This is a genomic window from Glycomyces terrestris, from assembly GCF_003933745.1.
Taxonomy (GTDB): Bacteria; Actinomycetota; Actinomycetes; order Mycobacteriales; family Micromonosporaceae; genus Glycomyces; species Glycomyces terrestris.
Genome location: NZ_RSEB01000002.1, coordinates 908,905 through 963,889, shown reverse-complemented (window position 1 = coordinate 963,889; position 54,985 = coordinate 908,905). Strand labels below are relative to the sequence as shown.

Genomic DNA, 54,985 nt, shown 5'->3' with positions numbered 1-54,985 from the left:
GAGCGCGGCTACGCGAAACTCACGATGGACGGGGTCGCCTCGCGGGCCGGGATCGGCAAGGCCGCGATCTACCGGCGGTTCTCCACGAAGCAGGAGATGATCTTCGCGGCCACCGTGCACGACATGAAGGAGCAGCCGCCGCCGGACTCGGGCTCGCTGCGCGGCGACCTCGCGGCCGTCTGCCGCACCATCGCGGCCCAGCTCGGGTCCGCGCCGCCCGACGTGCTGCACGGGCTGCTCGCCGACATCCACGCCGACAAGGAGCTCGGCGCCCGGTTCGCCGGGTCGTTCATCGGACGCGAGCAGTACGTGCTCGGCGAGGTCGTCGACCGGGCCCTGGCCCGCGGCGAGCTCGCGGCGCGCCCGGACATCCGCAAGGTGCACGCGCTCCTCATCGGGCCGGTGTTCTTCTGGCTGCTCATCCTCATCGGGGACCGCGAGCAGGTCGAGGCGCTGTCGGCGACGGTGGCGGACTCGGTGGCGGACGCGCTGACGAAGGGCGTCTGAAGCGGGGCTAGCGCGGCGTCGGCTGCGACAGCTCCCAGCAGGCCACGGCCGTCGCGGCCGCGACGTTGAGCGAGTCGACGCCCGCGTGCATCGGGATCACGACGGTGCGGTCGCAGGCGTCGAGCGCGGCCGCGGTCAGCCCCGGGCCCTCGGCGCCGAACAGGAGCGCGGGGCGCTCGCGCTCGGCGGCGGTGACCTCGCCGATGTCGATCGCGCCGCGCGAGGGGCTCAGGCCGTGCAGGGTGAAGCCCGCCTCGCGCACCTGCGCCAGGCCCGCGGGCCACGGTTCGAGGTAGGCGTACGGCACCGCGAACACCTCCCCCATCGAGACGCGCACGCTGCGCCGGTACAGCGGGTCGGCGCAGTCGGGGGCGAGCAGGACCCCGTCGAAGCCGAGACCCGCGGCGACGCGGAACACGGCGCCGATGTTGGTGTGGTTGTTCAGGCCTTCGAGGACGACGAGGCGCCGCACCGTCGCCAGGAGGTCCGCCGGGGCCGGGAGCGGCTTGCGGTGGAAGGAGGCGAGGGCGCCGCGGTGGACGTGGAACCCGGTGACCGATTCGAGGACGTCGGGCCCGGCGGTGTAGCAGGGCGCGTCCCCGGCGAGGTGCGCGAGCTGGTCGGCGCGCTTGGCGTCGATGAGCATCGAGCGCATCCGGTAGCCGGCGCGCAGGGCGCGGCCGATGACCTGGTGGCCTTCGGCGATGAACAGGCCGTGGGGCTGCTCGAAGCGGGTGCGCAGCGCCAGGTCCGTGAGCGCCCGGTAGTCGCCCAGGCGGTCGTCGGCGGGGTCGTCGATCTCGATTACGTGGTCGGGCACCCGGTGATTCTCCCCTACGGCACGGGAAACGCCCCCGGGCGGCCGTCGGGCCGTCCGGGGGCGTCACGTGGTGCGGGCTAGGCCGGGGCGGGCGGCAGCTGGCCCGGCTCCTTGCCCTCGCCGATGTCCTGGACCTCGCGGGCGGCCTGCTGGGCCTCCTCGAGGGCCTTGAGCGCGGAGTCGTCGAGTTCGAGGGCGCTCGTGTCGACCTCGACCTCTTCCTCCTCGCGCGGGCCGGACGCGTCGCCGCCGCCGAAGGCGTTCCCGATGCCGCCGAGGGCCTTGGTGAGCTCGGCGGGGACGACCCAGACCTTGTTGGCGGTGCCCTGGGCGATCGTGGGCAGCGTCTGGAGGTACTGGTAGGTCAGGAGGCGGTCGGTGGGCTTGGCGTTGTGGATGGCCGCGAAGACCGTCTGGATGGCCTTGGCCTCACCGTCGGCGCGGAGCACGGCGGCGTCGCGCTCGCCCTTGGCACGCAGGACGGCGGACTGCTGCTCGCCCTCGGCCATGAGGATCGAGGAGCGCTTGGTGCCCTCGGCGTTCAGGATGGCGGCGCGGCGGTCGCGCTCGGCGCGCATCTGCTTCTCCATGGCGTCGCGGATGCTCAGCGGCGGCTCGATGGAGCGCAGCTCGACGCGGGTGACCTTGAGGCCCCACTTGTCGGTGGCCTTGTCGAGCTCGGCGGCGAGGCGGGCGTTGATCTCCTCGCGGCTGGTGAGCGTCTTCTCCAGGTCCATGGAGCCGACGACGTTGCGCAGCGTGGTGGTGGTGAGCTGCTCGACGCCGGCGAGGTAGTCGTCGATGTTGTACACGGCCGCGGTGGGCTGCGTGATGATGTAGTAGAGCACGGTGTCGATCTGGACGCCGAGGTTGTCGGCGGTGATCACCGGCTGGGGCGGGAAGTTGACGACGCGCTCGCGGAGGTCCACTTTGGCGCGGACGGAGTCCACGAAGGGCACCAGGAGGCGCGGCCCGGGTTCGAGGGTGCGGCGGTAGCGGCCGAGGCGCTCGATGATGTAGTTCCACTGCTGCGGCACGATCTTGATCGAGCGGAAGAGCACGATGATCAAGAAGACGGCGACGATCAGCAGGAGTATGCCGACGGGTTCCATGGTTTCTCAGCCTCCAGTGGTCTGGCGGATCGGCGGGCTATGGGCAGAGGGTACTTAACGACTGCTTCCACACGATGACCGTCGCGCCCTTGATCTCGACGACGGTGACGGTGTCGCCGGGTTCGAGGAGCTGGTCGGGCTCGAGCGGGAAGGCGGTCCAGTTGTCGCCGGCGATCTCGACGAGGCCGCCGCGGACGTCGACCTTCTCGATGACGCGGGCCTCGGCGCCCTCGATGGCGCGGGTGCCGAAGGGGCGGTGGGTCTTGTCGGCGCCGCTGTCGGATTCGAGGGCCTGCTTGAGGAAGGGGCGCAGGCCGAAGATCGAGGCGACGGAGCCGGCGCCGAAGAGCACGGCCTGGAGCCAGAGGGGTGCGCCGAGCGCGGCTCCGACGCCGGCGAGCACGGCTCCGACGGCGACCATGGCGAGGACCAGGGTGCCGGTGAAGAGTTCGACCGCGCCGAGGATCACGGCGACGATGATCCAGATGAAAACGTCGTCCACCCGCTAAGCATGTCATGCGGGCGGGACCTGCGGGGAAACCGGTCGGGCCCGCGGACGGCGCGGCCTGCTTGCGGTGCAGGCGACGCCGGGCGCGGGCCCGGTCGGGTTCAGCGGTTGCGGTGCTTCTCGGGGGCCGGGGGCCGGCGCGCCGGGCAGCAGCCCTCGACGGTCGGGTCCCAGACCGGGAGCTTGCCGAGGCGGCGCAGCGGCGCGCCCTGGACGCGCTCGGCGACGAGGTCGCGGAACATGCCCACGAGGTCGGCGTCGACGGTCGGCGTCCCGGCCCGCAGGTAGCGCAGGCCGAGCTCGGCCGCGGTGTCCTTGGCCTCGTTGTCGAGGTCCCACAGCACCTCGATGTGGTCGGAGAGGAAGCCGACGGGGCTGACCACGACGGTGTCGACGCCTTCGGCGGCGAGCGTCTTGAGGTGGTCGTTCACGTCGGGTTCGAGCCACGGCATCGAGGGCGGGCCCGAGCGGGACTGCCAGACGACGTCGAAGGGCCCGGTCCAGCCGGCGCGCTCGGCGACGAGCGCGGCGGCCTCGGCGACCTGGTCGGAGTAGCGGGCGCCCTCGGGGCCCGAGCACTCCTCCATGACGTCGGGGATGGAGTGCGCGGTGAAGACGACGCGGGTGTGCGACCGGTCCTCGATCTGGTCGAGGGAGTCCCGGAGCCGGCGGGCGAACCCGCCGACGAAGCCCGGGTGGTCGAAGAAGTGGCGGATCTTGTCGATCTGCGGCGCGGTCTCGCCGACGGCGGCGCGGGCGGCGTTGATGTCCTCGACGTACTGGCGGCACGAGGAGTACGAGCCGTACGCGCTGGTGCACAGCGCGAGGGCCTTCTTGACGCCGTCGCCGGTCATCTGGGTGACGGCGTCGACCAGCATCGGCGGCCAGTTCCGGTTGCCCCAGTAGATCGGCAGGTCGATGCCGCTCTTGCGGAACTCCTGGCGGAGGGCCTCGATGACCTCGCGGCACCACTGGTTGATCGGCGAGATGCCGCCGAAGTGGTAGTAGTGCTCGGCGACCTCGGCGAGGCGCTCCTCGGGGATGCCGCGGCCGCGGGTGACGTTGCGCAGGAACGGCAGCACGTCCCCGGGGCCCTCGGGGCCGCCGAAGGAGACGAGCAGGACGGCGTCGTAGCCGTTGTTCTCGGTGGTCATGCCGCCTCCGCTACTGCTCGGTGCGCTCGACTCCGACGGCGTGGAAGCCGCCGTCGACGTGGACGATCTCGCCGCTGGTGGCCGGGAACAGGTCGGACAGGAGCGCCGCGCACGCCTTGGCGACGGGTTCGGAGTCGGTCAGGGACCAGCCGAGCGGAGCCCGCTTGGTCCAGGCCTCCTCGAACGCCTCGAAGCCGGGGATGGACTTGGCGGCCATGGTCCGCTGCGGACCGGCGGACACGAGGTTCACGCGGATGCCCTTGGGGCCCAGGTCGCGGGCGAGGTAGCGGTTGACGGCCTCGAGGCCGGCCTTGGCCACGCCCATCCAGTCGTAGACGGGCCAGGCCTGCTGGGCGTCGAAGTCGAGGCCGACGATGGAGCCTCCGTTCTCCATCAGCGGCAGCGCGGCGACGGCCAGCGACTTGTAGGAGAAGGTCGAGACCTCGACGGCCTTGGCGACGTCCTCCCACGTGGTGTTCAGGAAGTTCCCGCCGAGCGCGCCGGGCGGGGCGAAGGCGATGGCGTGCAGGACGCCGTCGATGCCGTCCACGTGCTCGCGGACCTTGTCCGCGAGGCCGGCCAGCTGCTCGGGGTCGGTCGCGTCGAGCTCGACGACCGGGGCGGGCTTGGGGAGCTTCTTCGCGATGCGCTCGACCAGGGAGAGGCGCCCGAAACCGGTGAGGACCACGTCGGCGCCCTGCTCCTGCGCGTACTTGGCCACGCCGAAGCCGAGGGACTGCTCGGTGATGACACCGGTGATGAGCAGCCGCTTGCCGTCCAAGATTCCAGACATTGAGTTCCTCCGTTATTCCTGCTTGAAAACTGTCGCGGGCCTAGTGGCCCATGCCCAGGCCGCCGTCGACGGGGATGACCGCGCCGTTGACGTAGGCGGCGCTGTCGCCGGCGAGCCAGGTGACGGCCCCGGCGATCTCGTCGCCGGTCGCGAAGCGCTTGGCGGGGATCGAGTCGAGGTACGCCTGCCGCTGGGCCTCGGGGAGCGCGTCGGTCATGTCGGTCTGGACGAAGCCGGGGGCGACGACGTTCGCGGTGATGTTGCGCGAGCCGAGCTCCCGGGTGATGGAGCGGGCCAGGCCGACCAGGCCGGCCTTGGACGCGGCGTAGTTGGTCTGCCCGGCGTTGCCGTACAGGCCCACGACCGAGGAGATGAAGATCATGCGGCCGAACTTGGCGCGGAGCATCTTCGAGGAGGCGCGCTTGGCGACCCGCCAGGCGCCCTTGAGGTTGGTGTCGACGACGCGCTCGAACTGCTCCTCGCTCATGCGCAGCAGCAGCGTGTCGTCGGTGATGCCGGCGTTGGCGACGACGACCTCGACGGGGCCGAACTTGTCCTCGACTTCGGTGAAGGCGGCGTCGACCGAGGCGGTGTCGGTGATGTCGCACTGGACGCCGAAGAGGCCGTCGGGGGCGCCGGAGCCGCGGTGGGTGACGGCGACGTTGTCGCCCTGGGCCGCGAACGCCTTGGCGATCGCCAGGCCGATGCCGCGGTTGCCTCCGGTGACCAGGACCGTGCGCGCCATTGTCCGAACTCCCTCATGTTCTTTGTATGAAGCCACCGACGATCGTAGCGACGAGCCACTTCAGGGGCGAAGGGGCCTTCACGCACCGTGTGGTGCCGGACTCAGGTGAGGCGGGAGGTCCAGGCGAGCGAGAGGCCGGCGGCGGCGAACAGGAGGACGAGCGCGGTGCCGATGAACCACTGCGAGACGTCCTCGGCGATGGTGCGGTAGCCCAGGGAGGAGCCCATGTCCTCGTAGACGGCGCGCAGCTGCTCGGCGGTGACGGCCTCGTAGTAGTCGCCGCCGGTGGCCTCGGCGAGGCCGGCGAGGGCCTCGCGGTCGACGGGGACGGAGACGAGCTCCTCGTCGAGTTCGATGACGCCCTCGTCGGTGCCGAAGGCGACGGTGGACACCGGGATCTCGGCCGCGGCGGCGGCCTCGCCGGCCTCCTCGACGGTGCGCCCGGCGGTGCGGTAGCCGTCGGAGAGCAGGAGGACGCGCGCGGGCGCGAGCTGCCCGGACTCGTCGGGCATGACCTGCTGGACGGCCTGGAGGGACGCGAAGACGGCGTCGCCGGTGGCGGTGGCCTCGGCGAGGGTGAGGCCGTTGATCGCGGTGGTGACCTCGGCGCGGTTCTTGGTGGGGGGCACGACGACCGAGGCGTAGCCGGCGAAGGAGACGAGGCCGACGTTGTACTGCTCGGGCAGCTCGGCGACGAAGTCGGCGGCGGCGGTCTTGGCGGCGTCGATGCGGGTGGGGTCGACGTCGGTGGCCATCATCGAGAGGGACACGTCGATGGCGAGGATGATCGTGGCCCGCTCCTGGGGCTCCTCGACGTCGACCGCGGGGCGGGTCATGCCGCCGACGAGGACGGCGAGGCTGACGACGAGCAGGCCCGCGGGCAGGTGGCGGCGCCAGCCGGGGACGCGCGGCACGAGTTTGGCCAGGAGCGAGGCGTTGGCGAACCTGACGGCGACCCGCTGGCGGGCGAACTGGGCCCAGACGTAGACCCCGGCGAGGATCGCGACGGGGACGAGCGCCAGCAGCCAAGCGGGTTCGAGCAGGCGGATCAACGGTTCTCCTTGCGGGTCAGCGGTAAGCGGCGAGGTGGCGGCGCTCGGCGACGAACGCGGCGATGTCGCGCAGCCAGTCCGAGCCGGTCGACAGGCGCAGGTGGGCGGCGCCGCCCGAGCGGATGCCCGCGGCGATGCGGGCGCGCTGCTCGGCGGCGGCCGCGGCGTAGCGGGCCCGGAAGCGGGCGTTGCCGGTCTGGATCTCCACGGTCTGGCCGGTCTCGGGGTCGATGAGGTCGAGGACGCCGACGTCGGGGAGCGCGAGCTCGGCGGGGTCGAGGACCTCGACGCACAGGACCTGCTGGCGCACGGCCAGGCGGCGCAGCTCGCGCGGCCAGTCGCTCGGGTGCTCCTCGTCCTCGAGGAAGTCCGAGACGACGATCGCGAGGCCACGGCGGCGGGCGTGGCGGCGGGTCTTGTCGATGAGTTCGGCCAGGTTGCTGCGCACAGGTACGGCGCCGTGGCCGCCCTCGCCGCGCGGGAGGCCCGTGACGGCGCGCAGGAGCGAGCGGGCGCCGCCGCGGCCGGGCCGGGGCGGGATGGCCTTCGCGGGGCCGCCTTCGGTGACGACGGCGCCGATGCGGTTGCCGCCGCGGCCGGCGAGGTAGGCGAACGCGGCGACGGCGCCTTCGGCGAGGTCGCGCTTGAGCATGCCGACGGTGCCGAAGTCGAGGCTCGGCGAGAGGTCGACCGCGAGCCAGGTCTCGAGTTCGCGGTCGGCGATCGTGGTGCGCACGTGCGGGACCGTGGTGCGGGCGGTGACCGGCCAGTCCATGCGGCGCACGTCGTCCCCGGCGCGGTACTCGCGGGCCTCGCCGGGCTCGGAGCCGGCGCCGGGGAGCAGTCCCAGGTAGTCGCCGTGGAGGAGCCCGTCGAGGCGGCGGGTGACGAGCAGCTGGAGGCGGTCGAGGGCGCGCAGGTCGGCGGTGTTCACGCGGCTACCAGGCCCCCGGCTGGGGCGGCTGCTGGTAGGCCGGTTCGGCGGGGCGCGGGGCGGCGTCCTGGCGGGGCGTCACGGTGGGGGCCGGGACGGCCTGGAGGAGCTGCACGACGAGGCGGTCGGCGGTGATGCCGTCGGCCATGGCGTCGTAGGAGAGCACGAGCCGGTGGCGGAGGACGTCGGGCGCGATGTCGTCGAGGTCCTGCGGGAGCGCGTAGTCGCGGCCGCGCAGGAGCGCGATGGCGCGGGTGGCGCGGATGAGGCCGAGCGAGGCGCGGGGGCTGGCCCCGTACTGGATGTGCCGGGCGATGGCGCCCAGGCCCGCGGCGGCGGGGTTGCGGGTGGCCATGACGATGCGCACGGCGTAGTCGACCAGGGCGTTGTGGATGAAGACGCCGTCGGCGGCCTGCTGGAGGCGCAGGAGGTCGGCGGTGTCGAGGACCTTGTCGGGCACGGGAGTGTCGACGCCCATGCGGAAGACGATCTCGCGCTCCTCGGCGTCGGTGGGGTAGCCGACGTTGATCTTGAACAGGAAGCGGTCGCGCTGGGCCTCGGGGAGCGGGTAGACGCCCTCCTGCTCGATCGGGTTCTGGGTGGCCATGACCAGGAACGGCTTGGGGAGGACGTGGGTCTGGCCGCCGATGGAGATGCGCTGCTCGGCCATGACCTCGAGCATCGCGGACTGGACCTTCGCGGGGGCGCGGTTGATCTCGTCGGCGAGCACGAAGTTGGTGTAGACCGGGCCGAGCTCGACGTCGAAGGACTCCGAGGACTGCCGGTAGATGCGGGTGCCGACGATGTCGGCGGGCACCAGGTCGGGGGTGAACTGGATGCGGTTGAACTCGGCGCCGACGACCTTGGCCATGGTCTCGACCGCGAGGGTCTTCGCGACGCCGGGCACGCCCTCGATGAGGCAGTGGCCGCGCGCGAGGAGGGCCGCGAACATGCGCTCGACCAGGGCGTCCTGGCCGACGATGACCTTCTTGATCTCGAACAGGGCCTTCTCCAGCAGGGCGGCGTTCTCGGCCGGCGTCGGCAGTCCGTTCGACCCCGATCCCTCGGGTGATCCCATATCGGCTCCAGTCTCGGTGGCGCGGTTCGGTCCGGTGCTGTCGATGGTAGTGCGCCGGTTCGAGGGCCGCAGGGGCCCGGAGGGACCCGTTTCGGGCTTTCGCACCGCCTTTTGTCGGGAACCCGACAGTTCACCCCGAACCCCTTGGGGCGCAGCAGGTCTAGACTGCCAGCGCCGCGGCGCGGCAAACCCCCAGGGGGTTTTTGCCCTGGAGCGTGACACGCCGCGCCGATTCAATCCGTTGCTGCGAAATGTCGGAGCGCTATGCTTTCTCCAACCCGCACGACTTCCCCCGTGGTCGTGCGGGTCTTCTTTTTCTCCGCGCGCGGTGACGGCTCGCGTACGGAACCCGGGCCGGACCGCAACTAGAATCACGCTCATGCCCCGCCGTCGCCAGGCCCTCCTCCTTCCCGGACGCAACTACAGCGTCCAGGGCCCGCTGCTGATGTACACCCACGTGGCGCTCCAATCGCGCGGGGCGCACACGTACCCGATCCAGTGGACGGACGTCGACCGGCTCGCGGCCGACCACCAGACCATGGTCGAGGGCGTGTGCGAGCAGACTGAGGCCGTGCTCGACCGGGTCCACAACGACGACCCGCCGCTCCTGGTCGGCAAGTCCCTCGGCACGGCCGCGGCCCTGCTCGCGGCCCACCACGGTCTCCCGGCCATCTGGTTCACGCCGTTCCTCCAGCACTACCCGATCGTCAAGGCCCTGCGCCGCGCCACCGCGCCGTTCCTGCTCATCGGCGGCACCGCCGATCCGGCCTGGAACGAGGCGCTCGCGCGGGAGCTGCCCGGCGAGGTGTGCGAGATCCGCGGCGCCGACCACGGCATGTTCCTGCGCGGGCGGCCGCTCGTGGACTCGGCGCACGCGCTCGCGGACGTGATCGAGGCGGTCGAGGCGTTCATCGACACAGCCGTGTGGCCTCGCCACGGCTGAGGCCGATGACGCACAATCGCACTGTGTCCGACCGAGCTTCCGAGACCGCCGCGCCCGGCGGCGAGCGCCCGCCCGTGTGCTCCTCGCGCGGCTGCCGCCGCGAGGCCGCCTGGATGCTGCTGTGGCGCAATCCGCGCATCCACGGGGCCGACCGCGTCAAGCGCTGGGCCGCCTGCGAGGAGCACCTGCCGGTGCTGCGCGACTTCCTCACCGCGCGCGGATTCCCGTGCGAGGCGCGACGAGTGGAATGATCGAGGCATGAGTCCGAAAGCGATCCCGGTGTGGGACCTGTGGCCCGGCGAGCTCACATGGCAGCCGATGTCCCCGCGGCTGCGCACGGTGTGGGTGCTGCGGAGCCTGATCAACGTCTTCCTCCTGGCGGTCGCGGCGGCCGTGCCGCTGACGATCTGGCTCGGCTGGGAGGGGCCGCTGTGGGCCCTCGGCGGATACGCGGTGCTCGCGGGCCTGCGCGCGTGGACGGTGTCGCGGACGGTCGCCACGTGGGGCTTCGCCGAGCGCGAGGAGGACCTGCTGGTGCGCCACGGGCTGCTGACGCGGCGGCTGAGCATCGTCCCCTACGGTCGCATTCAGCTCATCGACCTCTCCGCCGGGCCCATCGAGCGCATGTTCGGGCTGACCACGCTCCAGGTGCGCACCGCGGCCCTCGGTTCGACCACCGAGGTGCCCGGGCTCGACCCGGCCGCCGCCTCGGCGCTGCGCGACCGGCTCGCCGTCCGGGCCGCCGAGGTGCGGGAGGGCCTGTGAGCGACGAGCCCGCTCCCCCGCTGGCCGAGGCGCCGTACGGGCCCGCGCCGGCCGATCCGGCGCCGAGCGCGCCGCCCGCGGGCGTGCAGCGCCAGCGCCTGCACCCGCTCACGCCGCTCCTGGAGAGCTTCCGGTTCCTGACCGCGGCCGTCGCCGCCGCGGGCATCCAGGCGTTCACGTCGCGGAACTTCCTGTTCGCGATCTACATCGCGCTCGGCGCGGCCGTGGTCGGCGGGATCGCGAGCCTCATCGCGCTCCAGTACCGCGGCTTCGTCATCTGGGGCCGCGAGCTGCACATCTACGGTGGCGTGTTCACCCGCAGCCACCGCACGGTGCCGCTGGACCGGCTCCAGTCGGTGGACCTGGCGCGGCCGATCCGGGCGCGCCTGTTCGGCTTGGCGCAGTTGAACATCGAGGTCGCCGGGGGCGACGGCACGGACGCGAAGCTGGCGTACCTCAAGGCCGACCGGGCGCTGGAGCTGCGCGCCGAGCTGCTGGCGATCGCGGGCCGCCCGGCGGCGGCGCCGCAGGAGCCGGCCGGGGCCGACGAGGCGGTGCCGGAGCGGGACGCGGGCCTGCTGGTGCCGCAGGTGACCGTCAAGCGCCTGGCGCTCGCCTCGCTGCTGGAGGCGCTGCCGGTGCAGATCACGGCCGTCGCGGTGTTCGGGACGGCGTTCGCGGTGACGGGCTCGATCTTCGGGTTCAGCACCGTGGCGACCACGCTGTGGGTGGGCTTCTTCGCGCCGGCGCTGCTGGGGTACCTCCAGTCGACGGTCGCGATGGTGAACCGGTTCCTGCGCAACGGCCGCTTCAGGATCGGGCGCGACGGCCCGAACCTGCTCGTGCAGCGGGGGCTGACGGACACCAGCCACGAGACGGTGCCGGTGGACCGGGTGACGGGCGTGAGCTTCGACGAGCCGGTGCTGTGGCGGTCGCGGCGGTGGCGGCGGGTCGAGGTGTGGACGGCGGCGGTGGCGCAGCAGAGCGCGTCCGCGGTCAAGTCGGTGACGGCGCTGCCGGTGGGCGGGCCGGAGGAGGTCGCGGTGGTGGCCGCCGCGGCGGTGCCGGACCTGCCGAGCGTGTTCGAGACGGCGCGGCCGCCGGCGCGGGCGCGGTGGCGGATGCCGCTGCGCTGGAAGCGGACCGGGGCGGCGCTGACGGACCGGGCGTTCGTGGTGCGGCACGGCCTATGGGTGAACACGCATGTGGCGCTGCCGTACGCGCGGATCCAGTCGGTGAAGGTGACGCAGGGCCGGGTGCAGCGGATGCAGGGGCTGGCGACGGTGCGGGCGCTGGCCGCGGGCGGGCTCGGGCACGACGCGGTGGCGCTGCACCGGGACGCGCGGGAGGCGGTGGCGATGGCCGCCGAGCTGCGGGAGCGGGCGGACGCCGCGGCCGCCCTGGAGCGGCCGCGGCTGTCGTGACGCCGCCTAGAGGCGGGAGGCGTCGATGTTCGAGGCGAGGATGCCGCGGGCGCCCAGGTCGTAGAGGGCGTCCATGACGCGGTGCAGGTCGGCGCGCTCGGTCATCGACTGGACGGCGACCCACCCTTCCCGATGCAGCGGCGAGACCGTCGGGGACTCGATGCCGGGGGTGAGCTCGACGGCCGCTTCGAGGAGTTCGGCGCGCACGTCGTAGGCGAGCATGACGTAGGAGCGGGCGACGAGGACGCCGCGCAGGCGCCGCAGCAGCTGCTCCACCGCGCGCTCGGGCGCCTGCCCGGCGTCGGCCGCGGTCTTGCGGACGATGACGGCCTCGGAGTGCATGATCGGGTCGCCGAAGACGGCGAGTCCGGCCTGCTTGAGGGTGGTGCCGGTCTCGACGACGTCGGCGATGGCGTCGGCGACGCCGAGGGCGATCGCGTTCTCCACGGCGCCGGCGAGCTTGACGATCTCGGTCTTGACGCCGTGGGCCTCGAGGTCGCGGCGGACCACGCCCGGGTAGGAGGTGGCGATGCGCTTCCCGTCGAGGCCGGCCACGGAGTCGACGTCGCCGGGGCGGGCCGCGTAGCGGAACGTGGAGCGGCCGAAGCCGAGCGCGAGGACCTCGTCGACCTCGGCACCGGAGTTGACGGCGAGGTCGCGGCCGGTGATGCCGAGGTCGAGGTCGCCGGAGGCGACGTAGGTGGCGATGTCGCCGGGGCGCAGGTAGAAGAACTCGACGCCGTTGTCGGCGTCGAGGGACTGGAGGTCGCGGCTGGACCGGCGCTGCCGGTAGCCGGCCTCGGTGAGGATGTCGGTGGCGCCCTGGGAGAGCGCGCCCTTGTTCGGCACGGCGATGCGGAGCATGCGGATGGGCCTTTCTAGAGGTACCGGTAGACGTCTTCGACGCTGATGCCGCGGGCGACCATCATCACCTGGAGGTGGTAGAGGAGCTGGGAGATCTCCTCGGCCGCGGCCTCGTCCGACTCGTACTCGGCGGCCATCCAGACCTCGGCCGCCTCTTCGACGATCTTCTTGCCGATGGCATGGACGCCGGCGTCGAGGGCGGCGACGGTGCCGGAGCCCTCGGGGCGGGTGACTGCTTTCTCGGAAAGTTCGGCGTAGAGCTGCTCGAAGGTCTTCACATCCGTGAATGCTACGCGGCGGGGGCGGCGGTTCCGCGGCCGACGCGGCGCGGCGACCGGACTGCGGGACGGCGGAGACCGAGATCACGGCGGGGGCAGATCCGGAGGATTCGGGCCTAGACATTAATTGGGTCGTATGATCTAATTTAAACATCGAGATTCATCGAATGAATGTCGACGATTGGATCCGTGTGTCACGAGAAAGGCGCTCGCCCATGCGACGCAGATCGCTCCTCACCGCCGCGCTGGCCGCTCCCCTGGCCACCGCGGGCGCCGTCGGCGCTTTGCAATCCCCCGCCCAGGCCGCCAACTGGTCCTCCTCGGACCGCTGGGGCAGCTGGCAGACCGGGGCCTACACGCTCTACAACAACGTCTGGGGCTCCGGCTACGGGCCGCAGTCGATCTGGGCGAACTCCGCCAGCAACTGGGGCGTGTGGGCGAACCACCCGAACACCGGCGGCATCAAGTCCTACCCGAACGTGTCGTACACGCTGGGGCGCAACGTCTCCAACATGGGGAACGTGTCCAGCAACCTGAACGTCACGGTGCCGACCGGGTCGGGCCTGGCCTACAACACCGCGTACGACGTGTGGGGCAACGGCCACGCGCACGAGATCATGATCTGGACCCAGTGGTACGGCCCGGTCGGGCCGATCGGCGGCCACCAGACCACCGTCAACCTCGGCGGCCGCAACTGGCGCTACCACCAGGGCTCGAACGGGGCCAACCCCGTCTACAGCTTCCTGGCGGAGAGCCAGTTCACCAGCGGGTCGGTGAACATCACCGCGATCTGCCAGTGGCTGGTGAACACCGGCCGGATGCCGAACGTGCGGATCGACCAGATCCAGCTGGGCTGGGAGATCACCTCCTCGGCCGGCGGCCGCGACTTCCGCGTCAACAGCTACTCGCTGAGCACGTAAGGGGTGTGATGAGGGCCTCCCGCCGGCGGCGGGAGGCCCTTTCGTGTTGCGGCTCAGGCGTTGCGGCTCAGGCGGAGCGCTTCCGCTTCTCGCGGAAGGCCCGCTGGCGGCAGGCCGGTGAGCAGAACTTGGCGGGCCGGCCGGTGCCCGCGTGGGCGATCGGGCCGCCGCAGACCGGACAGCCGCCTTCCGTTACGACGGTTTCGTCACGCGGCTCGCTCCCGACCGGTGTTTCGTTACGATTCTCAGGGTTCCGTTCCGTGCGGAGACCGTCCCAGACGACCTCTGCGAGGCGGCGGGCGCGGTCGCGCGAGCCGGTGGCGGCGGCCATGCCGACGCAGCACGAGAGCAGGGCGCGCACGTCCTCGAGGTCGAGGTCGCCGCGGACGGCCCCGGAGTCCTGGACGCGCCGCAGCAGGACCGCGAGCGGGGAGTCGATGACGCAGGAGCCGGCGGCCTTGGTGGGCTCCATCCAGTCGCCGCGCCCGGCCAGGGCCTCGCAGATCGCGCGGTTGGCGAGGGCCTGGTCGGCGAGGAACCCCAGGTAGGCGAAGAAGGCGGCCTCGGGGTCGGGGTGGCGGACCATCTCGGCGCCGTAGTCGCCGAGGGCGGCCAGGCGCCGGTCCAGGACGGTGGCGAGGAGGGCGTCCTTGGTGGGGAAGTGCCGGTAGACGGTGCCCGCGCCCACGCCCGCGGCGGCGGCGATCTCTCCGAGGGAGACCGCGGTGCCGCCCTCGCCGAAGAGCCGGTCGGCGGTCTCCAGGACCTTCCGCCGGTTGCGCTGGGCGTCGGCGCGCTCGGCCCGCTTCGCCGTCGTGTGCACGGTGCCCCCTCTCGTGCCCGCAAATAAACGGGTGTAGTGTTCCGTTTCAGTAACCGGGTCGCCGCCTCCGATGCTAGTCGGCGGCCCCAGGAACGGAAGGACCTCGTCATGCCCTCTCCCGATCGGACCATCCTCGTGACCGGCGCGACCGGACGCCAGGGCGGGGCCGTCGCGGCCCGCCTCCTCGCCGACGGCTGGGTCGTGCGGGCCCTCACCCGGGACGCGTCGAGCCCGAAGGCCAAGGCGCTCAAGGAGTCCGGAGCCGACGTCGTCGAGGGCGACCTCGGCGACCGCGACTCGCTCGACCGGGCGGCCGCGGGCGTCTGGGGCGTCTTCAGCGTCCACGCGGGCTCCTACGAGGGCGGGCCGTACGGCCACGACCTCGACCACGAGCGGCGCAGCGCCGCGAACCTCGCCGCGGCGGCGCGGGCCGCGGGCGCGGCGCACCTGGTGCACTCCTCGTCGGTCGGCGTCGGCGGGCCGCTGGAGCCGCACATGGACACGCTCCAGCGCAAGGCCGAGGCCGAGCGCGAGATCCGCGAGAGCGGCGTGCCGTACACGATCCTGCGCCCGACCTCGTTCATGGAGAACACCTTCGACTCGTTCCGGGAGCTCCAGGACGGCGCGCTGGTCTCGCTCCTGCACGCCGACACGTACGAGCCGCACATCGCCGCCGACGACATCGCGGCCTTCGCCGCCATCGCGTTCGCCGACCCCGAGGCGCACGCCGGCCGGGCGTACGAGCTCGCGGGCGACGATCTCACGCAGCTGGAGAAGGCCGCGATCATCTCCCGCGTCACCGGCCGCGACGTGCCGTACGTGGGCGTCGACGCCGCGCAGGTGGCCGCCGGGAGCCCCTCAACGGCGAAGACCCTGGGCCTGATCAACGAGCACCGCATCGAGGTCGACATTGCGGCGCTGCGCCGCATCCACCCGGGCCTGCTCACCTTCGAGCAGTGGATGACCGGGGTCGGCAAGCCGCTGGTGGACGCGTACTTCGCGCGGCTCGACGCCGCGGCCGGCGCCACCGCGGGCTAGGTCAGGCGCTGGGCGAGGTGGACGGTCACCTGCTCGCCGGCAGCGGACTTGCCGATGGCCTTGCAGAGCGCGGCCCGCACGGGGAGCCAGTGCGGGCCCTGCCCCGAGGGCATCAGGGTCGCGGCGAACTCGTGGCCGTCCATCGTCCCGGTGACCTTGACGGCCTTGCGGGTGCCGAGCAGATCGGCCGAGTCCGGCACGGTGAGGTAGGTCGGGAAGGAGCCGTCCTTCTCGATCGGCGCGGTGAACGTGTGGTCGAGGTCCTGCGGCATGCCGCCTCCTTGGATCGGTGGGTGCCCGTTGAGACGACGCGGGCCGCACGGATTCATCGCGCCGGCCGATGCCCGTGCCCGCCCAGGCAAGGGGCATCGGCGGCCCTCCTCCCCCGCGGGAGGAAGGAGCGCCAGCGCGTCCCCGCACGCCTAACGGCCGGGCGGGGCCTCGCCACCGCCCCGGCTCGCATGTCGGGCCGTCCCGGCGCGTCGCGCCGTTCGCCTGCCGCAGGGGCGGCGCGGCTCCGGTACGCTCGGTCCGGGCCCCCTCCCCGCTCGAAAGGCCGCCGCATGCGCCCGCTCCACCGCCTGCATCCGACGCTGGCGAGCCTCGCGCTCGCCGCCGTCCTCGCCCTCACCAACGCCCGGTACGACTACCACCGCGACGAGCTGTACTTCCTCATGCTCGAACCCGCCTGGGGCTACGTCGACCAGGGCCCGCTCACCCCGCTGCTCGGGCACCTCTCGATCGCGGCCTTCGGCAACACCCTGTGGGCGTTCCGGTTCCCCTCGATCCTGTGCCTGGTCGGCGTGCTCTGGCTCGCCGCCCTCATCACCCGCGAACTCGGCGGCGGCAAGGCCGCGCAGGCGCTCTGCGTCTGGGGGCTCGCCTTCGCCGGGGTCGCGCTCGCGTTCGGCCACACCCTCGCCACCGCCACTGTGGACCTCGTGGTATGGACCGCGGTGCTGCTCTTCGCGATCCGGGCCCTCATGCGCGACCCGCGCTGGTGGCTCGCGGTCGGCGCGGTGGCGGGCGTCGGCCTGTACAACAAGCACCTGGTCGTGCTGCTGTTCCTCGGCCTCGGGGCCGCGCTCCTCGCCGCGGGCCCGCGCCAGGCCCTGGCGTCGAAGTGGCTGTGGGCCGGCGCCGCGCTCGCGCTCGTGATCGGCTCGCCGAACCTGGTCTACCAGGCGACGCACGGCTGGCCGCAGCTGGAGATGGCCACGGCGATCCGCGAGACCGACGGCGAGGAGAACCGGATCCTGCTGCTGCCGTTCCAGTTCCTGCTCCTGGGCGTGTTCCTGGTGCCGGTGTGGTTCGCCGGGATCTGGGGCCTCGTCCGCCGGCCCGAATGGCGGCCGGTGCGGGCCCTCGCGGTCGCCTACCCGGTGCTGCTGGCGGTCGTCCTGGCGACCGGCGGCCAGTTCTACTACACGATGGGCCTGGTCGTCGCGTTCTACGCGATCGGGTGCGTCCCGGCCGCCGCGTGGGCGCGCGGCAGCGCGCGGCGCGGCCTGCTCGTGGGCGCGGTCGCGCTCAACACCGCCGCCTCGGCGGTGGTGGCGCTCCCGCTCATCCCCGTCGCGGCCATCGGCGACACGCCCGTCCCGGCCATGAACAGCACGGTGCCCGACCAGATCGGCTGGCAGTCCTACGCCCGCCAAGTGGAGGCCGTCTTCGCGTCGCTGCCGCCCGAGGAGGCGGCGCACACGGTCACCATCACCGCCAACTACGGCGAGGCCGGCGCCCTCGACAGGTACGCAACCCAGAGCGGTCCGGTCTACAGCGGCCACAACGAGCTCCACGCGTACGGCCCGCCGCCGGAGACGGCCACGACCGTGATCACCGTCGGGCTCCCGCTGGAGCGCGTCGCCGGCTTCTTCGAGGAGTGCACCGCAGTCGGCGAGCTGGACAACCACGTCGGGGTCGACAACGAGGAGCAGGGCGCGACCATCGGCGTCTGCCGCGGCCCGGACCGGCCGTGGTCGGAGCTGTGGCCCGAGTTCCAGCACTACTCGTAAGACGCACGACGGCCGCGCCCGCACGGGGGCGCGGCCGTCGTGCGTCTTGGTTCAGTCGAGCGAGCGGATCGCCAGGGCCGCGCCGAGGGCGGCCACGACCGCCTCGTAGCCCTTGTCCTCAGTGGAGTCGGCGAAGCCGGCGCGGGCCACGGCCTGCTCCTGGTTGTCGACCGTGAGGACGCCGTGGGCGACCGGGGTCGACTCGTCGAGCGCCACCCGGGTCAGGCCCTCGGTGACCGACTTGCAGACGTAGTCGAAGTGGGCGGTGCCGCCGCGGATGACGGTGCCGAGGGCGACCACGGCGTCGTACCGGCGGGCGAGCGCCTGCGCGGCGATCGGGAGCTCGACGGCCCCCGCGACGTGCAGGACCTTCACCTCCGCGGCCTTCGCGTCCGCGGCGGCGTCGAGGGCGCGCTTGAGCAGCTGCCCCACGACGGCGGCGTTCCAGTCCGTGGCGACGATCCCGAGCGTGAGCCCGGTGGCGTCGGGGACCTTGACTTCGGGTGCTCCGTGTCCGGCCATGGCTATGCGGCTTCCATTGCGGGCGCGAGCCGGGGCAGGTCCGCGAGGAGGTGCCCCATGCGGTCGCGCTTGGTGGTCAGGTAGGCGATGTTGTCGGGCGTCGCGTAGGTCGGCAGCGCCACGCGCTCGACGACCGTGAGGCCGTGCCCCTCGATCCCGGCGCGCTTGTCCGGGTTGTTGGTCAGCAGCCGCATCGACTTGACGCCGAGGTCGTCCAGGATCTGCGCGCCGATGCCCCAGTCGCGGGCGTCGGCGGGCAGGCCCAGCTCGAGGTTCGCGTCCACGGTGTCGCGGCCCTGGTCCTGGAGCTGGTACGCCTGGAGCTTGTGCACCAGGCCGATGCCGCGGCCCTCGTGGCCCCGCATGTAGAGGACGACGCCGCGGCCCTCGGCCTCGACCGCGCGCAGCGCGGCCTGGAGCTGCGGACCGCAGTCGCAGCGCAGCGAGCCGAAGGCGTCGCCGGTGAGGCACTCGGAGTGGACGCGGACGAGGACGTCCTCGCCGTCGCCGATGTCGCCCTTGACGAGCGCGACGTGCTCGTTCCCGTCGAAGACGGCGCGGTAGCCGACGGCGGTGAACTCCCCCGCCTCGAGCGGGAGGCGGGCCTCGGCGAGGCGCTTGACGTGCACCTCGTTGCGCTGGCGCCACTCCACGAGGTCGTTGACGGTGATGAGGACGAGGTCGTGCCGGTCGGCGAAGGCGCGCAGCTCGGGCAGGCGCATCATCGAGCCGTCGTCGTTGACCATCTCGGAGATCGCGGCGACCGGCTGCTTGCCCGCGAGGCGGGCGAGGTCGACGGCGGCCTCGGTGTGGCCGCGGCGCACGAGCACGCCGCCGTCCTTGGCGCGCAGCGGGACCACGTGGCCGGGCCGGTTCAGGTCGGTCGCCAGGGTCGCGGGGTCGCCGAGGACGCGGATGGTCTGGGCGCGGTCGGCGGCCGAGATGCCGGTGGTGACGCCCTTGCGGGCGTCGACCGAGACCGCGAACGCGGTGCCCTTGTAGTCCTGGTTGGTGTGGTGCGCGGGCGGCAGGTCGAGCCGGTCGGCGGTGTCGGAGGGCATGGCGACGCAGATGTAGCCGCCGGTGTAGCGCACGGTGAAGGCCAGGAGCTCGGTCGTGGCGTCCTCCGCGGCGAAGACGATGTCGCCCTCGTTCTCGCGGTCGGTGTCGTCGGCGACGATCACGGGGCGGCCCGCCGCCATCGCGGCGACGGCGTCTTCGATGGAGTCCAGGTGGATCTCGTTCACAGCGTGCTCCCGGTGCTCTGCAGCAGTTTCTCGACGTGCTTGGCGACGACGTCGGTCTCGATGTGGACCGGGTCGCCGACCTGCTTGCGGCCCAACGTGGTCGCTTCCAGGGTGGTGGGGATGAGGCCGACGGTGAACTCGTCGCCGTCGATGGCCGCCACGGTCAGGGAAGTGCCGTCCACGGTGATGGAGCCCTTCTCGACCACGTACCTCGCGAGGCCGGGCGGGAGGCGGAAGGTGACCTCCTCCCATTCGGCGGCGGGGGTGCGGGCGACGACGTGGGCGACGCCGTCGACGTGGCCCTGCACGAGGTGCCCGCCGAGGCGGGTGGTGAGGGTGGCGGCGCGCTCGAGGTTGACCCGGTCGCCCTCGCGGAGGTCGCCGATGGCGGTGCGGCGGTAGGTCTCGGCCATGACGTCGGCGGTGAAGACGTCGCCGTCGACCTGCACGACCGTGAGGCAGACGCCGTTGACGCTGATCGAGTCGCCGAGTCCGGCGTCCGAGGTGACGAGCGGGCCGCGCACGGCCAGGAACGCTTCACTGGCCTTGACGACTTCGCCGAGCTCTTCGACGATTCCGGTGAACACGGGTGGGACCCCCTACCTGCTGCGACTATGTGTACGGCACGCAGGCGGGGACAGGAGAACAGCTCGCAGGGTCCACTGACGGACTCCCGCGTTGCGTCTGCTCCCATCCGGACTTTGACCGTCGGTCCTGGATTCTCACCAGGTCAACCGTCCGCTGGTTGCGGACGGGTCGCGGACTCGCGGCCCTGGGGCCGCTCACCGCCGGCTCGGAATTTCACCGACCCCGCTGACGCGCGTTTGCTACAAGGAATTGTGCCACGGGCTTATTCCGACGCGGTCCCGACTGTGACGCACCCTACTGACGGGTCGGCCCGTCAGTGCTCGTTCGTCCAGAACACGGGCCGGCGTCCGGTCCGGCCGGGCGCGCGGCCCTCGGGGTAGGCGACGTAGTTCCCCGAGTGGGACTTGGCGACGCTCTTGAGGGCGGTGGCCTCGGCGACGGCCTCGTAGGCGTCGCTGAAGCGGCGCTGGGTGGAGAGGGCGACGCCGATCGAGAGCGTGGGCAGGCGCGAGCGGGTCATGCGCCGCGAGGTGCGGTCGGCGTGCTCGATGTAGCCGCGCTCGGCGTCCTCGGGGTCGCACAGCTGGCGGACGCGGCGCGCGAAGTGGTCGTTGAGGAAGCCGGTGACGGCCTCGGCGTGCTCGGGGACGCACAGGATGGTGAAGTCGTCGCCGCCGACGTGCCCGAGGAAGACCGGGGCGGCGCCGGCGTCGCCGGCCGCGGCGTACACGCACTCGGCGAGGGCCCGGATGAACTCGTCGCCGCGCACGAAGCCGTACACGTCGTTGACCGCCTTGAACTGGTCGATGTCGATGTAGCACAAGGCGAACGGGTCGCCGCGCTTGATCCAGGACTGGAGCTCGCGGAGGATGCGGTCGTTGCCGGGCATGCCGGTGAGCGGGGAGGACTCGCGGACCTCGCGGTGGCGGCGGATCGCGGAGTCGATGCGGGCCGAGACCTCGGCGGGGTCGAAGGGCTTGGCGATGTAGTCGTCGGCTCCGGCCTTGAGCCCCGCGATCTTGTCCGCCGAGGAGGGCTGGGCGCCGAGCAGGATGATCGGCAGGCTCGCGGTGGCCGGGTCGGCGCGCAGCTGCCTGGTGAGGGCGAGGCCGTCGATGAACGGCAGGTCGGCTTCCAGCAGGACGATGCCGGGGCGGCGCAGGGCGATGCCGGCGAGGGCTTGGTAGCCGTCGCGGGCGAGCGCGGTGTCGAAGCCGTCGGCTCGCAGCCGAGCGGCGAGGAACTCCGCGATCTCGGCGTCGGCGTCGGCGATGAGGACCAGGTCAGGGGTGGTGGGGGCCATGCGCGGCTCAATGGGGTGAGCGCGCCGCGTCGGCGCGGGCGCGCAGGCGCCGGGCCGCCTCGGCGGGGTCGTCCGCGCCGTAGACCGCGGTGCCGGCGACGAACGCGTCGGCTCCGGCCTCGGCGGCGGCCGCGACGGTGTCGTCGGCGATGCCGCCGTCGACTTCGATGCGCAGCTCCAGGTGGCCGGCGTCCGCGTGGGCGCGGGCGGTGCGGACCTTGTCGAGCATGGCGGGGAGGAACTGCTGGCCGCCGAACCCGGCCTTGATCGTCATGATCAGGAGCGTGTCGAAGGCGGGGAGGAGGTCCAGGTAGTCCTCGACCGGGGTGTCGCGGTCGATGGCGAGGCCGGCCTTGGACCCTGCCGCGCGCAAGTCCTTGGCGAGGGCGACGGGGTCGTCGCTGGCCTCGGCGTGGAAGGTGACGTTGTAGGCGCCCAGTTCGGCGTAGCCGACGGCCCAGCGGGCCGGGTCCTCGATCATGAGGTGGCAGTCGAGCGGGATGCCGGTGGCGGCCTTGAGGGACTTGACGATCGGCGGGCCGAGCGTGAGGTTGGGGACGAAGTGGTTGTCCATCACGTCCACGTGGAGCCAGTCCACCGCGCCCTCGACCGCGTCGGCCGCCTCGGCGAGGCGGGCGAAGTCGGCCGCCAGGAGGCTCGGTGCGATGACGGTGTCGGCCTGCGCCGCTTGGAACTGTGCCACACGGACAGTGTAGGTCGCGAAACCGCGACGCAGGCCGGACACCGGGTGCCTTCTGTGGCTCAGGTCAGCTTTCGGCGACCCCGCCACCGCGAAGGGGCCCTAGCAGGGCGCGTCGAAGTCGGCCGCGGGGCCGGAGGCGACGAACCCGAACAGCTCCTTCGTCTGGCCCGCCGCGACGTTGGCGTTCCAGCCGACGTCCCTGGCGGTGACCGTGTTGCCCGAGGTCGTGAGCTGCGTGTTCCAGCTCGACTGGATCGACTGGGAGCCGGGCCAGGTCCACGAGAGGGTCCAGCCGTTGATCGCTTCGTCGGTGGTGATCGAGACCTTGCCCTGCCAGCCGTTGTTCCACGTCGAGACGGGGTCGATGTGGATGGTGCAGTCGCCGCCGGGGCCGCCGGTGGTCGGGTCGTCCGAGGTGGGCGCGTCGGAGGTCACCGGGTCGGTCGGCTCGACCTGGCCGGGCCAGCCGGAGCCGGCGTTGTTGGCGAGCTGGTAGGCCAGGTCGGGGATGAACTGGCCGGCCGCGCCGGCGCAGCCGTCGGCCTCGCCGGGGAGCTTGACCCACAGGTAGGCGTCGATGCCCGCGACGCCGGTGGACGTGGTCGGGAACTTGCCGATGGCGCGTCCGGGCGGGTCGCACCAGTCGTTCGGGTTCGGCGGGGTCAGCGGGCCGTTGCCGTTGCGGCTGGTGTCGATCACGGCGGTCTTGCCGGAGCCGACGATGCCGCGCACCTGGTTGGCCCAGGAGGTGGACTCCTCGGTGGTGCGGTAGTTGGAGACGTTGAGCGAGAAGCCGTCCGCATGCTGGAGGCCCGCGGCCTGGAGTCGCGAGGCGGCGACGCTGGGGGTGAGCCAGGCCGAGTTCCCGGCGTCGATGTAGACCTTGACGGCGGGGTCGGCGGCGTTGAGCTTCTGGGCCGCGTAGGAGAGCGAGGCGTTGATCTGGGCCCGCTCGGTCGAGCCGTAGCAGTCGTGCGCGATCACGTCGGGTTCGAGGACGATGTACGCGGGGCCGTCGATCTGGGCGGCGATCTGGTCGATCCAGCCGCGGTAGACCTCGTGGCTGGACGCGCCGCCGCCGGAGGCGCCGCCGCAGTCGCGGTTGGGGATGTTGTAGACGACCATGATCGGGGCCGCGCCCGCGGCCGCCGCGCCGTCGACCACGGCCGAGACCTGGGACGAGATGCCGCCGGTCGGGTTGGTCTGGGTGAACCAGGTGCCCGCCGGGGTCTCGGCGATCCGGTCGCGGATCATGTTGGCGCGCGAGTCGTTCGGGTTCTGGGCGACCCACCGGGCCGCCGCCGTGTTCGGGTTCGTCCACAGTGCCTGCGCCTGCGCGGAGACGTCCTGCGCGCCCGCGTTGGGACTGAGGAGGAAGCCCGCGCTGAGCGCGGCGACCGCTGCGGTGGCCGCTCCCGCGACGATCGCCGCGAGGCGAGTTCGTCGTTTCATCTGGTGCTCCTTGGGGTCTAGGTGCCGGTAGCCCGGAGAACATTCACTTATGTCAATGTATGGTAGCGGTCCCAAACATCGGACTTCTCGCACCCCACCCGTCGAAAGGGCAGCACGAACCCGCGACCGCGGTCGAACTGGGCGGTTACCGGTTGCCGGTCTTGCGCAGCAGCGCCATGAACATCGCGTCGGTGCCGTGCCGGTGCGGCCACAGCTGCACGAAGTCGCCGCGCGCCGCGTCGGGGACCCGGCCGAGCAGCCACTCGGGCCGCACGAGCTCCGCTCCCCCGGCCTTGAGCACCGACTCCACGGCCTCCGAGGTCTCGTCGAGCACCGGCGAGCACGTCACGTACGCGACGAGCCCGCCCTTGCGCGCCAACCGGAGTCCGGACGCCAGGAGCTCGCGCTGGAGCGGCACGAGCGCGTCGAGGTCGGACCGCTGCTTGCGCCAGCGCGCCTCCGGGCGGCGGCGCAGCGCGCCGAGGCCCGAGCACGGGGCGTCCACGAGGACGCGGTCGGCGGTGTCCGGCTCGCCGAACAGGCGCCCGTCGCCGGTGTGGACGGTGACGGGCAGTCCCCTGGCGGCCTTGGCGACGAGTTCGGCGCGGTGGGGCTGGACCTCGACGGCGTCGAGGCGGGCGCCGCGCTGGGCGGCGAGGGCGCCGAGGAGGCCGGTCTTGCCGCCGGGTCCGGCGCACAGGTCGATCCAGGACTCGTCGCGCCCGTCGAGGGGCGCTTCGGCGAGGGCGACGGCGACGAGCTGGCTGCCCTCGTCCTGGACGTGGGCGAGGCCGGTGGCGACGGACTTGATGCGGCCGGGGTCGCCGCCGGGCAGGTAGACCGCGTACGGCGAGAACCGCCCGTGGAGGCCGCCGCGGGTCTCGCGGGAGAGGTCGCCCTTGGTGATGCGGCCGGGCTTGGCGCACAGGTGGACCGGGGGCGCGACGTTGTCGGCCGCGAGCGCGGGCGCGAGCTCGTCGGCGCCGTGCTCGGTGCCGCCGAGGACGGCCTCGAACTCGCGGGCGATCCACTCGGGGTGGGCGTGGCGCAGGGACAGGTCGTGGAGGCGGTCGCCGGTGGCGAGGTCGGCGCACCACTGGTCGAGGTCCTTGGCGGCGACCTTGCGGAGGACGGCGTTGGTGAGGCCGGAGACGCGGGGGCTGACGGCGGCCTTGACGAGGCTGACGGTGGTGGCGACGGCGGCGTGCGGCGGGATGCGCATGTACAGCAGCTGGTAGGCGCCGAGGCAGAGGGCGTCGAGGAGGTCCTGCTGGAGTTCGCGCACGTCGCGGCCGGAGGCGGCGGCGAGGATCGCTTCGAGGGTGCCGAGGCTGCGCAGGGTGCCGTAGGTGAGCTCGGTGATGAGCCCGGCGTCGCGGCCGGTGTGGCCGGTCTCGTTGATCATGCGGGGCAGCACGATGTTGGCGTAGGCGTTGTCGGCGGTGACGGCGCGGATCGCGTCGAAGGCGATGCGGCGCGGGTTGACGGTGGGGCGCGGGGCCTCGTCGTCGCGGCGGCGGGTGCGCTTGTCGCTCATGCGAACCTCGGGGCGGTCTGGAGGCCGCGGCCCCAGGCGGCGGCGTCCATGGGCTTCTTGCCGGCGGGCTGGACCTGTCCGAGGAGGACGGGGTCGGTGGCGGTGCCGACGTGCACCTGGTGCTTGGCGAGGGCGACCTCGCCGGGGGCGAGGTCGGGGCCGTCGGGGTCGGGGGTGACGGGGCCGAGGCGCAGGCGCTGCCCGTCGTGGTCGGTCCAGGCGCCGGGGGCGGGGGTGACGGCGCGGATGCGGCGGTCGACGGCGAAGGCGGGGTCGCTCCAGCGGACGCGGGCGTCGTCGACGGTGATCTTGGGGGCGTAGGAGACGCCGTCCTCGGGCTGGGGCTGCCCGGTGAGGGCGCCGGCTTCGAGGCCGTCGACGACGTCGAGGGTGAGGCGGGCGCCGGCGGTGGCGAGGCGGTCGAGGAGGTCGCCCGCGGTGTCGGTGGGGGCGACGGGCTCGGTGAGGCGGCCGTAGACGGGGCCGGTGTCGAGGCCCTCTTCGAGCTGGAAGACGCAGGCGCCGGTGAGCTCGTCGCCGTTGAGGACGGCGTGCTGGACGGGGGCGGCGCCGCGCCAGGCGGGCAGGAGGGAGAAGTGGAGGTTGATCCAGCCCAGGCGGGGGACGGCGAGCGCGGCGGGCGGGACGAGCGCGCCGTAGGCGACGACGGGGACGAGGTCGACGTCGAGGTCGCGGAGGCGGTCGAGGAATGCGGGCTCGCGGGGCTTGGCGGGGGTGAGGACCTCGACGCCGTGCTCGTCGGCCCAGGCGGCGACGGGCGAGCGGGAGACCTTGCGGCCGCGGCCGGTGCGGGCGTCGGGCCTGGTGAGGACGGCGACGACCTCGTGGCGGGAGCCGTGGAGGGCCGCGAGGGTCGGCAGTGCGACCTCCGGGGTCCCGGCGAAGACGATCCTCATCGCTTGAAGAACACACCCTTGGAGTCGTGGGGGGTGACTTTGACTTTGACGTCTTCGTTGTACCAGTCCTGGGACTGGATCTCGGCCAGCGCGGCCTTGCGGCGCTCCGAGTCGAGGCGGTCGATGAAGATGATGCCGTCGAGGTGGTCGGTCTCGTGCTGGAGGCAGCGGGCCATGAGGCCGGTGCCGACGATCTGGAGGGGGTCGCCGTACTCGTTGAAGCCCTTGGCGACGACGTTCTGGCGGCGGACGGTGTCGAAGTACAGGCCGGGCAGGGAGAGGCAGCCTTCGGGGCCGTCCTGCTCCTCCTCGTCGGGGAACTCGAGGACGGGGTTGACGATGTGCCCGATGACGTCGTCGACGTCGAAGGAGAAGACGCGCTTGCTGACGCCCAGCTGGGGGGCGGCGAGGCCGGCGCCGCCCTCGTCGCGCATGGTGTCGAGCAGGTCCTTCACGAGGTTCCGCAGTTCCTTGTCAAAGGTGTCGACTTCCTCGGCGGCGGTGCGCAGGACCGGGTCGCCGAAGATGCGGATGGGCTGGATCGACAATGTGCTGACCTTCCGGAGCGTGTACTGGCCGTGATCCAGTGTCCCATTCTCCCGGCGTGCGCTGTGCGGGGTCGGCGGGCCGTGTGGCGCGTCTCGGCCGGGGCGGCCCCGGTGCGGGCCCGGTGGTGAGCAGGAGGCCCGCGACGAGGCCGGCGGCGATGCACACGGCGAGCACGGCCGCCGGGAGGGGGACCTCGGCGTGGAGGAGTCCCACGGCTCAGGCCCGGCCGGCCCGGACGGGGATGTCGCGGAGGGCGGCGACGGTGGCGGCGATCAGGATCGCGATGACGGCGAGGCCGATGGCGGCCCAGGCGGCGACCATGCCGGCGCCGCCGGAGAAGCCGAACTCGAGGGCGAGGACGCCGGCGTAGTGGCCGGCGGCGGCGACGAGGACGATCGCGCTGAACCAGTGGCTGCCGCCGAAGCGGAGGGCCGCGGCGCCGATGAGGGCGCCGGTGAAGAAGTAGATCGGCGTGATGAGCAGGTAGCGGGCGCCGGCGGCGAGGTCGGCGGTCCAGGAGCCGGCGGGTTCGCCGAACGCGGCGAGGAGGGCGTGCTCGGCGGCGAACCCGGTGGTGACGGCGGCGGCGGTGCCGGCGGTGGCGAGGGCGCCGAAGACGAGGTAGGCGGTGGTGATCTCGCGGCGGGTGACGCCGTTGGCGAGCGTGCCGGGCAGGCCCTGGTAGAGCATGATGCCGGCGGTGCAGGCGACGAACCACTGGAAGACGGTGGCGGTGATCGGCCACAGGCCGGTCTCGATGACGTCGGCGAGGACGACGGAGAGGGCCGGGGTGAGGACGATCCAGGCGAGGAGGACCCAGCGGAGCCAGCGGACGGAGCCGAGGAAGAGTCCGGCGCCGAAGCGGTAGCGGCGCTTGGCGAGTGCGGTGGACATGGTCAGGCCTTCTTTGCGCGCAGGGGGATGTCGATGAGGATGCGGTAGGCGGCGGCCGCGAGGGCGGCGGCGGTGGCGAGCAGCAGGGCGATGATGAGGCCGCGGCCCCAGTCGCCGATGAGGCCGCCGAGGAACCCGGCCCAGCCGGGCCCGACCGGCTTGGTGTCGTAGAGGGCGTTGTCGAGGCTGAAGACGACCGGGAGGACCGGGACGAGGAGGAGCCAGCCGGCGCTCTCCCAGCGGTAGGAGGCGGCGCCGACGAGGGCGCCGGCGGCGAAGTACACGAGGTACAGCAGCGGGTAGTGGGCGCCGAAGGCGGCGGTCTCGGCGGCCGAGCCGATCGGGGCGATGGCGTCGTTCGCGTCGATGCCGTGGGACCAGCCCATGGCGGCGTAGGAGGCGCGTTCGGCCAGGAGCCCGGCGCAGGCGATCGCGCCGAGGGCGAGCGACCACAGGACGCCGAAGAGGCCCATGGAGACGGCGAGTTCGCGGCGGGTCAGGCCGGTGGCGATCATGTTGGGCACCAGGACGAACAGGAAGCCGCCGCTGACGAACGCGGTGAACCACTTGCCGGCGTTGGCGGCGTAGTACCAGGCCGAGATCGTGATGTCGTTCCACTGTGCGACCGCGAACGGGAGCGCGAAGGCCAGGACGAGCGCGGCGGCGATCCAGTACTTGAAGAACTTCAGGGCCTCGGTGGTGAAGCCGGCGCCGAGGGCGTACCGGCGGGTGGGCAGGCGCAGGTTGGCGAGGGCGGTCATGTCACGCGGCCTTTCGTTCCGGGTCGGTGAGGTGGATGAAGAGGTCCTGGAGGCCGACGGGGCCGATCTCGATCCCGGCGGCGGCCGCGCGCTCGCGGGTCGGCGCGTCGAGGGCGTCGGCGACGGTGATGCTCTTGGTGCCGCCGAGGCGCTGCTCGGCGAGGGCCGCGAGGCCGAGGGCGTCGACGGCGTCGGCGGGGCCGGTGAGGGTGGCGCCCATGCCCTGGAACGCCTCGATGTCGGCGTGGCGCAGGAGGCGTCCCCGGTCGACGATGACGACCTCTTCGAGGTAGTTGGCGACCTCGTCGATGAGGTGGGTGGAGAGGATCACGGTGTGCGGGCGGTCCATGTACTCGGCGAGGAGCTCCTTGTAGAACGCGTCCCGGGTGGGGGCGTCCATGCCGAGGTGGACCTCGTCGAACATGGTGAGCTCGGCGCGGGCGGCGAGGCCGGTGACGGCGGCGAGGACCGACCGCTTGCCGCGGGAGAGGTCGCGGACCTTCTTCTTGAGCGGCAGGTCGAAGCGCTCGGCGAGCTTGAGGGCGTACTCGGTGTCGAAGGAGGGCCGGATCTGGCCGGCCTCGATGACGGCCTTGACCGAGTCGGAGTCGTCGAAGTCGCCGCCTTCGCGGATGAGGGCGACGCGCGAGACGATCGGGGCGTTCTCCCACACCGGCTCGCCGCCGACGAGGACGTCGCCGGCGGTGGGCTTGCGGAAGGCGGCCAGCAGGCTGAGGAGGCTGGTCTTGCCGGCGCCGTTGCGGCCGAGCAGGCCGTAGATCTTGCCGGCCTCGAGGTCGAGGTCGATGTCGGCGAGGGCGTCCTCGCTGCCGTATCGCAGGGACACGCCGCGGAGGTTGACGGTGAAGCTCATTGCAGGGCGCCTTCCTGGGCTCGGAGGTAGTCGATGATGTCGGTCAGGGGGATGCCGGCCTGGCGGGCCTCGCGGACGAGGGGGGCGAGGACGCGTTCGAAGAAGCGCTCGCGGAAGTCGGCCGCGAGGCGGTCGCGGGCGTCGTCGGCGACGTACATGCCGACGCCCCGCTGCTTGTAGAGGATGCCCTCGTCGACCAGCTCCCGGAACGCCTTCTGGGCGGTGGCCGGGTTGATCTGGTAGAACGCGGCGTACTGGTTGGTCGACATGACCTTGCCTCCAGGTTCGAGCGATCCGTTCATGATCTCGGCCTTGATCTGGTCGGCGATCTGCCGATAGATCGGCGTGCCGTCATCGAACATCTCGCCTCCTTACGTGTGTGGGTACGGGTTCGTCGGTTCAGAGGTTCATTACTTGACTAATGAACCATAGCACGAATGAACCCGGGGCGGGAGGCCCCGGGTCGAGTGGGTTCGCTAGACGAGGCCGCCTTCGTAGGCGGCGATGACGGCCTGGGTGCGGTCGCGCACCCCGAGCTTGGTGTAGACGCTGCTCAGGTGGGTCTTGACGGTCTCGCGGCCGAGGAACAGCTCGGCGGCGATCTCGGCGTTCGACAGGCCGCGGGCGGCGAGGGTGAGCACCTCCCGCTCGCGGTCGGAGAGGTCCGCGATGCCCTTGGGCGCGTTCCGCTTCGGGAGCGCGGCGGCGAGGCGGCGCACGGCCTCGGGGAACAGCAGCGCGTCGGTGCGGGCGACGAGGCGGACGGCCGCGAGGAGGTCTTCGAGGCGGGTGCGCTTGAGGAGGAACCCGTCCGCGCCGGCCCGCAGGGCCTGCCACACGTAGTCGTCGTTGTCGAAGGTGGTGACGACGAGGATCTTCGGCGGGGCGTCGAGTTCGGCGGTGATGCGGGCGGTGGCCTCGATGCCGTCGACCTTCGGCATCCGCACGTCCATGAGCATCACGTCGGCCCTGCCGGAGCGGGCGATGGCGAGCGCGTCGATCCCGTCGGCGCCCTCGGCCACGACTTCGAGGTCGGGCTCGGCGCCGATGACGGCGGCGAACCCGGAGCGGATGAGGTCCTCGTCGTCGACGAGCGCGATGCGCAGCGGCGCGGTCATGCGGTCCCTTTCGGCAGTGCGGCGCGGACGGTCCAGGTGCCGGCGGCCCCGTCCGCCGGCGCGGTCCAGTCGGCCGCGGCGGTGCCGCCGAGGACGGCGGCGCGCTCGGCGATGCCGATGAGGCCGCGCCCGCCCGGGCGGGGCCGGGGCCGGCGCGCGGCGGGGCTCGCGACCGCGACGGCGACCTCGTCGCCGATGTCGAGTTCGACGACCGCGCGCGGCTCGTCGGCGTGGCGCAGGACGTTCGTGAGCGCCTCCTGGACGATCCGGTAGGTCTCGCGGGAGGTCAGGCGGCCCACGGCGTCCCGGTCGCCGGTGACGCGCAGCTCGACCGCGACGCCGCACTCGGCGGCGAGCGCTTCGAGGTCGGCGAGGTCCTTCTGGGGGCCGCGGGCGCCGTCGCGGTCCTCGCGGAGCGCGCCGATGACGGCGTCGAGCTCGGCGAGGGCCCCGCGGGCGGTCTCCGCGACGGCGGCCATGGCGCGCGAGGCGAACTCGGGATCGGCGGCGATGAGCCGGGAGGCGGCGTCGGACTGGACCACGACCACCGAGAGGGCGTGCCCGACCGAGTCGTGCAGTTCGCGCGCGATGCGGTTGCGCGCGGCCAGGCGGGCGGTCTCGGCGCGGGAGGCGGCGAGCCGGTCGGCCGCGCCCTGCCCGAGCAGGTGCGGCGCGAGGGCCTTCATGCCGGCGCCGGCGGCGGCGACGAGGTAGACCAGGGCCGCGAGGATGAGCGGGCCGGTGAGCAGGCCCCAGTCGGCGATCGGACCGGTGTAGATCCCCGTCGCCCCGCGGCCGAGGGCCACGAGCACGCCGTTGAGGACCAGGTAGACGGTGAACGGCACGAGCGCGAGCGTGATGCCGCTGAGGGCGCCGCCGACGACCGCGTGCAGGGTGAACCAGGAGCCGGTGCGCCAGCGCGCGTTCCAGGAGTCGTCGTCGGCGGGCGAGGTGAACTCGGCGCCGAGGAGCCGCCTGGCGGCCGTGCGCTCGATCTCGCGGTCGGGCAGCAGCAGCGAGACGGCCGCCACCAGCGGGATCACCGAGACGAACACCGCCGGGTGGAGCGCGCCCCCGAACCCCGACTCCGGATGGAACCAGTTGTAGCCGATCGCGCCGACCAGCATGAACGGCATCATCAGGGCGCCGCCGAGGATGAGCCAGACCCAGCCGCGGTAGGTGGCCCCGGACCGGAGCGGGGCGAGGAGGCGCATGGGGCCATTGTGCCAGCGGACGTTCACGGTCCCAGCGTGCCGGGCGCGGGCGGGCCGCGCCTCCCCCGCGGGCGCGGGCCCGGTCCCCCGCGCGGGGGACCGGTTCGGCGCCCTACCTGCCCTCGTAGGCGTCCTTGAGGCCCTGGAGGTCGATCTTCTTCATGCCGTACATGGCCTTGACGGCGCGCTCGGCGGCGGCCTTGTCGGGCCCGCCGACGTACTTTTCGGCCTCGGTCGACCAGACCTGCCAGTTCACGCCCCACCGGTCGGCGATCCAGCCGCACTCGATCTCCTTGCCGCCGTTCGCGAGGAACGCCTCCCAGAGGCGGTCGATCTCGGCCTGGTCCTCGCAGTTGACGAGCAGGGACATGGCGTGGTCGTGCTTGGCGGAGGCGTCGCCGTTGATCCCGGTGAACTGCTGCCCGGCGAGCTCGAAGTTGACGACCATGGCCGTCCCGGGCTCGCCGTGCGCGTCCTCGACGTAGGGGATGCTCCCGGTGATCCTCGCGTCGTCGAACAGGGAGGTGTAGAACTCGGCGGCCTCCTGCGCGGCGCCGTCGGTGTACCAGATGTTGGTGACGATCTTCTGCATGGTCGCGTCCTTCCGAACGGTTCGGTCAACCCGATTGCACCAGTTCAGACGAGTCGGCGCGCCGATTCTCATCGGTAGGGCGCCGCCCGCGGCGGATTCGGCGGAGCGGCCGCGGTGGAGGCGCGGTGGAGCCGCAGTGGAGCCGCGGTGGAGCCGCGGGACGCCTTGAGCCGCCCGTCAGGCGGCCGGCTTCGCGGCGGCGGCGCGGTCCGGCTCAGCCGCCGAGGGCGTCGGCGTAGTCCTGCGCACCGGGGTCGTTGTGCCCCGGCCGCGTCTGCCCCTCCTTCACGTTGCTGCCCCGGTACGGGTCCCATCCGCTGCGGTCGGTCGCCTCGGCCCACTCGCGGGCCTGGGCGGGGGCGGGGGCCTCGTCCCAGGTGACGCTGTCGAAGGCCGCGCGCTGGCTCTCGTCGGTCTCCTTGTACCGCTCCGCGGCCGCCTTGATCTGCGTCCCGGCCTCGTACAGCCGCCCGCAGGCGGTCGAGACGAACCCGCGGAACTCCTCCAGCAGCCCCTTGAGCCGCGCGTCGCCCGCGGCCTCGGCGCCGGCCTGGTCCTTGAGCGAGCCGTCGGCCGCGCCGAGGCCGTTCAGGAGCGGGAGCAGGACCTCCTCGTACACCCGGGCGGCCTCGAAGCACGTGTCGGCGACCTCCAGGATCTCGTCGACGTCCGCCTGGTAGCCCTTCCCGGCGCCCTTGCCCTTCGCGTCGTTCTGGGTGAGGTCGTACATCTCCAGGTTGAAGCTGTGGATGCCGTAGACGAGGTCGCGCAGCCGCGCGGCGCCCGCGGCGTAGTCGGCCTCGACGTCCTCGATCCCGGCCTGGTGCTTGTCCACGTAGTCCCACAGCGAGGTCATGACCTTGTCGACCGTGTTCGCGTACGAGACCGTCTCGACCTTCGGCAGGAAGATCTCCCCCGCGATGCCCGCGAGGCTGATGGCCGTGCCGATCGGGGTGGCCGGAGGGAAGGCGGACACGGTCGTGCCGACGGCGCCGAACACCTTCCAGACCACGTCGAGGTCCGTCGAGCGCTGCTGCGTCGCGCCGAGCGCCGCCGTCGCGTTCCGCAGGATCGCGAGGTCGCCCGAGCGCCCCTGCTGGACGATGGTCCCGCGGGAGGCGTACAGGTTCGCGAGCCCGGCCGCGATCCCGGCCTGGTTGTTGACCGTCGGCGCGACCGACGCGAAGAACCCGTCCTTGAGCGCCTCGGCCGCCACCCCGGTCCAGGCCGCGTACCAGGCCGGGTCCTCGCCCTTCGCGCCGACGAGCGCGTTCAGGTCCTCCTTCAGCGCCGCGTTGCTGGTGGGCTTGAGGGGGAGGTCGGGGTCCGATCCGGCGCCGGCCGAGAGCCCGAGGTGGCCGCCGAGTTCGAGCAGCGCCTTCTGCGCCGCCTCGATCGCGTCCAGGTCGTGGGTGTCGAACTGCGGCAGCGCGGTCCGCACGGCGTTCGCCTCCTCGTGGGACCAGCCCTCGATCTGCTCCATGAGCCGGGGCATCCCGCACGGGATGTTCTCGGGGATCGGCCGGACCTGCCCCTTGCCGTCGACGTAGCTCGGCCGCTCGAGCGAGGGCGGGCCGAGGTCCATGGAGCCCTCGCACTGCGGCACCCCGCCCTGCTGGGCGCCCTCCGCCCAGTGGATCACCCGGCACCGGGCCTGGAGGTGCCGCCGGTACAGCGACTCCCAGAAGGGCCACATCGGCTCGCCCCGGCTCGCGCGGTTGCGCCGCCACCCCGCCGGGAAGTCGTACGTGCCGTCGGCGATGGCCGTGGCCGCGCGCTCGCGCCACCGCTTGAGGAGCGCCTTCCTGAAGTCCTCCACCGCGGCTTCGAGCATGGCGCCGAAGTCGGTGGTCCTGATGAGTTCGTCTGGCACAGTGGACCGCCTCCTGGTCGCAGAGCGGATGGGTTCTCCCGAGTTCAGCACCGAGCAGGTTGGGGCGCAAGGGTCTCGGGTGTCCCGTTCCGTCCGGGACAGGGACGTCCGTCGATACCGGACGCCGGTAGGATCGGGGGCGTGCGTCACCCCCTCGACGGCCTGGACCCCGCGTCCGCCGCCTCGGCGCCGCAGCTGGTCGCCCTGCTGCGGGAGCTGCGCGCGGCATCCGGCCTGAGCATCCGCGAAGTCAGCCGGCGCGCCCGCGACCGCGGCGACTGGCTCCCCACCAGCACCCTGGCCGCGGTCCTCAACCGCGACGCCGTCCCCCGCGCCGAGGTCGTGGCCGCGCTCGTGCGCGCCTGCGGCGGCGACGAGGCCGCCGTCGAGACCTGGCTGGCGCAGTGCGCGCGCATCAGCGCCGCCGACGCCGCCGGGACCGGCGAGGTCCCCCGCCAGCTCCCGTCCGCGCCGCACGCCTTCACCGGCCGCGAACGCGAACTGCACCTCATCGACGAGCACCTCCAGGCCGCGTCGCCGCGCGCGGTCGTCCTCGCCGGGCCCGCCGGGATCGGCAAGACCGCGCTGGCCCTGCACTGGGCGCACCGGGCGCTCGACGCGTTCCCCGACGGGCAGCTGTACGTGGACCTGCGCGGCTTCTCCGGGTCCGACCCGCTCGCGCCCGGCCCGGTCCTGCACCGGTTCCTGACCGCGCTCGGCACCGGCCCGGACGAGGTGCCGGCCGACGGCGACGAGCGGGCCGCGATGTTCCGCTCGCTCCTGGGGCACCGCCGCGTCCTCGTCGTCCTCGACAACGCCCGCAGCCCCGAGCAGCTGCGCGACCTCCTCCCCGGCACCGGGGGCTCGACCGCGCTCATCACCGCCCGCGCCGACCTGTTCGGGCTCACCGCCACGCACGGCGTGCCGCACCTGCGGCTGTCGCCGCTCACCCGCGAGGAGTCCATGGACCTCCTCGACGCCATGATCGGCCGCGGCCGGGTCGCCACCGACCCCGAGGCCGCCCGCGGCCTCGCCGCCGCCTGCGGCGACCTCCCGCTCGCGCTGCGCCTGGCCGCGTGCCAGACCCTCGCCCACCCCGAGCGGCCCCTCGGCGAACTGCGCGACCTGATCGCCGAGGCGCCCTTGGCGAACCTCGACCTCCCCGGCGACGAGGCCGCCGGGCTCCGCGCCTGCCTCGACCTCACCCGGGACCGGCTCGACCCGGACGCGCGCCGGGCCCTGGACGCCGTCGGCCTCCACCCCGCCACCGACTTCGAGCCCGCCGGTATCGCGGCCCTCTCCGGCCTCGGCCTGCCCGCCGCCGAGGCCGCGCTCCACCGCCTCGCGGGCGTCCACCTCGCCGCCCCCGCCGCCGAGGGCCGCTGGAGCGTCCACGACCTCGTCCGCGCCTACGCCCGCGAGCAGGCCGCCCGCCTCGACGGCCGCGCCGACGCCCTGGCGCGCCTGTACGACTGGCACCTGGCCGCGATCGCCAGGACGATCACGCTCGTCTTCCAGTTCGAGCCCGAGACCGACCCCGAGACGGCCGTCCCGCTCCCCGAGTTCACCGGCGCCGAGGACGCCCTCGCGTGGCTCGACGCCCGCAACGGCGCGTTCAGCGAGATGGTCCGCCAGGCCCACGCCGCGGGCCTCGACCGGCACGCCTCGCGGCTCGTGACCGCCCTGGGCCGCTACCGGTTCGCCCGCGGCCTCCACGTCGACGCGGCCGCCGACCTCGAGATAGCACTCGCCGCCGACGAGCGCCTCGGCGACCGGGAGCACCTGGTCGCGGTCCTGCGCCAGCTCGGCAACGCCTTCATCGCCACCGACCGCCACGACGAGGCCGAGCGGCGCCTCGAAGAGGCCCACCAGCTCGCGCTCGACCTCGGCGACCGGATGGGCGCCCTCCTCAGCCGGGCCGGGCTCAACTGGTCCTACCGCGAACGCTGGCAGCTCGACAAGGCCCGCGCGTGCGTCACCGAGGCCGCCGAGGGCTTCCGGGAGCTCGGCGACACCGCGCGGGAGGCGAAGGCCCTCGACGAGATCGCGCAGCTCGACCTCCTCATCGGCGACCACGGGAGCGCCCGGTCCCGGTTCGAGCGGTCGGTCGTCGTCTTCGGCGAGCGCGGGTGGAACCAGGACCTCGGCTCGGCCCTCATCGGCCTCGCGAAACTCGCCCTCCTCGACGGCGACCCGGACGCGGCCGTCGGCTTCCTCGACCGGGCCCGGGAGGCGTTCCGCAGCGCCGGCGACACCCGCGGCGGGCTCGTCACCGACAGCCACGCCGCCGAGGCCCTCGCCCGCGGCGGCGACCACGCCGAGGCGGTCGCGGAGGCGAACCGCTGCCTCGACGCCCTCACCGGCGTGCAGCGAGTCGAACTGCGGCTCCAGGTGCTCAACAACGTCGGCACCGCCTTCACGATCGCGGGCGACCTCCTCGCCGGCGAGCGGTGCTTCCGGGAGGCACTGGACCTCGCCCTCGTCGGGCCCGACCCCTACGAGGAAGCCCGCGCCCGGCACGGCCTCGGCGACGCGCTCGCCGCCCGCGGCGACGAGGCGGCGGCCCGCGAGGAGTGGACGCGGGCGCTCGAACTCCACGAGCGGCTCGGCACCCACGGCAGGGCCGAGCTCGCCGCGCGGCTCGCCTGAGGCGCGGGCGGGAACGCGCGCCGGCCCCTCCCGCACGGCGGGCGGGTCGGCGAGGGCCGTGGCGATCGCGGGAGGCGGCGTCTAACCTTGACACTGATGTCAGCGTCCAGCAGTGAGGGGCCCGGATGAGGATCGGCGAACTGGCGGAGCGCACCGGCGCACCGGCGCGGATGCTCCGCTACTACGAGCAGCACGGGCTCATCACCGCCGAGCGCTCCCCCAACGGCTACCGGGACTTCGCCGAGTCCACCGTGGACCGCGTCCGGCAGATCCGCGGCCTCCTCGACGCCGGCGTCCCCGTCAAGATCATCAAGCAGATCCTCCCCTGCCTCGGCGGCCCCGACGAGATCTACTTCCCCGTGCCCGACCCCGAGATGCTCGCCCAGCTCGCCGAGCAGCGCGACCGGATGACCCGCAAGGCCGAGTGCGTGCTGCGCAACCGCGACGCCATCGCGGCCTACCTCGAACGCGTCAGCGGCACCGCGTGAACCGCCTCCGCGACGCCCTCGCGGCCCTCGTCGTGCGCGTCCAGACCCTCACCGCCTTCGGGTACCTGGGCGTCATCTCCTTCATCGGCGTCGAGGCCCTCGTCGTCGTCCTCGGCTTCACCACGGTCCTGCCGATCGCGATCCCGTTCGTGCTCATCGCGATCGGCGGCGCCTACCTGCTGCGGGAGCGCCTCGGGGCACTGTGGACGGCGCTGCGGCGCAGGGGACGGCCCGCGGACGACTGAGCGCGCCTACGCGATCTCGCGCGGGTCGATCTGGACGCGCACCTGCTCGGCCTTGGCGCTCGAGCGCTCGGCCGTGGCCTTGGCGAGGACCGCCGCCAGCGCCGCGCCGTCGCGGCGGCGCACGCGCAGCAGCAGGCGCTCGTGCTGCTCGTCCACCGGGATCGGGCCGATGACCTCGACGCCGAGGTCCGCGGGGAGGTCGGCGGCGAGCTTCTCGGGCTCGCCGTTCAGGCCGGTCAGGGCCGCGAACCTCATCACCGGCGGGAAGCCGAGCTCGCGGCGGTCCTCCAGCTCCTGGCCCGCGAACCACGCCGCGTCCCAGCGGATCAGGGCCTGCACCACCGGCAGGCCGCCGTCGGCGGTGACCACCGCCGTGCCGCCGGGGGCGCACAGCGCCACCGCGTTCATCCAGATCCGCAGAGCCTCCTCGGAGGCCGTCAGCTCCGCGCGGGTCAGCTGCGCCCACGTGTCCAGCAGGAGCACCGCGCCGTAGCCCTGCGGCGCAATGGGTTCGACCCCGGGGGTGGAGACGACGACGCGCCTGCCCGCGGGGATCGCGTCGAGGCGCTCGGACGCGTTCGACTCCACGACCTCGACGCCGGGGAACGCGCTCGCGATCTCCTCGGCGGTGCGCGCCGCGCCGATGACGACCGCGCGGATGCGGTTCGAGCCGCACTCGGCGCAGCGGTGCGGGTCGTCGACCCGCCCGCACCAGGTGCACACCGGCGGCCGGCGCGGCCCGGTCAGGCGCAGCGGGCCGGTGCACTCGGGGCACAGCGCGCGCGTGCGGCAGCGCTGGCAGGAGACGGCGGGCACGTAGCCGCGCCGGGGCACCTGGAGCAGGACCGGCAGGTCGGCGTTAAGGGCCCTGCGGGCGGCCTCCCAGGCGACGGACGGCAGGCGCGCGGTCGAGCTCGAGGGGTCGATCTTGAGGTCGGCGTCGTCGCCGATGGGGACCACGCGGGGGGCCGCGGCGCGCAGGGCCTCGCGGCGGCCCGCGGCCGAGACGGCCCAGCCGGTCTCGACCAGGAGCTGCGCCTGGGCGGTGCGGGCGAACCCGCCGACGACGCACGCGGCCCCGGCCAGCTCGGCGCGCGTCAGGAGCACCTCGCGGGCGTGCGGGTGGGGGGCGTGCAGGCTGACGAGGTTCTTGTCGCCGTCGTCCCACACGGCCACCAGCCCGAGGTCGGCGACGGGCGCGAACATGGCGACCTGGGTGCCGGCCACCACGCGGACCTCGCCGCGCAGGGCCTTGAGGAACGACCGGTACCGCGGGGTGGGGCCCATCGCGTTCGCGATCGTGACGTGCCGGTCCGGGCCGAGCACCGCGGACAGCGCGCGGTCGAGGCGCACCAGGTCGTACTGGTCGGGGACGACGAGCAGCGCGCCCCGGCCGGCCGCGGCGGCCACCGCGGCGGCCTCGGCCAGCCGCGCCGCCCAGTCCTCGCCGGGCACCGCGTTCCAGACGATGCGGGGGGCCTTGCCGTCGTGCACCGCGCGCAAGAACGCCTCGCCCGCGATATACCTATTCCAGGGAGCGAGGTCGGGGGCGGTCACCGGCAGCCGCTCGCCCGGCTCCTCCTTCTCGACGCGGACCTTCCGCTCGGGCAGGGCCAGGCGGAGCACGTCGGCGAGGTTGCCCGCGTACCGGTCGGCGATCCGCTGCGCGAGCTCGGCCACCTCGGGCGTCAGGACCGGACCGGGCGGGAGCACCTCGAGGATCGGCAGGATCGTCCCGGTGAAGTCGGCGCGGTCGCGCACGGCGAGCACGGTGCCCTTGAGCCGGCGGTTGCTGAACCGCACCGCGACGCGGCAGCCGGGCTCGACGCGGTCGGACAGCTCGACCGGGATGCGGTAGTCGAACAGCTGGTTGAGCTGCGGCAGCGGGTGGTCCACGCACACCGCCGCATACCTCGCCGCCGACTCCGTCATCCGATAAAAATACCGGGCGCCTCCGACGGTGGAGGGCGCCCGGCGCGAAGCAGTGAGCCGCTAGCTGACGGCCTCCTTGAGCGCGGCGGCGCGGTCGGTCGCCTCCCAGGTGAACTCCGGGAGCTCGCGACCGAAGTGGCCGTACGCGGCGGTCTTGGAGTAGATCGGGCGGATCAGGTTGAGGTCGCGGATGATCGCGGCCGGGCGCAGGTCGAACACCTCGAGGACGGCCTTCTCGATGAGGATCGGGTCCACGGTCTCGGTGCCCATCGGGTCGACGGCGATGCTCACGGGCTTGGCCTTGCCGATCGCGTACGCGACCTGGACCTCGCAGCGCTCGGCGAGGCCGGCGGCCACCACGTTCTTCGCGACCCAGCGGGCGGCGTACGCGGCGGAGCGGTCGACCTTCGACGGGTCCTTGCCGGAGAACGCGCCGCCGCCGTGGCGGGCGTAGCCGCCGTACGTGTCGACGATGATCTTGCGGCCGGTGAGGCCGGCGTCGCCCATCGGGCCGCCGATCTCGAAGCGGCCGGTCGGGTTCACCAGGAGCTTGTAGTCGGCGGTGTCGAGGTCGAGCCCGGAGACGACCGGGGCGATCACGTGCTCGGCGACGTCAGGGGAGAGCAGCGAGTCCAGCGAGATGTCGGGCGCGTGCTGGCTGGAGACCACCACGGTGTCGAGGCGCACCGGCTTGTTGCCCTGGTACTCGATCGTCACCTGGGTCTTGCCGTCCGGGCGCAGGTAGGGGACGGTGCCGTCCTTGCGGACCTCGGTGAGGCGCTGGGACAGGCGGTGGGCCAAGGCGATCGGCAGCGGCATCAGCTCCGGGGTCTCGCGGCACGCGAAGCCGAACATGAGGCCCTGGTCGCCCGCGCCCTGGAGGTCCAGCTCGTCGTGGCCGTCGGCGTCCACACGGGACTCCCACGCCTTGTCGACGCCCTGCGCGATGTCGGGGCTCTGCCCGCCGATCGAGACGTTCACGCCGCACGAGGCGCCGTCGAAGCCCTTCTTGGACGAGTCGTAGCCGATGCGCAGGATCGTCTCGCGCACGATCCGCGGGATGTCCGCGTACGCGTGGGTGGTCACCTCGCCCGCGACGTGCACCTGTCCGGTGGTGATGAGGGTCTCGACCGCGACGCGGCTACCGGGGTCCTCGGACAGCAGTGCGTCCAGGATCCCGTCGGAGATCTGGTCCGCGATCTTGTCCGGGTGGCCTTCGGTGACCGACTCGGAGGTGAACAGGCGACGTGCCACGGCACTCCTCATAACCATTGCTCAAAACACTGCCACGCCGCCCAGCGGCGCTCTACTACTGACTTCGCAGCTCACAAGTCTATGCGCTCACGATCTTCCCACCAAGTCGCCGCGCTGGGCGGCGCCGGTGTCAGTCCCGTCCACCCACCGGGAGCCGGGCGGCCACGGCGTCCCAGACGGCGTCCGCGACCAGTTCTTTCGAAGCCTCGGCGAGCGCGGCGACCGGGCCGTCCGCGTCGAACACAGTGACGGAGTTCTCCAGGCGCCCGAACACGGCCCCGCCGGAGACGTCGTTGAGGACGACCAGGTCGGCGCCCTTCGCCTCGCGCTTGGCCCTGGCGTGCTCGGGGCCGTCGTGGGTCTCGGCGGCGAAGACGACGAGGACCTGCTCGGGGCGCTTGGCGCGGCCCACGGCCGCGGCGATGTCCGGCGTCGAGGTGAGCGCGAGGTCGAGGTCGCCCTTGCGCTTGAGCTTGCGGTCCGAGGACTCCTTGGGCGTGAAGTCCGCGGGGGCGGCGGCGAGGACCATCGCGTCGGCGTCCACGGCGGCCTTCACGGTCGCCTCGTGCAGCTCGCCGGTGGTGCCGACGCGCTCGACGCGGACGCCCGCGGGCAGGGGCGCGTCGATGTGCGCGGCGATCAGGGTGACCTCGGCGCCGCGCGCGGCGGCCGCGGCGGCGATGGCGATGCCCTGGCGCCCGGACGAGTGGTTGCCGATGAAGCGGACCGGGTCGATCGGCTCGCGGGTGCCGCCGGCGGTCACCAGGACCTTGCGGCCGGCGAGGTCGCGGGCGGGCGACGTCAGGAAGCCCTTGAGGAGGGTGAAGATCGCCTCCGGCTCGGGGAGGCGCCCGGGGCCGGTGTCGGCGCCGGTGAGGCGGCCCGAGTCGGGCTCGACGACGTGGACGCCGCGCTCGCGCAGCAGCGCCACGTTCGCGCGCGTGGCCGCGTGCTCCCACATCTCGGTGTGCATCGCGGGCGCGAACACGACCGGGCAGGTCGCGGTGAGCAGCGTGGAGGTGAGGAGGTCGTCCGCGCGGCCGTGGGCGGCCCGCGCGAGCAGGTCGGCGGTGGCCGGGGCGACGACCACGAGGTCGGCCTGGCGGCCGAGCCGCACGTGCTTGACCTCGGCGACGTCGGAGAACACGCCGGAAGCCACCGGGCGGCCCGACAGGGCCTCCCAGGTGGCTTCACCGACGAACTTGAGCGCCGCCTCGGTCGGGATCACGGTCACGTCGTGACCGGACTCCTTGAGGAGGCGGAGCAGGATGCACGCCTTGTAGGCGGCGATGCCGCCCGACACGCCCAGGACGATGTTCAACTGTCCCTCTCCGACGACGGGGCCTGCTAGGCCTCGGTGTCGTCGAACGCCTTCGTCTCGAGGAGGCCCTTGTCGAGCTCGCGCATGGCGATCGACAGCGGCTTCTCCTCGGGCGTGGTCTCGACGAGCGGACCGACGTACTCGAGCAGGCCCTCGCCGAGCTGCGAGTAGTAGGCGTTGATCTGACGGGCCCGCTTGGCCGAGTAGATGACCAGCTGGTACTTCGACTGGCTCTTCTTCAGCAGGTCGTCGATCGGCGGGTTGGTGATGCCGACGGGGTCGGCGACAGTCCCTGACACGTGTTGTCCTTCGTGTACGACGTGAATGCTCTAATGAGCCCCGGACTTGACGATGGCCGGAGAACTGAGCAACTCTACCAGCTCGGAGGCCGCCTGCTCGATCGACACGTTCGTGACTGTGTGATCGAACTCGGCTTCGGCGTCGAGCTCTTCGCGGGCGGCGTCCAGGCGGCGCGCGATGGTCGCGGCGTCCTCGGTCCCCCGCCCGGTGAGGCGGCGGACGAGCTCGTCCCACGACGGCGGGGCCAGGAACACCAGCTGCGCGTCGGGCATGGCCCGGCGGACCTGGCGGGCCCCCTGCAGTTCGATCTCCAGCAGCGCCGGGAGTCCGGCGCGCAGGCGCTCCTCGACCGGGCCGCGGGGGGTTCCGTAGAGGTTCCCCGCGTAGGAGGCCCATTCAAGGAACTCCCCCGCGGCGATCATCGACTCGAACTGCTCGGTCGACACGAAGTGGTAGTCGGCGCCGTCGACCTCACCAGGACGCGGCTTGCGGGTCGTGCAGCTCACGGAGAGCCAGACCCACGGGTAGTACTCCTGGATGAGTGCCTTGACGCTGCCCTTGCCAACGCCGGACGGGCCGGAGAGGACCGTCAGTCGCTGGGCGAGGGCGGCGTGGTGGTGATCGATGCTCACGCGACTACTACTACCCGATGCTAGTTCTGGTCGCCCTTGAATTCATCAAGAAGAGCGGCGCGCTGGTGCTCGCCCAGGCCGCGGAGGCGACGGGAGTCGGCGATCTTGAGCTTCTCCATGATCTGGGTGGCGCGCTTGTCGCCGATGCCGGGGAGGGCCTTGAGCACGGCCGAGACCTTCATCTTCCCGGAGATGTCGTCGGTGGCGGCGGACTTGAGGACCGCTTCCAGGGTGGTCTCGCCCGACTTCAGCTTCTCCTTGAGCTCGGCGCGGGCCTTGCGGGCCGCCGCCGCCTTCTCAAGGGCGGCTGCGCGCTGTTCCGGAGTCAGTTTAGGGAGCGGCACGGGGTCTCCTTGCAGTCGATGGTTTCGTCCCTGTGGACCTTGACGTGCGGGTATCGCTGAAGCATACCCAGCTCGGAGACGGTAACCCCACCTGCCGACACGCCTGCGACCGGGGGTGGGGCAAATTCCGGGCACCGAAAACGGCGGTTTTATTCCCCCATGGCGGCGCGGCATTCCTCCTGCAACGCCTCGACGGCGGTGCGAATGCTCGCCGCGGCAGGGCCGGGCTGTGCGATTTGCCGGGAATAGGACGGGATTGCGAACTTCGCCGCGGGGCCGAGGACGCGCGGAAGATCACTCGGGCGTCCGCCCTGCGCTCCCATGCCCGGGACCAGGATGGGGCCGTTGAACTGGGCGAGGTCGTGAGCGGAGTCACGTTGGCTCACGGTGGTGTGGGTGATTCCGTAAGTCGACTCACGCAGGCGGGCCTCGCCCTCGGAGGCGCAGGCGCCGATCGTGGCGCCCATGACGATGCCGAAGGAGCCCATCGGCTCGGCCTCGCCGTTGCGCTCGTTCACCTCGTCGATGACGCTCTGCGCCACCGAGCGGCCGTCGCGGCGCTTGGCCATCTGGAGGTACTTGCCCTCCGGGTTCGAGGTGCGGGCGAGGACGAACAGGCCCTTGCCGTGCGCGGCGGCGGTGTCGAACGCGGGCTGGAGCGAGCCGACCCCGAGGTAGGGGCTCACCGTGATGGCGTCCGCGGCCAGCGGCGAGGCCGGGTCCAGGTAGGCCTGGGCGTACGCGGCCATCGTGGAGCCGATGTCGCCGCGCTTGACGTCGAGGACGACCAGGGCCCCGGCGCGGCGGGACTCGGCGATGACGCGCTCGAGGAGCGCCACGCCGCCCGAGCCGAAGCGCTCGAAGAACGCCGACTGCGGCTTGACGAACGCGCACTTCTCGGCGACCGCCTCCACGAGCGTCAGCGCGAAGCGCTCGGCGCCGGCGAGGTCGTCGTCCAGGCCCCACTGGAGCAGCTGCGAGCCGTGCGGGTCGATGCCGGCGCACAGCGGGCCGCGCTCCTGGGAGAGGCGGAAGGCGCGGGCGCCGAATGCTTTGTTGGACATGGTTCCTCGGTTCAGGCGTGGGAGGCGGTGCGGTGGCGGCTGGCGGTCTTGCGGTAGCGGCGCACGCTCGCGCGCACGACGCCGGGCCCGTTGTATATGAGCCCGGAGTAGATCTGGACGAGGCTGGCCCCGGCGTCGAACATGGCCTGGGCGTCGTCGGCGGTCATGATCCCGCCCGAGCCGATGATCGGCAGGCGGCCGCCGGTCTCGCGGTGGACGAAGCGGACGATCTCGCGGGAGACGAGGGTGAGCGGCCGGCCGGACATGCCGCCGGGCTCGGCGGCCACGTCGTCCTCGGCCGGGAGGATGCCGTCGCGCCCGAGCGTGGTGTTCGTGGCGATGACCCCGGCGACCCCGGCGTCGAGGCAGACCTCCAGGAGCTCGGCGAGGGCCGGCTCGGTGAGGTCGGGGGCGATCTTGACCAGGATCGGGCGGGTGGGCCGCCCGGCGGCCAGGCGCTGCCCCTCGGCGTGCAGGGCCCCGAGGAGGGCGCGGAGCGCGCCGGCGTCCTGGAGCCGGCGCAGGCCGGGCGTGTTCGGCGAGGACACGTTCACGGCGAAGTAGTCGGCGAAGGGGTAGAGGAAGCGCAGGGACTGGAGGTAGTCCTCGATCGCGCCTTCGAGCGGCACGGCCTTGGACTTGCCGATGCTGATCCCCAGCGGGCAGTCGACGGCCGGCGAGCCCTGGAGGCGGGCGGCCAGGGCCTGGGCGCCGTCGTTGTTGAAGCCCATGCGGTTGACGATGGCCTGCGAAGCCTTGGCCCGGAACATCCGCGGCTTGGGGTTGCCGGGCTGGGGCTGGGCGGTGACGGTGCCGATCTCGGCGAAGCCGAAGCCGAGCGCGGGCCAGGCGCCGACGGCGGCGCCGTTCTTGTCGAGGCCGGCGGCGAGCCCGATCGGGTTCGGGAAGGGGATGCCGCACACGGTGACGGGCGCGCTCAGCCGGTTGAGCTTGATGAGCGCGTTGCGCACCTGCCGCTGCTCGGACAGGCGCGTCAGCCAGCGCAGCGTGGTGTCGTGCGCTCGCTCGGCGTCGCCGCGGTGGATCCGGAACAGGACCGGACGGGCGAGGTTCTGGTACAGCATGCTCATTCCTGTATACGTCAATGCACCGGGTGAGCGGTACGCCTACAGCGCGTGGACCGCTCACCCGGTGTGATCCGTCAGACGGCGGCGCGCTCGGCGCCACGCAGGCGCCGGTGCAGCTCCTGGAGCGAGGAGACGCGCAGTTCGCCGCGGGAGGCCGACTCGATGGCCTGGGTGGCGGCGGCCGCGCCCTGGATGGTGGTCACGCAGCTGACGTCCGCCACGACCGCGGCGGAGCGGATCTCCCAGCCGTCGGTGCGCGGGCCCGGGGAGGCCGAGGGCGTGGTGATGACCAGGTCGATCTCGCCGGAGGCGATGAGGCTGACGGCGTCCTCGGCCTCGCCCGCGCTGTGGCGGGGGACGGGCGTGAAGTCGATGCCGTGGCGCTTGAGGACCAGGCCGGTGCCCTCGGTGGCGTAGACGGTGAACCCGAGGTCGACGAGGCGGCGCACCGGGAAGACGATGGCGCGCTTGTCGCGGTCGGCGACGGACACGAAGAGCTTCCCGGAGGTGGGGAGCTTGCCGTAGACGGCGAGCGTGGCCTTGGCGAAGGCGAGGCCGAAGGACGAGTCGATGCCCATGACCTCGCCGGTGGACTTCATCTCCGGGCCGAGCACGGCGTCGAGGCCGGCGCCTTCGACGGTGCGGAAGCGCTTGAACGGCAGCAGGACCTCCTTGACGGAGATCGGGACCTCGGGCCCGGCGTCGGAGCCGTCGCCCTCGGGCAGGAGCATGCCCTCGGCGCGCAGCTCGCTGATCTTGGCGCCGAGCGCGATGCGGGCGGCGGCCTTGGCGAGCGGGACCGCGGTGGCCTTGGAGACGAACGGGACCGTGCGGGACGCGCGCGGGTTCGCCTCCAGGACGTACAGCTGCTCGTCCTTGAGGGCGTACTGGACGTTCATGAGGCCGCGCACGCCGATGCCGAAGGCGAGCTTCGCGGTGTACTCGCGGATCTGGCGGATGACGGCGGCGCCGAGGGTGATCGGCGGGAGCGCGCAGGAGGAGTCGCCGGAGTGGACGCCGGCCTCCTCGATGTGCTCCATGATGCCGCCGAGGTAGAAGTCCTCGCCGTCGCAGAGGCAGTCCACGTCGATCTCGATCGCGTCGTCGAGGAACCGGTCGATGAGGACCGGGTGCTCGGGGCTGGCCTCGGTGGCGCGGGAGATGTACCCGGCGAGGGTGTCCTCGTCGTAGACGATCTCCATGCCGCGGCCGCCGAGGACGTACGAGGGCCGGACCAGGACGGGGTAGCCGATCTGGGCGGCGACCTCGCGGGCCTCCTCGTAGGAGGTGGCGGTGCCGCCGGCGGGGGCGACGAGGCCGAGGTCGCCGAGGAGGCGCCCGAAGACGCCGCGGTCCTCGGCGTTGTCGATGGCCTTGGGGCTGGTGCCGACGATCGGCAGGCCGGCCCGCTCGAGGCGCTCGGCGAGGCCGAGCGGGGTCTGGCCGCCGAGCTGGACGACGACGCCGATGACGCCGGGGCCGCCGGCGGCCTTCCCGGACTCGTGCTCGGCGTGGAAGACCTCGGTGACGTCCTCGAAGGTGAGCGGCTCGAAGTAGAGCCGGTCGGCGGTGTCGTAGTCGGTGGAGACGGTCTCGGGGTTGCAGTTGACCATGATCGTCTCGTAGCCGACCGCGCGCAGGGCCTGCACGGCGTGGACGCACGAGTAGTCGAACTCGATGCCCTGCCCGATGCGGTTGGGCCCGGAGCCGAGGATCATGACCTTCGGGCGGTTCGAGGGCGCGACCTCGGACTCCTCCTCGTAGGTGGAGTAGTGGTAGGGCGTGTGGGCCTCGAACTCGGCGGCGCAGGTGTCGACGGTCTTGAAGACCGGGCGCAGGCCGAGGCGGTGGCGCAGGCGGCGGACGCCGTCCTCGCCGGCGAGCTCGGGGCGCAGGGCCGCGATCTGGGCGTCGGAGCACCCGGCGCGCTTGGCGCGGCGCAGGAGCGCCTCGTCGACGACGGCGGCGGCCTCGATCTCGTCGCGCAGCTCGATGAGCTGGGCGACCTGGTCGAGGAACCACGGGTCGATCTTGCAGGCCTCGTGGACCTCGGCGACGCTCGCGCCGAGGCGCAGTGCGCGCTCGGCGGTGTAGATGGTGCCGTCGTGCGCGGTCCGCAGCGCTTCGAGGGTGTTCTCGAGGGTGGCGCCGGCGGGGTCGGGGCGGGTCCAGAACCCGGCGGCCTTGGTCTCGGTGGAGCGCAGGGCCTTCTGGAGGGCCTGCTGGAAGGTCCGGCCCAGGCTCATGGCCTCGCCGACCGACTTCATGGTGGTGGTGAGGGTCGGGTCGGCGCCGGGGAACTTCTCGAACGTGAAGCGCGGGACCTTGACGACGACGTAGTCGAGGGTCGGCTCGAACGCGGCCGGGGTGGCCTTGGTGATGTCGTTCGGGATCTCGTCGAGCGTGTAGCCGATGGCGAGCTTCGCGGCGATCTTCGCGATCGGGAAGCCGGTGGCCTTGGAGGCGAGCGCGGAGGAGCGGGAGACGCGCGGGTTCATCTCGATGACGATCATGCGGCCGTCGGCCGGGTTGATCGCGAACTGGATGTTGCAGCCGCCGGTGTCGACGCCGACCTCGCGGAGGATGGCGATGCCGACGTCGCGCATGTGCTGGTACTCGCGGTCGGTGAGGGTCATCGAGGGGGCGACGGTGACGGAGTCGCCGGTGTGGACGCCCATGGGGTCGACGTTCTCGATGGAGCAGACGACCACGACGTTGTCGTCGCGGTCGCGCATGAGCTCGAGCTCGTACTCCTTCCAGCCGAGCACGGACTCCTCGATGAGGACCTCGGTGGTGGGCGACTCGGCGAGGCCGTTGCCGGCGATGCGGTCGACGTCCTCCCAGGTGTAGGCCATGCCGGAGCCGAGGCCGCCCATGGTGAAGGAGGGGCGGATGACGACGGGCAGGCCGAGGTCCTTGACGGTGTCGCGGACCTCGTCCATGGAGTGGCAGACCGCGGAGCGGGGGACGTCGCCGCCGACCTTGAGGACGACCTCCTTGAACTGCTGGCGGTCCTCGCCGCGCTGGATGGCGTCCATGTCGGCGCCGATGAGCTCGACGCCGTACTTGGCGAGGACGCCGGCCTCGTGGAGGCCGACGGCGGCGTTCAGGGCGGTCTGGCCGCCGAGGGTCGCCAGGATCGCGTCGGGCTTCTCCTTGGCGATGATCTGCTCGATGACCTCGGTGGTGATCGGCTCGACGTAGGTGGCGTCGGCGAACTCGGGGTCGGTCATGATCGTGGCCGGGTTGGAGTTGACGAGGGTGACGCGCAGGCCCTCCTCGCGGAGCACGCGGCACGCCTGGGTGCCGGAGTAGTCGAATTCGCAGGCCTGGCCGATCTGGATGGGACCGGATCCGATGACCAGGATGTGCTTGAGGTCGTCGCGCTTAGGCATCTGCCTTGGCCCCCTTGGTCTTCTCGATGAGTTCGACGAGGCGGTCGAACAGGTAGTCGGCGTCGTGCGGCCCGCCGGCGGCCTCGGGGTGGTACTGGACGGAGTAGGCGGGGGCGTCGAGGCAGGTGAGCCCCTCGACGACGTCGTCGTTCAGGCAGACGTGGCTGACCTGGACGCGCCCGAACTCGGTCTCGAAGAACTCCCCGGACTCGGGGGCCTTCAGGGCGAACCCGTGGTTGTGGGCGGTGATCTCGATCTTGTTGGTGTGCCGGTCGAGCACGGGCTGATTGATGCCGCGGTGGCCGAACTTCAGCTTGTAGGTCTCCAGGCCGAGGGCGCGGCCGAGGATCTGGTTGCCGAAGCAGATGCCGAACACGGGCACGCCGCGGCGCAGCAGCTCGCGGGTGAGCTCGACCTGGTGGTCGGCGGTGGCCGGGTCGCCGGGGCCGTTGGAGAGGAAGACCGCGTCGGGGCCGTGCTCGAGGAGCTGGTCGGCAGTGGCGTAGGCGGGGTACACGGTGGTGGTGATGCCGCGCTCCGCGAGGCGGCGCGGGGTGTTCCGCTTGATGCCGAGGTCGAGGGCGGCGACGGTGTACTTCGCGGCGCCCTTCGCCTGGTAGGTGTACGGCTCGGAGGCGGTGACGGCGCCGACGTGGTTGGCGCCGGCCATCTGCGGCGTGTTGCGGACCTTCGCGAGGAGCTCCTCGGCGTCGGTGGAGCGGGAGGAGATGCCGACGCGCATCGCGCCGGCCTCGCGCAGGTGGCGGGTGAGGGCGCGGGTGTCGACCTCGCAGATGCCGACGACGCCCTGGGAGGCGAGCTCGTCCTCGAGGCCGCGCTTGGCGCGCCAGTTGGAGGCGATGCGGGAGGCGTCGCGCACGACGTACCCGGCGACCCAGATGCGGCGGGACTCGTCGTCCTCGTCGTTCCAGCCGGTGTTGCCGATCTGCGGGGCGGTCTGGGCGACGACCTGCCCGTAGTAGGACGGGTCGGTGAGGGTCTCCTGGTAGCCGGTCATGCCGGTGTTGAAGACGGCCTCGCCGAAGGTCTCGCCGACCGAGCCGAAGGCCTCGCCGCGGAAGACGCGGCCGTCCTCGAGGACGAGGATCGCTGGTGCTCTGCTGCTCATTCGGTCGTCTCCTCTGCAATTTTGCCGTTCAGCACGGTGGCGCGTCCCCGCAGGAACGTCGCCTGGACGGTGACCGGGAGTTCCATCCCGGCGTACGGGGTGTTCCGCGACAGGGACGCGAGGTCGGCGGGGACCACGGTCCAGGTCGCGGCGGGGTCGACGAGGGTGAAGTTGGCCTCGGTGCCCGGCTGCGGGTCGCGGCCGTGGGCTTCGAGGCCGGCGATGCGCGCGGGGGTGCGCGAGGTCCGCTCGGCCACCACGTCCCAGTCCACCGCGGACGGTCCGCCGAGGGCGAGGACGGTGATCGACAGGGCGGTCTCCAGGCCGAGCATGCCCGGCCGGGCGGCGGCCCACTCGCAGTCCTTGTCCTGGGGGGCGTGCGGGGCGTGGTCGGTGGCGACGGCGTCGATGACGCCCTCGGCGAGCGCGCCGCGCAGGACCGCGACGTCGGCTTCGCGCCGCAGCGGCGGGTTCACCTTGTACACGGGGTCGTAGGTGCGCGCGGCCTCGTCGGTGAGGAGGAGGTGGTGCGGGCAGACCTCGGCGGTGACGTTCGCGCCGCGGGCCTTGGCCTCGCGGATGATGTCGACGCTGCGGGCGGTCGAGACGTGGCAGAAGTGGACGCGCGCGCCGGTGTACTCGGCGAGGAGCACGTCGCGGGCGATGATGGCCTCCTCGGCGACCGAGGGCCAGCCGGGCAGGCCGAGCTCGGCGGAGACGGCGCCCTCGTTCATCTGGGCGCCCTCGGTCAGGCGGGGCTCCTCGGCGTGCTGGGCGATGAGCCCGCCGAAGGTCTTCACGTACTCCAGGGCGCGGCGCATGAGGATCGGGTCCCAGACGCAGTGGCCGTCGTCGGAGAACATGCGCACGTTCGCGGCGGACTGGGCCATGGCGCCGATCTCGGCGAGCTGCCTGCCTTCGAGGCCGACGGAGACGGCGCCGATGGGCTGCACGTCGGCGTACCCGGCGGCCTTGCCGAGGGCGGCGACCTGCTCGACGACGCCGGCGGTGTCGGCCACGGGGTGGGAGTTCGCCATGGCGCACACGGCGGTGTAGCCGCCCTTGGCGGCGGCGCGGGTGCCGGAGTGGACGGTCTCGGCGTCCTCGCGGCCGGGTTCGCGCAGGTGGGTGTGGAGGTCGACCAGGCCGGGCAGGAGCACGAGGCCGTCGGCGTCGACGGTCTCGGCGCCCTTGGCGGTGATCGAGCCGATCTCGGCGACGCGGCCGTCGCGCACCAGGAGGTCCTTGCGGCCCTTGCCGATCAGGTCGGCTCCCTTGATGAGGAGGTCGGTCACCGGGCTTCTCCGTTCGTCAGCAGCAGGTAGAGGACGGCCATGCGGACCCAGACGCCGTTGGTCACCTGCTCGGTGATGGTGGCGCGGGGCGAGTCGGCGACGGTCGCGGCGATCTCCATGCCGCGGTTCATCGGGCCGGGGTGCATGACGATCGCGTGGTCGGGCAGGAGCTTCAGGCGGCGCTCGTCGAGGCCGTAGAGGCGGGCGTACTCGTTGGCGGTCGGGAAGAACGCGGCGTGCATGCGCTCGCGCTGGACGCGGAGCATCATGACGGCGTCGGCGCCCTTGAGGCTGGCGTCGAGGTCGTAGCCGATCTCGACGGGCCATTCGCCGATGTCCTTGGGCAGCAGGGTGGGCGGGCCGACCAGGCGCACGTTCGCGCCGAGCTTGGTGAGCAGCCAGACGTTCGAGCGGGCGACGCGCGAGTGGAGGATGTCCCCCACGATCGCGACGGTGCGGCCCTCGACGGAGCCGAGGCGCCGCTTCATGGTGTAGGCGTCGAGGAGGGCCTGCGTCGGGTGGGCGTGGGTGCCGTCCCCGGCGTTGAGGACCGCGCCGTCGATCCACTCGGTGAGCCGCTGCGGGGCGCCCGCGGCGGGGTGGCGGATGACGACCGCGTCGGCGCCCATGGCCTGGAGGGTGAGGGCGGTGTCGCGCAGGCTCTCGCCCTTGTTGACGCTGGAGGTCTTGGCGGCGAAGTTGACGACGTCGGCGCTCAGGCGCTTCGCGGCGGTCTCGAAGGAGGTGCGGGTGCGGGTCGAGTCCTCGAAGAAGAGGTTGACGACGGTGCGCCCGCGCAACGCGGGGAGCTTGGGGACCTCGCGGCCGGTGACGGCCTCGGCCATCTGCTCGGTGACGTCGAGGATGAGCTCGGCCTCGTCGCGGGTGAGCTCCTTGGTGGTGAGCAGGTGCTTCATCGCTCCCGGCCTCCGGTGAGGATCACGGCGTCGACGCCGTCGTACTCGGTCAGCCGCACCGACACGCTCTCGTCGCGCGCGGTGGGGATGTTCTTGCCGACGTAGTCGGCGCGGATGGGCAGCTCGCGGTGGCCGCGGTCGACCAGGATGGCGAGCTGGACGCTGGCGGGCCGGCCCAGGTCGTGGACGGCGTTGAGCGCGGCGCGGACGGTCCGTCCGGAGTAGAGGACGTCGTCGACGAGGATGACCCGCTGGTCGTCGACGCCGCCGGGCGGCAGCTCGGTCGGGCCGAGGGCCCGGAGCGCGTGGCGGCGCAGGTCGTCGCGGTAGAGGGTGATGTCGAGGGTCCCGGCGGGGACGTCGAGGTCGGCGAAGCGGCGGATGCGGTCGGCGAGCCGGCCGGCGAGCGCGACGCCGCGGGTGGGGATGCCCAGGAGCATGGTGTCGGGGGCGCCCTTGGTCTTCTCCAGGATCTGGTGGGCGATGCGGTCGAGGATGCGGCCGATGTCCTCGCTGGAGAGGATCTGCTTCTCCGCACGGCCCTGGTCGCCCGACGGGTCTTCCTCGTTCTGCCTGAGGGCAGGGGAAACCACGCGAACCTCCTTCTCCGCCTCACTGGACGGTCTGTTAAAGAACGGTTTCGTCGCGGGCCATGCTACGCCGCCGGTGACGGAGCGTAAACCCGGATCCCAAAAGCATGGCGTCGTTAGCTGCTTCTTTGACGGGTATGCTGTGATTTGCCGGTCAGTCTTTCGGGCCTCACGCGACGAAGAACACTGTTTGGGGGCACCCCAACGGCCGATGGTCACCGACGGTAGTCAACAATAGGATTCCTCTCGTACCGAAAATTGGAGTTGATCCCAGCATGGCGACATCTGACTACGCCAAGGCGCTCGGCAACCGGCTGCGCGACATTCGGATGCAGCAGGGCCTGTCCCTGCAAGGCGTCGAGGACAAGTCCGGCGGCAAGTGGAAGGCCGTCGTCATCGGTTCCTACGAGCGGGGCGACCGGTCCATCACGGTCAGCCGCCTCGCGGAGTTGGCCGACTTCTACCGGATCCCCGTCTCCGAGCTGCTTCCCGAGGGCGTGCCGCTCCCGGTCGAGCAGGCCGAGAAGATCGTCCTCAACCTGGAGGCGCTCTACGACCACCCCGACCCCGAGCTGGAGCACGTCGCCAAGCTCGCGCGCTCCATCCAGCAGCGCCGCGGCGACTACAACGGCCGCATCCTCTCGATCCGCGCGGACGACCTGTACACGCTCGCGGTCGTCTACTCGACCACGCCCTCCGGCCTGATCGAGAAGCTCGAGGACTTCGGCGTGCTCGTGCACGACCTCCAGGCGTTCTTCGCCTCCGACGGCGAGTAATACCCGAAGGGAAGCGGCCGGGCCCAGGATCGGAGGGCTCGGCCGCTGCTGCGTTCCCGCGCCGGGACGGGGCCGGGCGGTGCGGGAGCCCGACTCGGCCGCTTCCGCTTCCGCTCCCGCGCGACAAGAACGGCCGGGTCCAGTCGGACCCGGCCGTGCTCGTGCGTCCTGAAGCCCTACTCCTCGGCCTTCGCCGCCGCGTCGAGGACCGCGTTCACGAACGAGGTGTCGTCGGAGGAGCCGATCTGCTCCGCCACGCGCATGGCCTCCTTGATGGCCACGGGCGTGTCGACGTCCTCGACGTAGATGATCTCGTACAGCGCCACCCGGAGGACGTTCCGGTCGACCGCGGGCATCCGCTCGACGGCCCAGCCGTCGGCGGCGCGGCCGATGGCCTCGTCCAGTTCGTACCGGTACTCGTCGACGCCGCGCACCAGCTCCTCGGCGTACTTCGGGAGTCGCGGGGCCTCGGGGTCGGTGAAGGCGCGGTCGGCCCGCTCGGCGAGGACGCGCTTGGCGCTCTCGCCGCGGGACTCGGCCTCGTACAGGATCTCGACGGCCCGCATCCGCCACTTGGTGCGGGCGGTGAGCCGGTCGGGTCCGCTCTGCTGGTTGGTCCCCACGCCTAGGCTCGCGAGAGGTACTTGCCGTCGCGGGTGTCGACCTTGATCTTCTCGCCGTTGTCGATGAACAGCGGCACCAGGACCTGGGCGCCGGTCTCGACGGTGGCGGGCTTGGTGCCGCCGGAGGAGCGGTCGCCCTGGAGGCCCGGCTCGGTGTAGGTGATGACGAGCTCGACCGAGGCCGGGAGCTCGACGTACAGCGCCTTGCCGTCGTGCCAGGCGATGGTGACCTCGGAGTTCTCGAGCATGTACTTGGCGGCGTCGCCGACCAGGCCGGGCCCGAGCGGGAACTGCTCGTAGGACTCCATGTCCATGAACACGAAGTCCTCGCCCTCCTTGTAGAGGTAGCTCATGGTGCGGCGGTCGACGTTCGCGGTCTCGACCTTGGTTCCGGCGTTGAAGGTCTTGTCGACGATCTTGCCCGAGGGGATCTGCTTGAGGGTGGTGCGCACGAACGCGGGGCCCTTCCCGGGCTTGACGTGCTGGAACTCCTGCACCTGCCAGAGCTGGCCCTCCAGGTTGAGCACCATGCCGTTCTTGAGGTCGTTCGTGGTTGCCACGGGCGTTCGTCTCTTTCGATAGAGGATCTGACTGGCGACCGTCAATGGTAGCGGGCGGTCGGTCCGCTCGAAGGGCAGGCCGCTTCGGCTGTGACCAGCGGCGCGGCTAGGCGCGCAGCGCGGCGATGCGCCGCAGGGCGGCGGTGTAGCCGTCGAAGCCGAGGCCGGCGATGACGCCCTCGGCGTGGGCCGACACGAACGAGTGGTGCCGGAACGCCTCGCGCTTGTGGACGTTGGAGAGGTGGACCTCGATGAGCGGGGCCGTGAGCTGCGCGCACGCGTCCCCGACGGCCACCGAGTAGTGGGTCCAGGCGGCGGCGTTGAGGACCACCGGGTACTCGTGGTCGGCGGCCTCGTGGAGCCACTCGAGGAGTTCGCCCTCGTGGTTGGTCTGGCGGAAGCTCACCTCCAGGCCCAGCTCCTCGCCCGTCGCGACGCACAGCGCCTCCAGGTCGGCCAGGGTCTG

At 72.5% G+C, this 54,985-nt stretch carries 58 protein-coding genes and 1 riboswitch (2 of these 59 running past the window's edge); of the genes, 12 read left to right on the top strand and 46 right to left on the bottom strand.

The genetic code is table 11. The annotated features are described in order from the left end of the window. Positions 1–507 carry the 3' portion of a TetR/AcrR family transcriptional regulator gene (locus EIW28_RS09900; protein WP_125247513.1) on the top strand. The gene continues 87 nt to the left of window position 1, outside the view, so the window shows 507 of its 594 coding nt (coding positions 88–594); its start codon lies beyond the left edge, outside the window; its stop codon occupies positions 505–507. A 7-nt stretch (positions 508–514) separates the two neighbouring features. Here EIW28_RS09900 and EIW28_RS09895 read toward each other — a convergent pair whose 3' ends face one another. The 9 genes from EIW28_RS09895 to EIW28_RS09855 all read right to left on the bottom strand — a co-directional run bounded on the left by EIW28_RS09895 (position 515) and on the right by EIW28_RS09855 (position 8,703). Continuing rightward, a complete protein-coding gene (locus EIW28_RS09895) occupies positions 515–1,327 on the bottom strand; it encodes a TrmH family RNA methyltransferase (protein WP_125247512.1) in 813 nt (270 codons plus the stop codon). Positions 1,328–1,404: 77 nt separating this feature from the next. Next, positions 1,405–2,439: an SPFH domain-containing protein gene (locus tag EIW28_RS09890; RefSeq protein ID WP_125247511.1), complete on the bottom strand. Its 1,035-nt coding sequence runs from the start codon at positions 2,437–2,439 to the stop codon at positions 1,405–1,407. A gap of 37 nt (positions 2,440–2,476) precedes the next feature. Next, positions 2,477–2,941, bottom strand: a complete 465-nt coding sequence (locus EIW28_RS09885; protein WP_125247510.1) for an NfeD family protein — start codon at positions 2,939–2,941, stop codon at positions 2,477–2,479. A gap of 107 nt (positions 2,942–3,048) precedes the next feature. Then, positions 3,049–4,101 carry a ferrochelatase gene (locus EIW28_RS09880; protein ID WP_125247509.1) on the bottom strand — a complete coding sequence of 351 codons (1,053 nt, stop codon included), beginning with the start codon at positions 4,099–4,101 and terminating at the stop codon, positions 3,049–3,051. 10 nt (positions 4,102–4,111) lie between these two features. Then, positions 4,112–4,894 carry an enoyl-ACP reductase FabI gene (gene fabI / locus EIW28_RS09875; protein ID WP_125247508.1) on the bottom strand — a complete coding sequence of 261 codons (783 nt, stop codon included), beginning with the start codon at positions 4,892–4,894 and terminating at the stop codon, positions 4,112–4,114. 40 nt (positions 4,895–4,934) lie between these two features. Continuing rightward, complete coding sequence (locus EIW28_RS09870) at positions 4,935–5,639, bottom strand: beta-ketoacyl-ACP reductase (protein ID WP_125247507.1); 705 nt, start codon at positions 5,637–5,639, stop codon at positions 4,935–4,937. A gap of 101 nt (positions 5,640–5,740) precedes the next feature. After that, a complete protein-coding gene (locus EIW28_RS09865; RefSeq protein ID WP_125247506.1) occupies positions 5,741–6,691 on the bottom strand; it encodes a VWA domain-containing protein in 951 nt (316 codons plus the stop codon). A 16-nt stretch (positions 6,692–6,707) separates the two neighbouring features. Further along, positions 6,708–7,625 carry a DUF58 domain-containing protein gene (locus tag EIW28_RS09860; protein ID WP_125247505.1) on the bottom strand — a complete coding sequence of 306 codons (918 nt, stop codon included), beginning with the start codon at positions 7,623–7,625 and terminating at the stop codon, positions 6,708–6,710. Positions 7,626–7,629: 4 nt separating this feature from the next. After that, entirely contained in the window at positions 7,630–8,703 is a 1,074-nt protein-coding gene (locus EIW28_RS09855; RefSeq protein ID WP_125247504.1) for an AAA family ATPase, read from the bottom strand. Positions 8,704–9,082: 379 nt separating this feature from the next. Between EIW28_RS09855 and EIW28_RS09850 the strand changes: the two genes are divergently transcribed. The 4 genes from EIW28_RS09850 to EIW28_RS09835 are packed head-to-tail and all read left to right on the top strand — an operon-like array spanning position 9,083 to position 11,835. Then, positions 9,083–9,646, top strand: coding sequence for an alpha/beta hydrolase (locus EIW28_RS09850; protein WP_125247503.1), 564 nt, complete (start codon positions 9,083–9,085; stop codon positions 9,644–9,646). 23 nt (positions 9,647–9,669) lie between these two features. Next, positions 9,670–9,897: a hypothetical protein gene (locus tag EIW28_RS09845; protein ID WP_125247502.1), complete on the top strand. Its 228-nt coding sequence runs from the start codon at positions 9,670–9,672 to the stop codon at positions 9,895–9,897. A 7-nt stretch (positions 9,898–9,904) separates the two neighbouring features. Continuing rightward, a complete protein-coding gene (locus EIW28_RS09840; RefSeq protein ID WP_125247501.1) occupies positions 9,905–10,411 on the top strand; it encodes a PH domain-containing protein in 507 nt (168 codons plus the stop codon). Beyond that, a complete protein-coding gene (locus tag EIW28_RS09835; RefSeq protein WP_125247500.1) occupies positions 10,408–11,835 on the top strand; it encodes a PH domain-containing protein in 1,428 nt (475 codons plus the stop codon). Before EIW28_RS09840 ends, EIW28_RS09835 begins: the two co-directional genes overlap by 4 nt. A gap of 6 nt (positions 11,836–11,841) precedes the next feature. Here the strand turns inward: EIW28_RS09835 and hisG are convergent, their stop codons facing one another. Continuing rightward, entirely contained in the window at positions 11,842–12,699 is an 858-nt protein-coding gene (hisG, locus tag EIW28_RS09830; protein WP_125247499.1) for an ATP phosphoribosyltransferase, read from the bottom strand. Positions 12,700–12,713: 14 nt separating this feature from the next. After that, positions 12,714–12,977: a phosphoribosyl-ATP diphosphatase gene (locus tag EIW28_RS09825; RefSeq protein WP_125247498.1), complete on the bottom strand. Its 264-nt coding sequence runs from the start codon at positions 12,975–12,977 to the stop codon at positions 12,714–12,716. A 215-nt stretch (positions 12,978–13,192) separates the two neighbouring features. Between EIW28_RS09825 and EIW28_RS09820 the strand changes: the two genes are divergently transcribed. Further along, on the top strand, positions 13,193–13,897 hold the full coding sequence (locus EIW28_RS09820) for a GH12 family glycosyl hydrolase domain-containing protein (RefSeq protein WP_125247497.1): 705 nt from the start codon (positions 13,193–13,195) through the stop codon (positions 13,895–13,897). Between the two features lie 67 nt (positions 13,898–13,964). On the opposite strand, the gene EIW28_RS09815 is transcribed toward EIW28_RS09820, so the two are convergent. Continuing rightward, a complete protein-coding gene (locus EIW28_RS09815) occupies positions 13,965–14,720 on the bottom strand; it encodes a TetR/AcrR family transcriptional regulator (RefSeq protein ID WP_158630352.1) in 756 nt (251 codons plus the stop codon). 108 nt (positions 14,721–14,828) lie between these two features. Here EIW28_RS09815 and EIW28_RS09810 point away from each other — a divergent pair, with 108 nt between their 5' ends. After that, positions 14,829–15,758 carry an NmrA family NAD(P)-binding protein gene (locus tag EIW28_RS09810; protein ID WP_125247495.1) on the top strand — a complete coding sequence of 310 codons (930 nt, stop codon included), beginning with the start codon at positions 14,829–14,831 and terminating at the stop codon, positions 15,756–15,758. Here the strand turns inward: EIW28_RS09810 and EIW28_RS09805 are convergent. After that, positions 15,755–16,030 carry a DUF1905 domain-containing protein gene (locus EIW28_RS09805; protein WP_125247494.1) on the bottom strand — a complete coding sequence of 92 codons (276 nt, stop codon included), beginning with the start codon at positions 16,028–16,030 and terminating at the stop codon, positions 15,755–15,757. The two genes, EIW28_RS09810 and EIW28_RS09805, sit on opposite strands and share 4 nt — an antisense overlap. A 291-nt stretch (positions 16,031–16,321) precedes the next feature. Between EIW28_RS09805 and EIW28_RS09800 the strand changes: the two genes are divergently transcribed. Then, entirely contained in the window at positions 16,322–17,773 is a 1,452-nt protein-coding gene (locus tag EIW28_RS09800) for a glycosyltransferase family 39 protein (RefSeq protein WP_125247493.1), read from the top strand. A 51-nt stretch (positions 17,774–17,824) separates the two neighbouring features. On the opposite strand, the gene ribH is transcribed toward EIW28_RS09800, so the two are convergent. The 17 genes from ribH to EIW28_RS24165 all read right to left on the bottom strand — a co-directional run bounded on the left by ribH (position 17,825) and on the right by EIW28_RS24165 (position 33,917). Continuing rightward, positions 17,825–18,295, bottom strand: a complete 471-nt coding sequence (gene ribH / locus EIW28_RS09795; protein WP_125247492.1) for a 6,7-dimethyl-8-ribityllumazine synthase — start codon at positions 18,293–18,295, stop codon at positions 17,825–17,827. A gap of 2 nt (positions 18,296–18,297) precedes the next feature. Next, the gene (locus tag EIW28_RS09790; protein WP_408612205.1) at positions 18,298–19,533 is read right to left on the bottom strand and encodes a bifunctional 3,4-dihydroxy-2-butanone-4-phosphate synthase/GTP cyclohydrolase II; all 1,236 of its coding nucleotides are present in this window, start codon (positions 19,531–19,533) and stop codon (positions 18,298–18,300) included. 5 nt (positions 19,534–19,538) lie between these two features. Further along, positions 19,539–20,129 carry a riboflavin synthase gene (locus EIW28_RS24660; RefSeq protein ID WP_125247491.1) on the bottom strand — a complete coding sequence of 197 codons (591 nt, stop codon included), beginning with the start codon at positions 20,127–20,129 and terminating at the stop codon, positions 19,539–19,541. A 91-nt stretch (positions 20,130–20,220) separates the two neighbouring features. Next, positions 20,221–20,364, bottom strand: a riboswitch (FMN riboswitch). A gap of 79 nt (positions 20,365–20,443) precedes the next feature. Then, positions 20,444–21,433 carry a GGDEF domain-containing response regulator gene (locus EIW28_RS09780; RefSeq protein WP_125247490.1) on the bottom strand — a complete coding sequence of 330 codons (990 nt, stop codon included), beginning with the start codon at positions 21,431–21,433 and terminating at the stop codon, positions 20,444–20,446. 7 nt (positions 21,434–21,440) lie between these two features. Continuing rightward, the gene (gene rpe / locus EIW28_RS09775; protein WP_125247489.1) at positions 21,441–22,136 is read right to left on the bottom strand and encodes a ribulose-phosphate 3-epimerase; all 696 of its coding nucleotides are present in this window, start codon (positions 22,134–22,136) and stop codon (positions 21,441–21,443) included. A 99-nt stretch (positions 22,137–22,235) separates the two neighbouring features. After that, the gene (locus EIW28_RS09770; RefSeq protein WP_125247488.1) at positions 22,236–23,588 is read right to left on the bottom strand and encodes a glycoside hydrolase family 6 protein; all 1,353 of its coding nucleotides are present in this window, start codon (positions 23,586–23,588) and stop codon (positions 22,236–22,238) included. A gap of 145 nt (positions 23,589–23,733) precedes the next feature. Beyond that, positions 23,734–25,161, bottom strand: coding sequence for an RsmB/NOP family class I SAM-dependent RNA methyltransferase (locus EIW28_RS09765; RefSeq protein WP_408612204.1), 1,428 nt, complete (start codon positions 25,159–25,161; stop codon positions 23,734–23,736). Then, the gene (gene fmt / locus EIW28_RS09760) at positions 25,122–26,042 is read right to left on the bottom strand and encodes a methionyl-tRNA formyltransferase (protein ID WP_125247486.1); all 921 of its coding nucleotides are present in this window, start codon (positions 26,040–26,042) and stop codon (positions 25,122–25,124) included. Before fmt ends, EIW28_RS09765 begins: the two co-directional genes overlap by 40 nt. Next, complete coding sequence (gene def, locus EIW28_RS09755; RefSeq protein WP_125247485.1) at positions 26,039–26,590, bottom strand: peptide deformylase; 552 nt, start codon at positions 26,588–26,590, stop codon at positions 26,039–26,041. The genes fmt and def overlap by 4 nt, the downstream gene beginning before the upstream one ends. 217 nt (positions 26,591–26,807) lie before the next feature. Next, on the bottom strand, positions 26,808–27,485 hold the full coding sequence (locus tag EIW28_RS09750) for a hypothetical protein (protein WP_125247484.1): 678 nt from the start codon (positions 27,483–27,485) through the stop codon (positions 26,808–26,810). A 2-nt stretch (positions 27,486–27,487) separates the two neighbouring features. Further along, positions 27,488–28,246 carry a hypothetical protein gene (locus EIW28_RS09745; protein WP_125247483.1) on the bottom strand — a complete coding sequence of 253 codons (759 nt, stop codon included), beginning with the start codon at positions 28,244–28,246 and terminating at the stop codon, positions 27,488–27,490. A 1-nt stretch (position 28,247) separates the two neighbouring features. After that, a complete protein-coding gene (locus EIW28_RS09740) occupies positions 28,248–29,120 on the bottom strand; it encodes an ATP-binding cassette domain-containing protein (protein ID WP_125247482.1) in 873 nt (290 codons plus the stop codon). Further along, on the bottom strand, positions 29,117–29,482 hold the full coding sequence (locus EIW28_RS09735; protein WP_125247481.1) for a GntR family transcriptional regulator: 366 nt from the start codon (positions 29,480–29,482) through the stop codon (positions 29,117–29,119). Before EIW28_RS09735 ends, EIW28_RS09740 begins: the two co-directional genes overlap by 4 nt. Positions 29,483–29,596: 114 nt before the next feature. Next, positions 29,597–30,238 (bottom strand): response regulator, encoded by a 642-nt coding sequence (locus EIW28_RS09730; RefSeq protein WP_125247480.1) that lies wholly within the window; start codon positions 30,236–30,238, stop codon positions 29,597–29,599. Beyond that, positions 30,235–31,479, bottom strand: coding sequence for a sensor histidine kinase (locus EIW28_RS09725; protein WP_125247479.1), 1,245 nt, complete (start codon positions 31,477–31,479; stop codon positions 30,235–30,237). The genes EIW28_RS09730 and EIW28_RS09725 overlap by 4 nt, the downstream gene beginning before the upstream one ends. An 85-nt stretch (positions 31,480–31,564) precedes the next feature. Next, on the bottom strand, positions 31,565–32,044 hold the full coding sequence (locus tag EIW28_RS09720) for a VOC family protein (RefSeq protein WP_125247478.1): 480 nt from the start codon (positions 32,042–32,044) through the stop codon (positions 31,565–31,567). 214 nt (positions 32,045–32,258) lie between these two features. Further along, positions 32,259–33,917, bottom strand: coding sequence for a hypothetical protein (locus EIW28_RS24165; protein ID WP_158630351.1), 1,659 nt, complete (start codon positions 33,915–33,917; stop codon positions 32,259–32,261). Positions 33,918–34,058: 141 nt separating this feature from the next. Here EIW28_RS24165 and EIW28_RS09710 point away from each other — a divergent pair, with 141 nt between their 5' ends. The 3 genes from EIW28_RS09710 to EIW28_RS09700 all read left to right on the top strand — a co-directional run bounded on the left by EIW28_RS09710 (position 34,059) and on the right by EIW28_RS09700 (position 37,299). Then, positions 34,059–36,566, top strand: a complete 2,508-nt coding sequence (locus EIW28_RS09710) for an ATP-binding protein (protein ID WP_158630350.1) — start codon at positions 34,059–34,061, stop codon at positions 36,564–36,566. Positions 36,567–36,691: 125 nt separating this feature from the next. Next, positions 36,692–37,054, top strand: a complete 363-nt coding sequence (locus EIW28_RS09705; RefSeq protein ID WP_125247475.1) for a MerR family transcriptional regulator — start codon at positions 36,692–36,694, stop codon at positions 37,052–37,054. Next, positions 37,051–37,299, top strand: coding sequence for a hypothetical protein (locus tag EIW28_RS09700; protein WP_125247474.1), 249 nt, complete (start codon positions 37,051–37,053; stop codon positions 37,297–37,299). The genes EIW28_RS09705 and EIW28_RS09700 overlap by 4 nt, the downstream gene beginning before the upstream one ends. A gap of 6 nt (positions 37,300–37,305) precedes the next feature. Here EIW28_RS09700 and EIW28_RS09695 read toward each other — a convergent pair whose 3' ends face one another. From EIW28_RS09695 to pyrR, 13 genes are all read right to left on the bottom strand, one after another. Next, positions 37,306–39,195, bottom strand: a complete 1,890-nt coding sequence (locus EIW28_RS09695) for a primosomal protein N' family DNA-binding protein (protein ID WP_125247591.1) — start codon at positions 39,193–39,195, stop codon at positions 37,306–37,308. 96 nt (positions 39,196–39,291) lie between these two features. Then, positions 39,292–40,485, bottom strand: coding sequence for a methionine adenosyltransferase (gene metK, locus EIW28_RS09690; protein ID WP_125247473.1), 1,194 nt, complete (start codon positions 40,483–40,485; stop codon positions 39,292–39,294). A gap of 130 nt (positions 40,486–40,615) precedes the next feature. After that, positions 40,616–41,806: a bifunctional phosphopantothenoylcysteine decarboxylase/phosphopantothenate--cysteine ligase CoaBC gene (coaBC, locus tag EIW28_RS09685; RefSeq protein ID WP_125247472.1), complete on the bottom strand. Its 1,191-nt coding sequence runs from the start codon at positions 41,804–41,806 to the stop codon at positions 40,616–40,618. 26 nt (positions 41,807–41,832) lie between these two features. After that, entirely contained in the window at positions 41,833–42,105 is a 273-nt protein-coding gene (gene rpoZ, locus EIW28_RS09680; RefSeq protein WP_091051042.1) for a DNA-directed RNA polymerase subunit omega, read from the bottom strand. Between the two features lie 30 nt (positions 42,106–42,135). Further along, positions 42,136–42,738 (bottom strand): guanylate kinase, encoded by a 603-nt coding sequence (gene gmk, locus EIW28_RS09675; RefSeq protein ID WP_125247471.1) that lies wholly within the window; start codon positions 42,736–42,738, stop codon positions 42,136–42,138. Between the two features lie 20 nt (positions 42,739–42,758). Then, positions 42,759–43,082 carry an integration host factor, actinobacterial type gene (gene mihF, locus EIW28_RS09670; protein ID WP_125247470.1) on the bottom strand — a complete coding sequence of 108 codons (324 nt, stop codon included), beginning with the start codon at positions 43,080–43,082 and terminating at the stop codon, positions 42,759–42,761. A 149-nt stretch (positions 43,083–43,231) separates the two neighbouring features. Next, a complete protein-coding gene (gene pyrF, locus EIW28_RS09665; protein ID WP_125247469.1) occupies positions 43,232–44,146 on the bottom strand; it encodes an orotidine-5'-phosphate decarboxylase in 915 nt (304 codons plus the stop codon). Positions 44,147–44,157: 11 nt separating this feature from the next. Beyond that, positions 44,158–45,231, bottom strand: coding sequence for a quinone-dependent dihydroorotate dehydrogenase (locus tag EIW28_RS09660; RefSeq protein ID WP_125247468.1), 1,074 nt, complete (start codon positions 45,229–45,231; stop codon positions 44,158–44,160). A gap of 77 nt (positions 45,232–45,308) precedes the next feature. Next, positions 45,309–48,629: a carbamoyl-phosphate synthase large subunit gene (carB, locus tag EIW28_RS09655; RefSeq protein WP_125247467.1), complete on the bottom strand. Its 3,321-nt coding sequence runs from the start codon at positions 48,627–48,629 to the stop codon at positions 45,309–45,311. Continuing rightward, the gene (carA, locus tag EIW28_RS09650; protein WP_125247466.1) at positions 48,622–49,758 is read right to left on the bottom strand and encodes a glutamine-hydrolyzing carbamoyl-phosphate synthase small subunit; all 1,137 of its coding nucleotides are present in this window, start codon (positions 49,756–49,758) and stop codon (positions 48,622–48,624) included. The genes carB and carA overlap by 8 nt, the downstream gene beginning before the upstream one ends. Then, a complete protein-coding gene (locus EIW28_RS09645; RefSeq protein WP_197717167.1) occupies positions 49,755–51,053 on the bottom strand; it encodes a dihydroorotase in 1,299 nt (432 codons plus the stop codon). Before EIW28_RS09645 ends, carA begins: the two co-directional genes overlap by 4 nt. Then, entirely contained in the window at positions 51,050–51,970 is a 921-nt protein-coding gene (locus tag EIW28_RS24655) for an aspartate carbamoyltransferase catalytic subunit (RefSeq protein WP_125247464.1), read from the bottom strand. The genes EIW28_RS09645 and EIW28_RS24655 overlap by 4 nt, the downstream gene beginning before the upstream one ends. Next, positions 51,967–52,494: a bifunctional pyr operon transcriptional regulator/uracil phosphoribosyltransferase PyrR gene (gene pyrR, locus EIW28_RS09635; protein WP_232013902.1), complete on the bottom strand. Its 528-nt coding sequence runs from the start codon at positions 52,492–52,494 to the stop codon at positions 51,967–51,969. The genes EIW28_RS24655 and pyrR overlap by 4 nt, the downstream gene beginning before the upstream one ends. Positions 52,495–52,835: 341 nt before the next feature. On the opposite strand from pyrR, the gene EIW28_RS09630 reads away from it, so the two are divergent. Beyond that, on the top strand, positions 52,836–53,336 hold the full coding sequence (locus EIW28_RS09630; RefSeq protein ID WP_091034397.1) for a transcriptional regulator: 501 nt from the start codon (positions 52,836–52,838) through the stop codon (positions 53,334–53,336). Positions 53,337–53,512: 176 nt separating this feature from the next. Here the strand turns inward: EIW28_RS09630 and nusB are convergent, their stop codons facing one another. The 3 genes from nusB to aroQ all read right to left on the bottom strand — a co-directional run. Continuing rightward, complete coding sequence (nusB, locus tag EIW28_RS09625; RefSeq protein WP_125247462.1) at positions 53,513–53,959, bottom strand: transcription antitermination factor NusB; 447 nt, start codon at positions 53,957–53,959, stop codon at positions 53,513–53,515. 2 nt (positions 53,960–53,961) lie between these two features. Further along, positions 53,962–54,519 (bottom strand): elongation factor P, encoded by a 558-nt coding sequence (gene efp, locus EIW28_RS09620; protein ID WP_125247461.1) that lies wholly within the window; start codon positions 54,517–54,519, stop codon positions 53,962–53,964. A gap of 106 nt (positions 54,520–54,625) precedes the next feature. Further along, positions 54,626–54,985: the 3' portion of a type II 3-dehydroquinate dehydratase gene (gene aroQ, locus EIW28_RS09615; protein ID WP_125247460.1), read on the bottom strand. The gene runs 72 nt beyond the window's last position; only the last 360 of its 432 coding nucleotides appear in the window; its start codon lies off the right edge, out of view — the gene reads right to left on this strand; the stop codon is at positions 54,626–54,628.

What these genes read in the sequence shown, in the direction of transcription:
- EIW28_RS09890 (WP_125247511.1), bottom strand. Translation starts at nt 2,439, where the DNA reads ATGGAACCCGTCGGCATACTCCTGCTGATCGTCGCCGTCTTCTTGATC.
- EIW28_RS09880 (WP_125247509.1), bottom strand. Translation starts at nt 4,101, where the DNA reads ATGACCACCGAGAACAACGGCTACGACGCCGTCCTGCTCGTCTCCTTC.
- fabI (WP_125247508.1), bottom strand. Translation starts at nt 4,894, where the DNA reads ATGTCTGGAATCTTGGACGGCAAGCGGCTGCTCATCACCGGTGTCATC.
- EIW28_RS09870 (WP_125247507.1), bottom strand. Translation starts at nt 5,639, where the DNA reads ATGGCGCGCACGGTCCTGGTCACCGGAGGCAACCGCGGCATCGGCCTG.
- EIW28_RS09855 (WP_125247504.1), bottom strand. Translation starts at nt 8,703, where the DNA reads ATGGGATCACCCGAGGGATCGGGGTCGAACGGACTGCCGACGCCGGCC.
- EIW28_RS09850 (WP_125247503.1), top strand. Translation starts at nt 9,083, where the DNA reads ATGCCCCGCCGTCGCCAGGCCCTCCTCCTTCCCGGACGCAACTACAGC.
- EIW28_RS09840 (WP_125247501.1), top strand. Translation starts at nt 9,905, where the DNA reads ATGAGTCCGAAAGCGATCCCGGTGTGGGACCTGTGGCCCGGCGAGCTC.
- hisG (WP_125247499.1), bottom strand. Translation starts at nt 12,699, where the DNA reads ATGCTCCGCATCGCCGTGCCGAACAAGGGCGCGCTCTCCCAGGGCGCC.
- EIW28_RS09820 (WP_125247497.1), top strand. Translation starts at nt 13,193, where the DNA reads ATGCGACGCAGATCGCTCCTCACCGCCGCGCTGGCCGCTCCCCTGGCC.
- EIW28_RS09810 (WP_125247495.1), top strand. Translation starts at nt 14,829, where the DNA reads ATGCCCTCTCCCGATCGGACCATCCTCGTGACCGGCGCGACCGGACGC.
- EIW28_RS09805 (WP_125247494.1), bottom strand. Translation starts at nt 16,030, where the DNA reads ATGCCGCAGGACCTCGACCACACGTTCACCGCGCCGATCGAGAAGGAC.
- EIW28_RS09800 (WP_125247493.1), top strand. Translation starts at nt 16,322, where the DNA reads ATGCGCCCGCTCCACCGCCTGCATCCGACGCTGGCGAGCCTCGCGCTC.
- ribH (WP_125247492.1), bottom strand. Translation starts at nt 18,295, where the DNA reads ATGGCCGGACACGGAGCACCCGAAGTCAAGGTCCCCGACGCCACCGGG.
- EIW28_RS09780 (WP_125247490.1), bottom strand. Translation starts at nt 21,433, where the DNA reads ATGGCCCCCACCACCCCTGACCTGGTCCTCATCGCCGACGCCGACGCC.
- EIW28_RS09770 (WP_125247488.1), bottom strand. Translation starts at nt 23,588, where the DNA reads ATGAAACGACGAACTCGCCTCGCGGCGATCGTCGCGGGAGCGGCCACC.
- fmt (WP_125247486.1), bottom strand. Translation starts at nt 26,042, where the DNA reads ATGAGGATCGTCTTCGCCGGGACCCCGGAGGTCGCACTGCCGACCCTC.
- EIW28_RS09750 (WP_125247484.1), bottom strand. Translation starts at nt 27,485, where the DNA reads ATGTCCACCGCACTCGCCAAGCGCCGCTACCGCTTCGGCGCCGGACTC.
- EIW28_RS09745 (WP_125247483.1), bottom strand. Translation starts at nt 28,246, where the DNA reads ATGACCGCCCTCGCCAACCTGCGCCTGCCCACCCGCCGGTACGCCCTC.
- EIW28_RS09740 (WP_125247482.1), bottom strand. Translation starts at nt 29,120, where the DNA reads ATGAGCTTCACCGTCAACCTCCGCGGCGTGTCCCTGCGATACGGCAGC.
- EIW28_RS09735 (WP_125247481.1), bottom strand. Translation starts at nt 29,482, where the DNA reads ATGTTCGATGACGGCACGCCGATCTATCGGCAGATCGCCGACCAGATC.
- EIW28_RS09730 (WP_125247480.1), bottom strand. Translation starts at nt 30,238, where the DNA reads ATGACCGCGCCGCTGCGCATCGCGCTCGTCGACGACGAGGACCTCATC.
- EIW28_RS09720 (WP_125247478.1), bottom strand. Translation starts at nt 32,044, where the DNA reads ATGCAGAAGATCGTCACCAACATCTGGTACACCGACGGCGCCGCGCAG.
- EIW28_RS09705 (WP_125247475.1), top strand. Translation starts at nt 36,692, where the DNA reads ATGAGGATCGGCGAACTGGCGGAGCGCACCGGCGCACCGGCGCGGATG.
- pyrF (WP_125247469.1), bottom strand. Translation starts at nt 44,146, where the DNA reads ATGTCCAACAAAGCATTCGGCGCCCGCGCCTTCCGCCTCTCCCAGGAG.
- EIW28_RS09660 (WP_125247468.1), bottom strand. Translation starts at nt 45,231, where the DNA reads ATGCTGTACCAGAACCTCGCCCGTCCGGTCCTGTTCCGGATCCACCGC.
- carB (WP_125247467.1), bottom strand. Translation starts at nt 48,629, where the DNA reads ATGCCTAAGCGCGACGACCTCAAGCACATCCTGGTCATCGGATCCGGT.
- carA (WP_125247466.1), bottom strand. Translation starts at nt 49,758, where the DNA reads ATGAGCAGCAGAGCACCAGCGATCCTCGTCCTCGAGGACGGCCGCGTC.
- EIW28_RS24655 (WP_125247464.1), bottom strand. Translation starts at nt 51,970, where the DNA reads ATGAAGCACCTGCTCACCACCAAGGAGCTCACCCGCGACGAGGCCGAG.
- EIW28_RS09630 (WP_091034397.1), top strand. Translation starts at nt 52,836, where the DNA reads ATGGCGACATCTGACTACGCCAAGGCGCTCGGCAACCGGCTGCGCGAC.